The 57,671-nt window shown below is 71.9% G+C and carries 48 protein-coding genes (1 of these 48 running past the window's edge); 21 read left to right on the forward strand and 27 right to left on the reverse strand.

What is annotated here, in order from left to right:
- Positions 1-147 precede the first annotated feature (147 nt).
- The 3 genes from Mam01_RS32995 to Mam01_RS33005 all read left to right on the forward strand — a co-directional run bounded on the left by Mam01_RS32995 (position 148) and on the right by Mam01_RS33005 (position 1,630).
- Positions 148-639 (forward strand): GNAT family N-acetyltransferase, encoded by a 492-nt coding sequence (locus tag Mam01_RS32995; protein ID WP_204289092.1) that lies wholly within the window; start codon positions 148-150, stop codon positions 637-639.
- A gap of 26 nt (positions 640-665) precedes the next feature.
- Positions 666-1,139: a TIGR00725 family protein gene (locus tag Mam01_RS33000; protein WP_204289093.1), complete on the forward strand. Its 474-nt coding sequence runs from the start codon at positions 666-668 to the stop codon at positions 1,137-1,139.
- A gap of 65 nt (positions 1,140-1,204) precedes the next feature.
- Complete coding sequence (locus Mam01_RS33005; RefSeq protein ID WP_239101807.1) at positions 1,205-1,630, forward strand: NYN domain-containing protein; 426 nt, start codon at positions 1,205-1,207, stop codon at positions 1,628-1,630.
- Positions 1,631-1,763: 133 nt separating this feature from the next.
- Here Mam01_RS33005 and Mam01_RS33010 read toward each other — a convergent pair whose 3' ends face one another.
- Positions 1,764-2,624 (reverse strand): helix-turn-helix transcriptional regulator, encoded by an 861-nt coding sequence (locus Mam01_RS33010; protein WP_204289094.1) that lies wholly within the window; start codon positions 2,622-2,624, stop codon positions 1,764-1,766.
- 111 nt (positions 2,625-2,735) lie between these two features.
- Between Mam01_RS33010 and Mam01_RS33015 the strand changes: the two genes are divergently transcribed.
- The gene (locus tag Mam01_RS33015; protein ID WP_204289095.1) at positions 2,736-3,500 is read left to right on the forward strand and encodes an SDR family oxidoreductase; all 765 of its coding nucleotides are present in this window, start codon (positions 2,736-2,738) and stop codon (positions 3,498-3,500) included.
- 77 nt (positions 3,501-3,577) lie between these two features.
- On the opposite strand, the gene Mam01_RS33020 is transcribed toward Mam01_RS33015, so the two are convergent.
- Positions 3,578-3,787, reverse strand: a complete 210-nt coding sequence (locus Mam01_RS33020) for a hypothetical protein (RefSeq protein WP_204289096.1) — start codon at positions 3,785-3,787, stop codon at positions 3,578-3,580.
- Between the two features lie 360 nt (positions 3,788-4,147).
- Complete coding sequence (locus tag Mam01_RS33025) at positions 4,148-4,711, reverse strand: hemerythrin domain-containing protein (RefSeq protein ID WP_204289097.1); 564 nt, start codon at positions 4,709-4,711, stop codon at positions 4,148-4,150.
- 300 nt (positions 4,712-5,011) lie between these two features.
- Here Mam01_RS33025 and Mam01_RS33030 point away from each other — a divergent pair, with 300 nt between their 5' ends.
- Entirely contained in the window at positions 5,012-5,464 is a 453-nt protein-coding gene (locus Mam01_RS33030; protein ID WP_150939768.1) for a cysteine dioxygenase, read from the forward strand.
- Complete coding sequence (locus Mam01_RS33035; protein WP_373868738.1) at positions 5,461-5,937, forward strand: rhodanese-like domain-containing protein; 477 nt, start codon at positions 5,461-5,463, stop codon at positions 5,935-5,937. The genes Mam01_RS33030 and Mam01_RS33035 overlap by 4 nt, the downstream gene beginning before the upstream one ends.
- 188 nt (positions 5,938-6,125) lie before the next feature.
- On the opposite strand, the gene Mam01_RS33040 is transcribed toward Mam01_RS33035, so the two are convergent.
- Positions 6,126-8,954, reverse strand: coding sequence for a fumarate reductase/succinate dehydrogenase flavoprotein subunit (locus tag Mam01_RS33040; RefSeq protein WP_204289098.1), 2,829 nt, complete (start codon positions 8,952-8,954; stop codon positions 6,126-6,128).
- 158 nt (positions 8,955-9,112) lie between these two features.
- Between Mam01_RS33040 and tnpA the strand changes: the two genes are divergently transcribed.
- Positions 9,113-9,535, forward strand: a complete 423-nt coding sequence (gene tnpA / locus Mam01_RS33045) for an IS200/IS605 family transposase (RefSeq protein ID WP_239101808.1) — start codon at positions 9,113-9,115, stop codon at positions 9,533-9,535.
- Positions 9,528-10,712: an RNA-guided endonuclease InsQ/TnpB family protein gene (locus tag Mam01_RS33050; RefSeq protein ID WP_204289099.1), complete on the forward strand. Its 1,185-nt coding sequence runs from the start codon at positions 9,528-9,530 to the stop codon at positions 10,710-10,712. The genes tnpA and Mam01_RS33050 overlap by 8 nt, the downstream gene beginning before the upstream one ends.
- Before the next feature lie 36 nt (positions 10,713-10,748).
- Here Mam01_RS33050 and Mam01_RS33055 read toward each other — a convergent pair whose 3' ends face one another.
- From Mam01_RS33055 to Mam01_RS33075, 5 genes are read right to left on the reverse strand one after another with little or no spacing between them, the layout of a single operon-like run.
- Positions 10,749-11,492, reverse strand: coding sequence for an ABC transporter ATP-binding protein (locus tag Mam01_RS33055; protein ID WP_204289100.1), 744 nt, complete (start codon positions 11,490-11,492; stop codon positions 10,749-10,751).
- Positions 11,489-12,496 carry an ABC transporter permease gene (locus Mam01_RS33060; RefSeq protein WP_239101809.1) on the reverse strand — a complete coding sequence of 336 codons (1,008 nt, stop codon included), beginning with the start codon at positions 12,494-12,496 and terminating at the stop codon, positions 11,489-11,491. The genes Mam01_RS33055 and Mam01_RS33060 overlap by 4 nt, the downstream gene beginning before the upstream one ends.
- The gene (locus tag Mam01_RS33065; protein WP_204289101.1) at positions 12,493-13,920 is read right to left on the reverse strand and encodes an ABC transporter substrate-binding protein; all 1,428 of its coding nucleotides are present in this window, start codon (positions 13,918-13,920) and stop codon (positions 12,493-12,495) included. Before Mam01_RS33065 ends, Mam01_RS33060 begins: the two co-directional genes overlap by 4 nt.
- Before the next feature lie 14 nt (positions 13,921-13,934).
- The gene (locus Mam01_RS33070; RefSeq protein WP_079312946.1) at positions 13,935-14,162 is read right to left on the reverse strand and encodes a ferredoxin family protein; all 228 of its coding nucleotides are present in this window, start codon (positions 14,160-14,162) and stop codon (positions 13,935-13,937) included.
- The gene (locus Mam01_RS33075; protein ID WP_150939779.1) at positions 14,146-14,895 is read right to left on the reverse strand and encodes a GntR family transcriptional regulator; all 750 of its coding nucleotides are present in this window, start codon (positions 14,893-14,895) and stop codon (positions 14,146-14,148) included. The genes Mam01_RS33070 and Mam01_RS33075 overlap by 17 nt, the downstream gene beginning before the upstream one ends.
- 298 nt (positions 14,896-15,193) lie before the next feature.
- Between Mam01_RS33075 and Mam01_RS33080 the strand changes: the two genes are divergently transcribed.
- From Mam01_RS33080 to Mam01_RS33095, 4 genes are all read left to right on the forward strand, one after another.
- Positions 15,194-15,766 carry an OsmC family protein gene (locus Mam01_RS33080; RefSeq protein ID WP_204289102.1) on the forward strand — a complete coding sequence of 191 codons (573 nt, stop codon included), beginning with the start codon at positions 15,194-15,196 and terminating at the stop codon, positions 15,764-15,766.
- Between the two features lie 69 nt (positions 15,767-15,835).
- Entirely contained in the window at positions 15,836-17,002 is a 1,167-nt protein-coding gene (locus Mam01_RS33085; RefSeq protein WP_204289103.1) for an NAD(P)/FAD-dependent oxidoreductase, read from the forward strand.
- Positions 17,003-17,033: 31 nt separating this feature from the next.
- The gene (locus Mam01_RS33090) at positions 17,034-20,228 is read left to right on the forward strand and encodes an ATP-binding protein (protein ID WP_204289104.1); all 3,195 of its coding nucleotides are present in this window, start codon (positions 17,034-17,036) and stop codon (positions 20,226-20,228) included.
- A 78-nt stretch (positions 20,229-20,306) separates the two neighbouring features.
- Positions 20,307-20,825: a hypothetical protein gene (locus Mam01_RS33095; RefSeq protein WP_204289105.1), complete on the forward strand. Its 519-nt coding sequence runs from the start codon at positions 20,307-20,309 to the stop codon at positions 20,823-20,825.
- 65 nt (positions 20,826-20,890) lie between these two features.
- Here the strand turns inward: Mam01_RS33095 and Mam01_RS33100 are convergent, their stop codons facing one another.
- A complete protein-coding gene (locus Mam01_RS33100; protein WP_204289106.1) occupies positions 20,891-22,138 on the reverse strand; it encodes a saccharopine dehydrogenase family protein in 1,248 nt (415 codons plus the stop codon).
- A gap of 114 nt (positions 22,139-22,252) precedes the next feature.
- Here Mam01_RS33100 and Mam01_RS33105 point away from each other — a divergent pair, with 114 nt between their 5' ends.
- From Mam01_RS33105 to mftF, 7 genes are all read left to right on the forward strand, one after another.
- Positions 22,253-22,984, forward strand: coding sequence for a TetR/AcrR family transcriptional regulator (locus Mam01_RS33105; protein WP_204289107.1), 732 nt, complete (start codon positions 22,253-22,255; stop codon positions 22,982-22,984).
- 426 nt (positions 22,985-23,410) lie between these two features.
- A complete protein-coding gene (mftA, locus tag Mam01_RS33110; protein WP_117409937.1) occupies positions 23,411-23,509 on the forward strand; it encodes a mycofactocin precursor MftA in 99 nt (32 codons plus the stop codon).
- Positions 23,509-25,182 (forward strand): mycofactocin radical SAM maturase, encoded by a 1,674-nt coding sequence (gene mftC / locus Mam01_RS33120; RefSeq protein ID WP_239101810.1) that lies wholly within the window; start codon positions 23,509-23,511, stop codon positions 25,180-25,182. Before mftA ends, mftC begins: the two co-directional genes overlap by 1 nt.
- Before the next feature lie 17 nt (positions 25,183-25,199).
- Positions 25,200-26,405, forward strand: coding sequence for a pre-mycofactocin synthase MftD (gene mftD, locus Mam01_RS33125; protein WP_204289108.1), 1,206 nt, complete (start codon positions 25,200-25,202; stop codon positions 26,403-26,405).
- Positions 26,398-27,156, forward strand: a complete 759-nt coding sequence (mftE, locus tag Mam01_RS33130; protein WP_204289109.1) for a mycofactocin biosynthesis peptidyl-dipeptidase MftE — start codon at positions 26,398-26,400, stop codon at positions 27,154-27,156. Before mftD ends, mftE begins: the two co-directional genes overlap by 8 nt.
- A gap of 105 nt (positions 27,157-27,261) precedes the next feature.
- A complete protein-coding gene (locus Mam01_RS33135) occupies positions 27,262-28,101 on the forward strand; it encodes a mycofactocin-coupled SDR family oxidoreductase (protein ID WP_204289110.1) in 840 nt (279 codons plus the stop codon).
- A complete protein-coding gene (gene mftF / locus Mam01_RS33140; RefSeq protein ID WP_204289111.1) occupies positions 28,098-29,738 on the forward strand; it encodes a mycofactocin biosynthesis glycosyltransferase MftF in 1,641 nt (546 codons plus the stop codon). Before Mam01_RS33135 ends, mftF begins: the two co-directional genes overlap by 4 nt.
- 81 nt (positions 29,739-29,819) lie before the next feature.
- Here the strand turns inward: mftF and Mam01_RS33145 are convergent, their stop codons facing one another.
- From Mam01_RS33145 to Mam01_RS33225, 17 genes are all read right to left on the reverse strand, one after another.
- On the reverse strand, positions 29,820-30,047 hold the full coding sequence (locus Mam01_RS33145; protein WP_204289112.1) for an acyl-CoA carboxylase subunit epsilon: 228 nt from the start codon (positions 30,045-30,047) through the stop codon (positions 29,820-29,822).
- Positions 30,047-31,636 carry an acyl-CoA carboxylase subunit beta gene (locus Mam01_RS33150; protein WP_225312145.1) on the reverse strand — a complete coding sequence of 530 codons (1,590 nt, stop codon included), beginning with the start codon at positions 31,634-31,636 and terminating at the stop codon, positions 30,047-30,049. The genes Mam01_RS33145 and Mam01_RS33150 overlap by 1 nt, the downstream gene beginning before the upstream one ends.
- A gap of 211 nt (positions 31,637-31,847) precedes the next feature.
- Positions 31,848-34,634 carry a helix-turn-helix transcriptional regulator gene (locus Mam01_RS33155; protein WP_204289113.1) on the reverse strand — a complete coding sequence of 929 codons (2,787 nt, stop codon included), beginning with the start codon at positions 34,632-34,634 and terminating at the stop codon, positions 31,848-31,850.
- A gap of 400 nt (positions 34,635-35,034) precedes the next feature.
- Complete coding sequence (locus Mam01_RS33160; RefSeq protein ID WP_204289133.1) at positions 35,035-36,780, reverse strand: 2-isopropylmalate synthase; 1,746 nt, start codon at positions 36,778-36,780, stop codon at positions 35,035-35,037.
- 37 nt (positions 36,781-36,817) lie between these two features.
- Positions 36,818-37,156, reverse strand: a complete 339-nt coding sequence (locus Mam01_RS33165; protein ID WP_150939799.1) for a hydroxyisourate hydrolase — start codon at positions 37,154-37,156, stop codon at positions 36,818-36,820.
- Between the two features lie 414 nt (positions 37,157-37,570).
- Positions 37,571-40,069: an AfsR/SARP family transcriptional regulator gene (locus Mam01_RS33170; protein WP_204289114.1), complete on the reverse strand. Its 2,499-nt coding sequence runs from the start codon at positions 40,067-40,069 to the stop codon at positions 37,571-37,573.
- A gap of 160 nt (positions 40,070-40,229) precedes the next feature.
- Positions 40,230-43,295 carry an AfsR/SARP family transcriptional regulator gene (locus Mam01_RS33175; protein WP_204289115.1) on the reverse strand — a complete coding sequence of 1,022 codons (3,066 nt, stop codon included), beginning with the start codon at positions 43,293-43,295 and terminating at the stop codon, positions 40,230-40,232.
- Positions 43,296-43,846: 551 nt separating this feature from the next.
- Entirely contained in the window at positions 43,847-44,014 is a 168-nt protein-coding gene (locus Mam01_RS33180) for a hypothetical protein (RefSeq protein ID WP_204289116.1), read from the reverse strand.
- Between the two features lie 86 nt (positions 44,015-44,100).
- Positions 44,101-44,919: an ABC transporter ATP-binding protein gene (locus tag Mam01_RS33185; protein WP_239101811.1), complete on the reverse strand. Its 819-nt coding sequence runs from the start codon at positions 44,917-44,919 to the stop codon at positions 44,101-44,103.
- Positions 44,916-45,713, reverse strand: a complete 798-nt coding sequence (locus tag Mam01_RS33190) for an ABC transporter ATP-binding protein (RefSeq protein WP_239101812.1) — start codon at positions 45,711-45,713, stop codon at positions 44,916-44,918. Before Mam01_RS33190 ends, Mam01_RS33185 begins: the two co-directional genes overlap by 4 nt.
- Positions 45,710-46,519 (reverse strand): ABC transporter permease, encoded by an 810-nt coding sequence (locus tag Mam01_RS33195; protein WP_204289117.1) that lies wholly within the window; start codon positions 46,517-46,519, stop codon positions 45,710-45,712. The genes Mam01_RS33190 and Mam01_RS33195 overlap by 4 nt, the downstream gene beginning before the upstream one ends.
- The gene (locus tag Mam01_RS33200; protein ID WP_204289118.1) at positions 46,516-47,481 is read right to left on the reverse strand and encodes an ABC transporter permease; all 966 of its coding nucleotides are present in this window, start codon (positions 47,479-47,481) and stop codon (positions 46,516-46,518) included. The genes Mam01_RS33195 and Mam01_RS33200 overlap by 4 nt, the downstream gene beginning before the upstream one ends.
- A gap of 3 nt (positions 47,482-47,484) precedes the next feature.
- Positions 47,485-48,978, reverse strand: coding sequence for an ABC transporter substrate-binding protein (locus tag Mam01_RS33205; RefSeq protein ID WP_204289119.1), 1,494 nt, complete (start codon positions 48,976-48,978; stop codon positions 47,485-47,487).
- Between the two features lie 186 nt (positions 48,979-49,164).
- The gene (locus Mam01_RS33210) at positions 49,165-49,956 is read right to left on the reverse strand and encodes a thioesterase II family protein (RefSeq protein WP_204289120.1); all 792 of its coding nucleotides are present in this window, start codon (positions 49,954-49,956) and stop codon (positions 49,165-49,167) included.
- 265 nt (positions 49,957-50,221) lie between these two features.
- Complete coding sequence (locus Mam01_RS33215; protein ID WP_204289121.1) at positions 50,222-52,759, reverse strand: FtsX-like permease family protein; 2,538 nt, start codon at positions 52,757-52,759, stop codon at positions 50,222-50,224.
- Entirely contained in the window at positions 52,759-53,547 is a 789-nt protein-coding gene (locus Mam01_RS33220; RefSeq protein WP_138462961.1) for an ABC transporter ATP-binding protein, read from the reverse strand. The genes Mam01_RS33215 and Mam01_RS33220 overlap by 1 nt, the downstream gene beginning before the upstream one ends.
- Before the next feature lie 201 nt (positions 53,548-53,748).
- Complete coding sequence (locus Mam01_RS33225; protein WP_204289122.1) at positions 53,749-55,320, reverse strand: MFS transporter; 1,572 nt, start codon at positions 55,318-55,320, stop codon at positions 53,749-53,751.
- Positions 55,321-55,643: 323 nt separating this feature from the next.
- On the opposite strand from Mam01_RS33225, the gene Mam01_RS33230 reads away from it, so the two are divergent.
- Entirely contained in the window at positions 55,644-56,495 is an 852-nt protein-coding gene (locus tag Mam01_RS33230; protein ID WP_204289123.1) for a mycofactocin-coupled SDR family oxidoreductase, read from the forward strand.
- Between the two features lie 3 nt (positions 56,496-56,498).
- A protein-coding gene (locus Mam01_RS33235) for an LLM class flavin-dependent oxidoreductase (RefSeq protein WP_204289124.1) crosses the window boundary here: on the forward strand, positions 56,499-57,671 show its 5' portion. The gene runs 105 nt beyond the window's last position; 1,173 of the gene's 1,278 nt are visible here — the first part of the coding sequence; the start codon lies at positions 56,499-56,501; the stop codon falls past the right edge of the window.

Consider the following 57,671-nt stretch of genomic DNA (forward strand, 5'->3'; position numbering starts at 1 on the left):
ACCCCTGACGAAGCGACAGCGGCAGGGAATCATCGCCTTGCGCGGACGCGATGTCCTCAACATCCTTTCGAGGCAGCGGGACCGACCGGCTACGCGGCAGTTGCGTGAGCTTCTGTCGCCCAGCACCTATCGAGAGGAGGAGCAGCCATGACCGTGACCATCACGTCGGCGAGCGTCGAGCACACCGACGCGATCGTCATCCTCCTGGAGGAGATGCACCGCTATTACGGGGCAACGGAAGTCGAACCTTCCGACGTTCGGACGCGCCAAGTGCGACAGGCGCTCTTCACCGACCCACCGGCCGCATACGCGCTTCTCGCCTGGGACGGCGGACAGCTTGTGGGTATCGCCTCGTACTCCTTCCTCTGGCCCGCCGTCGGACTGACGCGGTCGCTGTACCTCAAGGAGCTTTTCGTCAGCGAGTCTCGACGCCGGGCCGGAGCAGGAACGTCACTGATGAACGCGCTTTTCGACATCACGGCGAAACTCGGGTGCAGTCGCATCGAGTGGACCACCGACCAGGACAACAAAGCTGCCCAGCAGTTCTACGAGGAGCTCAATCTCTCACGGCTCCCAACCAAGCTGTTCTATCGAGTTGACGGCGATCTCCTTCCACGTTCAGCCGGTTCCTGGTCCTGACTCGTACCGCATGGCACGCTCGCAGGATGGTGATTCAAGTGTCGGTGTGCGGGCCTCGCGACTGCACGGCCGAGGACGAGCGCAACGCGCTTGAGGTAGGCCGACTGCTGGCCGAGCGCGGCGCGGTGGTCATCTGCGGTGGATACACCGGAGTGATGGCCGCGGTGGCGGCGGGAGCGCGCTCCGCCGGCGGGACCGTCGTCGGCATTCTGTCCCGTCCGGACCGCGAGCACGCCAACCCCGACCTGAGCATCGTGATCCCCACCGGGGTCGGCGAGGCCCGCAACAACATCATCGTCAACTCGGGGGACGCCGTGATCGTCATCGGCGGTTCCTGGGGCACCCTCTCCGAACTCGCCCTCGCCATGCGGCACGGCCGGGCCCCCGTCGTTCAACTCGGAGGCTGGCGGCTCCTCGACCAGCAGGGCGATCCCGTCCCGGGCATACGGCACGCCACCTCGCCCGAGCATGCCCTGGAACTGACGGGCCTCTGGTCGTAATCTCCGTCTGAGAAGGTGTCCGCGACGACCGCTGAGCCCCGTGGGCCGTACGGCTCCTGCGCGCATTGACGACCATCCCGCACCTGACCATCCACTTCGGCCGATTCCAGACGAAGGTGGCGAGCATACGACTCGCCTTCCCATCCGTCGGCGGCCCACAGACCGTTGAGGTCGCCAAGACCGAAGAGAAAGGGTCGGACGTCAACCTGGCGACGGCCCTCCTTCTCGATGTCTTTCGCGGGAACTGCGACGGTGCGCTCGTCATCAGCAACGATGCCGATCTCGCGGAACCCATCCGGGCGGTGCGGCACGAACTCGGCGCTCCTGTCGGAGTGGCCAATCCTTATCCGTACGGGAGAAGGGCCATCGATCTCGTCGCCGCGCGCCCCACATTCCTCAGGCAGATCAACCCCAGCATGCTCAAGGCGTGCCAACTGCCCGACCTGCTGCAGGATGCGCAGGGGAAGATCAGACGCACCAGCCGATGGTGATCAGAAAAACATAGAGCCCCGTCCACAGGACGGGACTCCGGGACACCTGCCGAAACGGGCGGTGCAGTCGATTTCAGTGAACGGGTTCGCTTCCGTGTCTGTCGAGGCACTTAGCGTAACCGAGGGGCGCGACCTAAGGCAGTTCGTACGGCGACGGTTCAGTGAAGCGTTCCTGTCCCAGGACGGCGAGCAGCCGCAGCTTCTCGTAGCCCTCGGTGCGCGGAGGGGCGGTGAGCACGAGCAGCGCCTGGGACTGGTCCTCGGTGAACAGCACCTGGCAGTCCAGCTCGATCGGGCCGAGCTCGGGATGGACGAGCGTCTTGTGGTCTTCGAAGCGCTTGGCGACCTCATGCCGGTCCCACAGCTCGGCGAACTCGGCACTCGCCTTCCGCAACGCCCGGACCAGCTCACCCGCCCGGGACCGCTCCCCCATCGACCCGTACGCGACGCGCAGGTTCGCCACCTGGGCCCGGCTCTGCCGGTCGCGGTCGTCCTCGGGATAGCGCAGCCGTTCCGAGGGATCGGTGAACCATCGGTAGATCTCGCTGCGGGCGAGGCCCGTGTAGCCGGACTTGTCGCCGAAGAGCGCGTCCGCCATCCGGTTCTGCACCAGCGTCTCGCCCAGGTTGGACAGGATGAGCGCCGGAGTGTCGCTGAGCCGGTCGAGCACCCGCAGCAGCGCGGGGGCGACGTGCGTCGCGGCGGTGACGCGCTCCGGGGCGGTGTGCCCCGAGATCCGGAAGAGGTAGTCGCGCTCGTCGCCCGTCAGCCGCAGCGCACGGGCGAGCGAGGCCAGCATCTGCTCACTGGGCTGCGGTCCGCGCTGCTGCTCAAGCCGCGTGTAGTAGTCGGTGGACATCGCGGCGAGCACCGCGACCTCCTCGCGCCGCAGTCCGGGCGTACGGCGGCGGGCCCCGGCCGCGAGCCCGACGTCCTCCGGACGGAGGGTCTCACGGCGGCGGCGGAGGAAGTCGGCGAGTCCGGCGCGGTCCATGCGCCCAGTATCCGCCCGGCGCCCGCGAGGCGGTGACCGCCAACGGGGGACCGCCGATCCCCCGATAAGCGCTCCCTGCACCCGCGGCGGCCCCACGGCAAGAATGTGAGCATGGACATCTCGGGAAACACCATATTCATCCCCGGCTCCACCAGCGGGATCGGCCTCGCGCTCGCCGTCGCGCTGCACGACCGGGGGAACACGGTCATCGTCGGCGGACGGCGGGCCGACCTGCTGGAGCGCATCGCCGCCGAGCATCCCGGCATCGGCACCGTACAGATCGACACCGCCGACGCCGCGAGCATCGAGGCCGCCGCGAAGGACGTGCTGGCGAAATATCCGGACCTCAACGTGCTCGTCACGATGGCCGGCATCATGCGCGTCGAGGACTGGCACCGGCCCGAGTCGTTCCTCGCCTCCGCCGAGGCGGTCGTCACGACCAACCTGCTCGGCACGATCCGCCTGATCGCCGCGTTCGTCGAGCACCTGCAGGCGCAGCCGGACGCCACCATCGTGACCGTCTCCTCGGGCCTCGCGTTCGCGCCGCTCAAGGCCACCCCGAGCTACAACGCGTCGAAGGCCGCCGTCCACATGCTCAGCGAGTCGATCCGGCTGCAGCTCGCCGACACGAGCGTGAAGGTCGTCGAGCTCGAGCCGCCGTCCGTCCGCACCTCGCTGCTGCCGGGCCAGGAGGACAGCGAGGTGGCGATGCCGCTCGACGAGTTCGTGGCGGAGGTCGTCGAGCTGTTCGAGACGCAGCCCGACGCGAAGGAGATCCAGGTCGAGCGGGTGAAGTTCCTGCGGTACGGCGAGGCGCGCGGCGACTACGACCAGGTCGTCGCGAGGCTCAACGCGTCCGACCCGCACGGCAAGTAGCAGACGCGCTCGCCGCCGGCGCGGCCCTCCGCGCCGGCGGCGAGCGCGGACGAAGCAGAAGGGCGCCGACGAGCCAGTCAGCTCGTGGACGGACCTCCGTCGTCTGTACCCGGTACGGAGCCGGCGGGTAGCTGTTCGATCGGGAAGAAGATCGGGCTGAGCAGGTGCTGGGTGCGGTCCGGGGCCGGTTCGTTGGCCAGCAGGGGAAGGATCACGCGGCGCAGCTCGCCGATCATCCTCTCCAGTTCGCCACGCGTGAGCCATACGGTGTGCTGCCGGTAGCTCAACGACGACGGGCTTCACCTCGACCCCACCCGGTTTCCCACGACCTGGTACAAGGGCGGCAGCGAACCCGGCGTCGTCTCCCTGCACTACCTCGCCCGCACCAGCGCCGGCCGCGCGCTGGTCACCAGCCTCATGGTGTCCGACCCCACCGCCCCACCGGACGTCATCGACGTGGCGGCCAGGAGCCAATCCGTCATCCGGGGCGCGTTTCACCTCCTGGCCCTGCCGGAGGGATGAGGCGTCGCCGTCGCGCGAACCGGTGCCCGCACGACTCGTACGCTTCTCACGCGAGCGCGAGGATCGGCGGGTCCGGGGGCGCCGTGCGGCGCCGGGGCGGGCGACGGCCCGCCCCGGCGGACAGCTCAGTCCTTGTTCGACTGCCGCCAGTCGCGTACCGCGTCGCGGATCTTGTCGAACATCGCCACCGGCGGGCCGGCCAGCAGGTTCGCGGTCGCGGACTCCCCGGCGCCCGGGTGCGGCCGGGTCGGCGCCATCGCCTCGGCGGCCCGTACGGCGCCGGCCATCCGGCGCAGCCGCTCGGCGGAGAGCTCCTGGCGCAGGCGGGGGAACTCCTCCTGCTCCTCGTGGGTGGCGTGCTCGACGACCGCCTTCTCCAGCATGGCCAGCCTGGCGTCGAACTCGGGGTGCTCCACGCCGAGGTCGTACAGGTCGGAGAGGGCGTGCTTGGCCTCGCTCTCCTCGTGCAGGCGGGCCTCGACGACCTCGTCGCCCGCAGACGAGCGCGCGGCAGGGTGCACGACCTGCTCCTCCGCGCTCTCGTGCACGGCCAGCAGCCGTACGAGGTCGTTGAACAGGTCACCCTTGCGCTCGCCGTCCGCCACGACGATCCCGGCGAACAGGCCCTTGATCTGCTCGTGCTGCGCCAGCAGCAGGTCGATGACATCGCGGTCTTCGGTGGTGGTCAACGCCGTCACCTCTCACTTCAGGAACTGTCGGTCGCTTCGGGGCCTCATTCAGGCAACCGGGGCCCACCTGCCCCTTTCCCGCTCCCCTATGCCTGCGTCCACCGGAACCGCCACACCCCCTAAACCCCGCTTTCCAGGTTGACTTAGTGGGTATTTCTGCCTCATCCTTGGCGCATGCACCTGGAGCCTCTCCACTGGTCGAACCTGCCCGTCGATCTCCGCAGGCAGGCGAGTGCGCTGTGTACGGCGTTCGCACCCGCGTGAGCACAGGCCTCGGAACCGCACGACCAGGAGCATGGAATGACCGCGAACGCGTCCACCCTCACCCGCACCCGGCTGGCAGACATCGCCCACGCGCTGGCCACCTCCCCCGACGAATGGATCCAGCGCGTACGGCTCAGCACCGACGGACGCTGGTACGAGCGCCTGCACGGCGACGACGACCACGAGATCTGGCTGATCAGCTGGCTGCCCGGCCAGTCGACCGGGTTCCACGACCACGGCGGCTCGCGGGGGGCCTTCGCCGTCGCCCTCGGCAGCCTGCGTGAGCACGACCTGACCCTCGAACGGGATCTCGACGCCGGTGACGCGCGTGAGTTCGGGCCCGACTACGTGCACGAGGTGCGCAACGTCTCGTCCGCCCCGGCGGTCAGCGTGCACGTCTACTCGCCCCCGCTGTCGAGCATGAACCGCTACGACCTCACCGACGGCCGGCTGACCAGGATCGCCGAGGAAAGCGCGGAGCAGTGGTGACGGGCGGGGTGGTGAAGGGCGGGGTGGTGAAGGGCGAGGTGGTGACGGGCACGGCCACGCCGGGCCGCCCGCCGGGCGCCCGGAGCATCGACGAGATCCTCGCCGAGAGCCGGCGCCGCCTGCGCCGGCTCAGCCCGGAGGAGGCGTACGGCAGGGTCCAGGCGGGCGCGCTGCTCGTCGACATCCGCCCCGCGGCCCAGCGGGCGGCGGAGGGCGAGGTGCCCGGGGCGCTGGTCGTCGAACGCAACGTCCTGGAGTGGCGCTTCGACCCCGCCCAGGACGCCCGGCTGCCGGAGGCGACCGGATACGACGTGGAGGTCATCGTGATCTGTTCCGAGGGATACACGTCGAGCCTGGCCGCCGCGTCGCTCCACGACCTCGGGCTGACCCGCTCCTCCGACGTCGTGGGCGGGTTCGTGGCCTGGCGGGCCGCGGGACTGCCCGCCACCGGCGGGCGCCCCGCGCCCTCCTGAACAGGCCTCCTGAACAGGCCTTCTGAACAGCCCGCCTGAACAGCCCTTCTGGAACCAGACCGCCGCGCTCCTGATTGCCTTCCGAGCCGTGCTTCTGAAGACCGTGCTCGGGAAAACGCCGCGCTCCTGAATAGCCGCCGGGGAGACGAGACCTCCGGGCCGTACCGGCCTCGCTCCCCGGCGGCGGATCAGACCCCCGCCGGAACCCCGGCAGTGTCGGCTGGGGCGGCGGCCTCCAGCGCCCTGCGGGCATACGCGCGGACGTCGGCGTCGGAGTCGCCGAGCGCGCCGCGCAGGGCCGCGGCCACGTCCTGCCGCGCCGCCCAGGTGGACAGCGAGAGAACCGCGGCCTTGCGTACGTCGAGGTGCGGGTCGCCGAGCGCGGCCACCAGCGGCCCCGCCGCCGTCCCGGGATCTGCGGCCGCCAGCCCCCGGGCCGCGCCCACTCTCACCTCCCAGGCCGGATCCGCCAGGGCCCGTACGGCCGTCTCACCGAAGCCAGAGCCAGAGCCTGAGCCCGATCCAGAGCCGGAAACGGAGCCGGCGACGGGATCCAAGCCGGCCCCGGTGCCCGTGCCGAACTCGGTGCCGGAGCCGGGCCCGGGCTCGCGGTAGAGAGCCGGGCCGAGCCCGGCGGACGCCTCCAGCGCGGCCGCCCGGACGAGCGGATCGGGGTCGGCGGCGAGCCGCACGACGGCCGGGGCGCCGCCGGGCAGGCCGATGGTCCCGAGCCCTCTGGCCGCCCAGACGCGCACCTCGCGGTCCTCGTCCCCGGCGGCGAGCGCCACCCGCCCGGCGTCGTCGAGCGAGACCAGCCCCCGGACCGCCTCGATCCGCACCCGGGAGTCGGGGTCGGCGAGCGCCGTCCCGAACAGGCCGGCGTCACCGAGGCGCAGCGCCCGCAGGACGTCCAGGACGGCCGCGCGGACGATCGGGTCCCCGGCCGCCGCGGCCGCGCGGAGGGAGGCGCCGAAGGCGGGGGTCGCGGGCAGCACCTCGACGAGTTCCCGCAGGCCCGTGGCGGCGGCCCGCCGTACGGTGCCGTGCGGGTCGGCGAGGGCCTGGGCCAGCGCGGACTCCACGCCCGGGGGCGTGGTCTCGGTCAGCGTCGCGACGGCCGCCCTGCGGACCTTCGGGTCGGCCTCCGCCAGGTAGGGGGTGATCTGGTCGAGTGACGGCTCGCCGTCGGCGAGTCGCAGCAGTTCGAGGATGCGCGGCGAGCGGCCGATCGCCTCCACCGCGAGCCGCCCGCCCCCGCCGCGCCGGGCCCCGGTGCTCGGCGCGCCGTACGCGCCGACGACGACCGGCTCGGCCGGGCGGGGCGTGAAGCCCTCGACGGGCACGAGGTACGGCTCGACCGGGCGCTTGACGAACTCCATCGCCCCGGCGGCGTTCCTGCGCAGGTTGAGGTGATAGAGCCACTCGTCGTCGTTCCGCCCGGGCAGGTCGGCGCGGTCGTGGTAGAGGCCCCACCTGCTCTCGGTGCGGACCAGGGAGGACCGGGCGGCCATCTCGGCGCAGTCCCTGATGAACGTCACCTCCGCGCACCGCATCAGCTCGTGCGGGGTCCGCGCGCCCATGGCCGCGATCTCGTCGCGCATCCGCTCGAACGTCTCCAGCGCGAGGCCGAGCTTCCTGCCGGTCTTCGGCGGGGCGACGTAGTCGTTGACGAACCTCCGCAGCTTGTACTCGACCTGCGGCTGCGGCGGGCCGTCGGGGTTGCGCAGCGGGCGGTAGATGAGCTCGTGCGCGGCGGTGATCTGGTCCTCCGGCAGGCCACCGGCCACATGGTGGTGCTCGGCGGCGTGGGCCCCGGCGAGGTCGCCGAAGACGAACGCGCCGATCATGTAGTTGTGCGGCACGCAGGCCAGGTCGCCCGCGGCGTACAGGCCGGGGACGGTGGTCGCGCCGTTCTCGTCCACCCACACTCCCGAGGCCGAGTGCCCGCCGCACAGGCCGATCTCGGAGATGTGCATCTCCACGTCGTGGGTGCGGTAGTCGTGCCCGCGCCCGGCGTGGAAGGTGCCCCGGGTGGGCCGCTCGGTGGTGTGCAGGATGTTCTCGAGCGCGGTGAGCGTCTCGTCCGGCAGGTGGGTGGTCTTGAGGTAGATCGGGCCGCGCGCCGAGGCGATCTCTCCGGCGACCTCGGCCATCATCTGGCCCGACCAGTAGTCGCAGTCGACGAACCGCTCCCCCTCGGCGTTGACCTGGTAGCCCCCGAACGGGTTGGCCACGTAGGCGCAGGCCGGGCCGTTGTAGTCCTTGATGAGCGGGTTGATCTGGAAGCACTCGATGCCGCTGAGCTCGGCGCCCGCGTGGTAGGCCATCGCGTACCCGTCCCCGGCGTTGGTCGGGTTCTCGTACGTGCCGTACAGGTAGCCGCTGGCGGGCAGGCCCAGCCGCCCGCACGCGCCGGTCGCGAGGATCACGGCTCCGGCGGAGACCGTGACGAACCGGCCGGAGCGGGTGTCGAACCCGGCGACCCCGACGGCCCGGCCCTCGCTCGTGAGCACGCGGACCGGCATCACCCGGTTCTCGATGCGCACCTTCTCGCGGATGTCGCGGCGGCGCAGCACCCGATAGAGGACCTTCTTGACGTCCTTGCCCTCCGGCATCGGGAGCACGTAGCTGCCCGACCGGTGGACCCGGCGCACCGCGTAGTCGCCGTGCTCGTTCTTCTCGAACTTCACGCCGTAGCGCTCCAGCCGCCGCACCATGTCGTAGCCGCGGGTCGCCGTCTGGTGGACGGTGCGCTGGTTGACCACCCCGTCGTTGGCCCTGGTGATCTCGGCGACGTAGTCCTCGGGCGTGGCCTTGCCGGGGATGACCGCGTTGTTCACGCCGTCCATGCCCATCGCCAGCGCGCCGCTGTGCCGTACATGCGCCTTTTCCAGCAGGATCACGTCGGCGCCGCGCTCGGCGGCGGTGATCGCCGCCATGGTCCCGGCGGTGCCGCCGCCCACCACCAGAACCTGGCATTCCAGATGTAGGCGGTCTGCCGGGGAAGGGATGTCCATCAGATTCTCCTGAGGGGGACGTCGCCCTTAAGCGACGGGGGGATCGGGAGTGGGAGGGCCGCCAAAGCCCGAGCGTGCGGTGACCTGCCTGGTCTGCGCATCAGAGATCGTTCTCCGTTCGTCGGGTATCGGAGGTACGGCGCTGTCATGATGATCGTGTGACTCGGCACGTGCGCCCTTCCCCCGGTGCGGCGTATGACCTCGGGTACCACGTCGTGTGGTGCCCGGAGTACCCACGCCCGGTCCTCGGCGGACGGGCCAAGGACCGCTGTGAGGAACTGATTCGCGCGACAGCCGACGAGCGCAGCTGCCAGATCGCCGCACCTGAAGTGATGCCGGTCCAGGTGCATCTGTTCGTCACGCCCAACCCGAAGCACTCGCAGTCGTACGTGGCCGGCCAGTTCAAGGGCTTCACCTCCCACCACCCGCGCGCCGGGTTCCCGTACCTGCGTTCCCTGTTGCCCGCATTGTGGTCAAGGTCGGACTTTGTGGCGACGGTCGGCGCGGTGCCAGCTGAGACGGTGCGGCGCTGTATCGAGACGCGGTACAAGCGCGCTCCCAAGGGGAGCGGCCGTGCGTAGGTCGTTCACGTTCCTGCTGCGCCCGACCACCAAGCAGACCGCCGCACTCGCCGCGTGCCTGGAGGACCACCGCACGCTGTACAACGCCGCCCTGGAACACCGCCGCACGGCCTACGCCAAGGCGAGCGTGAGCATCCGGTACGGCGACCAGTCCGCCGAGCTGAAACACATCCGCAGCGATGATCCCGACGGGCAGGGCCGCTGGTCGTTCTCCTCCCAGCAGGCGACACTGCGCCGGTTGGACAGGGCGTTCGCCGCGTTCTTCGCCCGTGTGAAGGCCGGGCGCACCCCGGGCTTCCCCCGATTCAAGGGCCGGGGCCGGTTCGACACGGTGGAGTGGCCCAAGGACGGCGACGGCTGCCGCTGGGACTCCCAGCCCGAACACACATCGGCCACGTTCGTGCGGCTTCAGGGCGTCGGACATGTCCGGGTGCACCAGCACCGACCGGTCCGGGGCCGGGTCAAGACGATCAGCGTCAAGCGGGAGGGCGACCGCTGGTACGTGATCTTGGCATGCGACGACGTGCCCGCCGAGCCGCTGCCCGCCACGGGTGCGGTGGTCGGCCTCGACATGGGCGTGGCCGCCCTCGTCACCACGAGCAACGGTGTGCACCTCGCCAACCCGCGCCACCTCGCCGCGACCGCCGATCGCCTCGCGGACGCTCAGCGAGACCTCGCCGGCGGCAGACGCGGGTCCACACGCCGCCACAAGAAGGTGGCACGGGTCGCCGCCCTGCACGGCAAGGTCCGCCGTCAGCGGAGCGACTACGCGCACAAGGCCGCCCTGGCGCTGGTCCGGGCGTATGACGTGATCGTGCACGAGGACCTGCGGATCGCGAACATGACCCGTTCGGCGTCCGGCACGATCGATGCCCCCGGCCGGAACGTGGCCCAGAAGTCCGGCTTGAATCGCAGCATTCTGGACGCGGGTTGGGGGGTGTTCCTGCGTGTGCTCGCGTACAAGGCTGAAAGCGCCGGTCGAGAGCTGATCGCGGTGAACCCCGCCGGCACCTCCCGCACCTGCTCGCGGTGCGGGCACTGTGCGAAGGACAACCGCCTCACCCAGGCCGAGTTCGTCTGTACGGCCTGCGGGCATGCCGCGCACGCCGACGTGAACGCGGCGACCAACATCTTGAGGGCAGGGCTTGCCCTTCGCCAGGCTGCGGAAGCGGCTTAGCGAGAAGCCGCTTCCTACAGGAAGCGGAGGAGTCACCTAAAGCTCCTCGATGATCCGGGCGCGCAGCCCGGCACGGTCGGTCTCAGGGGTGCGCGGTCCGGGCACGGGCAGGACGCGTCCGATGCCGCCGCGCCCGAGCACGACGACCCGGTCGGCCAGCAGCAGGGCCTCGTCCACGTCGTGGGTGACGAAGACGACCGTGGCGGCCGTGTCGCGCAGCACGTCCAGCAGCAGGCGCTGCATCTCGCCCCGGGTCTGCGCGTCCAGCGCGCCGAAGGGCTCGTCCATGAGCACGGCGCGCGGCGCGGCGGCCAGGGACCTGGCGAGCTGCACGCGCTGCCGCATGCCGCCGGACAGCTCCCGGGGCAGCCGGTCCCCCCACCCGGCGAGGCCGACGCGCGCGATCCAGCTCTCGGCGGCCGGCCCGCGCTCCCGCCTCGGCACGCCGCGGATGCGCAGCGGCAGCTCGACATTGCGCCGGACCGTGCGCCAGGGCAGCAGCGCGTCGTCCTGGAAGACCATCGCGCGGTCCGGCGACGGCCCGGTGACCGGAACGCCCTGGGCCAGCACCCGGCCGGCGCGCGGGGTCAGCAGCCCGGCGACGGCCCGAAGGATCGTGGACTTGCCCGAACCGGACGGCCCGACGATCACCAGGACCTCGCCGGGGGCGACATCGAGGTGAAGATCCTCCAGTACGGCGTGCCGCCCGTAGCCGAGGGACACACCCTCCAGCCGGATGGCGAGCCCCGTCTCCCGTGCGGTCGCGACAGCGGCGGTCATCGGACGGCCTCCTCGGCGCCCTGGCCCGCTTCCCGTCCGCCGGGCCCCCGCTCAGGGGCTCCCCGGTCGCCGACCGGCACGACCGCTCTCTCCTCGGCCCTCTCCTCCGCTCTGGGCAGCCATCGGGTGAGGCGCCGGCCGAGCAGTTCGATCGAGGCGGAGGTGAGCCACCCGAGCACCCCGATCGACGCCATGCCGACGAGTACCGCCGGGTAGTCGACCACCGTGTACGCGTGCCAGGTCCGGTAGCCGACGCCGAACTCGCCGGAGATCATCTCGGCGGAGATCACGCAGATCCAGGCGACGCCCATGCCGACCGACAGCCCGCCGAAGACGCCCGGCAGCGTGCCGGGGAGCACGACGTGCCACAGCACGTGCCTGCGCCCGCCGCCCATGGTGCGGACCGCGTCCTCCCACAGCGTCGGCAGCGCCCGTACGGCGTGCCGTGTGCTCACCATGATCGGGAAGAACGCCGCGGCGAACGTGATGAACACGATGCCCTGCTCGTCGGTGGGGAACACCAGGATCGCGATCGGGACGAGGGCGATCGCCGGGATCGGCCGGACGACCTCGATAGGCGGCAGCAGCACGTCGGCCGCCCACCGGGACCGCGCGACCAGCACGCCAAGGGCGATGCCGGCCACCGACGCCAGCGCGAACCCGGTGAGGATGCGGATCATGCTCTGGGCCAGGTCGAGGTAGTAGAGCCCACCGGTGAGCTGCCGGGTCAACTCCGCCGCGACCTCGGCCGGCGAGGGCAGGCGGTCGAACCGCAGCCCGGCGCGGACGTCGGCGGTGGTCAGCCACTGCCACAGCGCGACGACGACCACCAGGGACCCCAGCCGCACCGCCCATCTGCGCAGCCCGGCCGTGGTCGCCCGGCCGCGTACGCGCCGTCCCGGCCGCACCGCCGGGACGGCGCCGGAGGCCAACGGCTCCGAGCCCGGTGCCTCTACGGCCGACGACGTGGCGGCGAGGGAGGCGGCCGGCGCCGGGGTGCTCACCGCGACGCACCTCCCGCCGCGGCCTTCAGCGCCTCGTCGTAGCCGACGAGCGCCGCCCGGGGGTGCTCCTTCACGAACGCCTCCGCGCCGTCGCGGGTGGTGAAGGGCTTGAACCTCTCGTTCCCCTCCGCGGCCGGGTCGCGTACCCAGACGGATTTGTCCGCGAACCAGTGCGTGCCCGTGGCCGCGTCGGGCACGTACGCCGCCCGTACGGACCCGCCGCCCGAGGTGGCGGCGGCGATCTGCCGCAGCAGGCAGGTCGGCGTGGCCGCGGGACGGAGCGTGTCCTCCCCCGTCAGCCACAGCTCGCCCGCCTTCGCGGGGTCGCCGGCCGTGGTGCCGCAGGCGGCGTCGGTCCCGCTGATGCGCGCCGCGTTGACGCTGCCCGCGGCGTCGGCGTCGTAGGAGGCGCCGTACGCCTTCCTGAGGTAGGAGTCGTCGGCGAACTTCGCCACGTCGACGCCCTTGAAGTCGGTGCCGATGGACTTCAGATACTTCTGGTCGTGGTCCAGCGCGGCCAGGAGCCGGGACTTCAGCGTGACGTCGAACGTGGCGATGCCGTCGCGCCCGTTGTAGAGGTAGACGACCTCGGGCGGGAGCCCGGTCGCCTTGGCGACCGCCTCGGCGGCCTCGACGGGGTGCTCGTGGAGATACCTCGTCGCGTCGATCTGCGCCTGCAGGAACGCCTGGAGCACGTCGGGCCGCTCCTTCGCGTACGCCTCCCGCACCACGACGCCGTGGAACGTCGGCACGTCGAGCGCCGACCCGTCGTAGACGAGACGGGCCTGGTTCTTGAAGACGAGCAGCCCCGGCCATGCCACGAACTGCGCGTATCCCTGCACGTTGCCCGACTGCAGCGCGGAGGCGCCCACCGGCGGCTGCTGGTTCACGACCTCCACGTCAGTGGAGGGATCGAGCCCGGCCCGCTCCAGCGCCTGGACGAGCGTGCCGTGGCCCGCCGATCCGGAGCTGGCCGACACCTTCGCGCCCTTCAGGTCGGCCAGCGTGCGCGCCTTCGACGACGGAGCGACGACCACCGAGTTGAGCCCTCCGCGCAGGTTGTAGCCGGTCACCGACACGAGCCGGGTCTGCGCGGCGGGCACGCCCTGGGTGCGGGAGGCGTTGATGAGGAGGGGGTAGTCGCCCATCGACCCGATGTCGATCTTCCCGGCCACCATCTTCGCGGTGATCGGGGCACCGGTGTCGTAGTCCTGCCACTCGACCTGGTATTTGCCGCCGAGGCGCTTCTCGAAGTAGCCGAGGCCGCGCAGCAGCGTCCCGGCCGTCACCGTGTTGATGGTCTTCGACTGGTATCCGACGACCACGGTCTCCTTGCCGTCGTCGGCGCCCGCGGATACGGAGCAGCCGGAGAGGGCGCCGCCGGCCGCGGCCAGCAGCGCCACGGTGGCGAAGATCTTGCGCATGGGGGGATGTCCTTCTATCGGAGCAGGTAGGGGATGTTCACCGTGACGGCGTCGGCGGGGCACCGGTCGGCGCAGGGGCCGCAGTACCAGCACTCGTCCACGTGCATGTAGGCCTTGCCGCTGACCTCGTGGATGGCCAGGGAGTCGAGCGGGCAGACGTCCACGCACAGCGTGCAGCCCTCGATGCACAGCGACTCGTCGATCGTCACGGGCACGTCGACGCGGCTATTGACCAGGGTCATCGGTGTTCCTCCAGAGATGGCCACGCATGGTGAGACGGTCGCCGCGGAACCGGACGAACTCCAGGTCAACCGGGCGGCCGTCGGAGAGGTGGGTGAGGCGCTCGACCATCAGCAGCGCCGCTCCGCGCGGCGCGTCCAGGACGGCGGCGGTGTGCGCGTCGGCGTTGACGGCCTCGATCGTGAGCTCCGCCGCGCCGAGCGGCCGGCCGGCGATCCGCTCCAGGAGCACGAACACGTCGTTGTGCACGAGGTCGGCGTCGAAGAGCGGCTCGCCGAGCTCGCGTACGAGATAGGTCAGGTCGAGCGAGAGCGGCAGCCCGTCGAGCCGGCGCAGCCTCTCGATGTAGACGACGGGCTCGCCCTCGGGCAGGTCGAGCCGTTGCCGGACCGCGGCGGGGGGCGGCACGAGGCCCATGGCGCGGACCTCGTTCGTCACCTCGCCGTGCTCCCGGAGCGTCTCGGCCAGGCCGAGCAGCCGGTAGAGGCCGTGCGGGTACTTCTCCGCCGCGACCGTGGTGCCCACTCCCGGGCACCGCGCGATGAGGCCCTCGTCCCTGAGCAGGTCGAGGGCGTCTCTGACGGTGTTGCGCGAGGTCCCGAACTCCCGGGCGAGAGCGGCCTCCAGGGGCAGGTGGCCACCGTCGAAACCACCGCGCACGATCTCGCACCGCAGCAGGTCGGCCACCTGGCGGGCCCGGTCCGCCCGCCGCCGTCTCACATCCGCCAGCTCCATGGGCAAGAAGCCTAGCTTCCCGGTAGGAATATATGGATAACGGGCGGATTACGCCACCCCGGGCGGCCACCCTGCACCGCCGACCTGGTCATATGCCCGAGGAGAGCCGAGAACCGCCACCCCTCCACCCCTCGACGGGCGACGACGCCATCCCGGCACGAGCCGGGGAAGGTCCGGGTCCGGCTCGCGGAAGGAAGCGGGAAGGCGGGCTTCCTACTGTCCTCTCGTCGCCGGTCACCGGTAGACGTCGCCCGGCGGCCCGCCAGGCGGCCGGGACCGCGCGACGAAGGAGGAAACCGTGAGCACCACGCAGACCCGCGCCCCGCGCAACGGCGTCGACACCCCCACGCTCTTCGCGACCCTGAACGCCGTGAAGGGCGATCCGGAACTGGCGAAGTTCCGGTTCCGCGCGACCAACACCTGGATCAGCGGCACGCACAACCGCAGTGCGATCCGCGGCTTCTACGGCGCCGGGCAGGAGGACACCACCCGGACCGACGACTTCACCTACGACGCCGACCACCCGGCGGTCCTGGTCGGCGGGGGCAACGCCCCGACCCCGGTGGAGTTCCTGCTGCACGCCATCGCCTCGTGCATCACCTCGGGCGTGGCGAACATCGCCGCCGCCCGCGGCGTGACGCTGCACGAGGTGAGCTCGACCGTCGAGGGCGACATCGACCTGCTGGGCGTCCTCGGCCTGTCAGAGGAGGTACGCAACGGCTACCAGGGCATCCGGGTCACCTTCCGGATCTCCGGCGACGCGCCCGCCGACGTGCTGCGCGGGCTGGTGGAGCAGTCCCGGGCCCGTTCGGCGGTCTACGACGTGCTGACGAACGGCACACGGGTGGACATCGACGTGGTCACGGCCTGAGACCGGGCCCGCGGTGAGAACGGCCGGGCCCGCGCCGACGCGCGCCCGTGCGGGGAGAGGGAGGACGACGTGGAGAGTTTCGACGTGGCCGTGGTCGGCGCCCGCGCGGGCGGGGCCGCGGTCGCGATGCTGCTGGCCCGGCAGGGGCTGCGCGTGCTGCTGGCCGACCGCGACCGGTACGGCGCGGACACGCTGTCCACCCACGCCCTGATGCGGGGTGGCGTGCTGCTGCTGTCCCGGTGGGGGCTGCTCGACCGGATCGTCGCCGCCGGCACTCCGCCGGTGCGGCAGACCCGTTTCCACTACGGCGACGAGACCGTCACCGTCAGCATCAGGCCCCGCCTGGGGGTGGAGGCGCTCTACGCGCCCCGGCGGAGCCTGCTCGACGCGCTGCTGGTGGACGCGGCGGCGGCCGCCGGGGCCGAGGTGCGGTTCGGGGTCACCGTCACCGGCCTGCTCCGGGAGGACTCGGGGCGGGTCGCCGGGGTGACCGGCCACGACCGCCGGGGCGCGCGCGTGTCCGTACGGGCCCGGCTCACGGTCGGCGCGGACGGCCGGCGGTCCACCGTCGCCCGTGCCGCCGGTGCCCGCACGCTGCGTACGGGCACCGGGGCCGGCGCGATCGTGTACGGCTACTGGACCGGCCTGGAGGCGAGCGGGTACGAGTGGTTCTACCGGCCCGGTCACACGGCAGGCATGATCCCGACCAACGACGGCCAGGTGTGCGTCTTCACCGGGATGCCCGCCGCCCTCTTCCGGGCCGCCGCCGGAGAACGAGACGACGGCGGCGGGGCCGGTGGCGGGCTGCGTGACCGGTACCACCGGATGCTCGCGGCCGCCACGAACGGCGCCGGCGGCAGGCTGGCCACCGCCGGGCCTCCCCTCAGGCTGCGCACCTGGATGGGACGGCCGAGCTTCGTCCGTGAGGCCCAGGGGCCCGGGTGGGCGCTGGTCGGCGACGCCGGTTCCTTCCTCGACCCGCTGAGCTCCCACGGCCTCACCGACGCGCTGCGCGACGCGGAAAGGCTGGCACGGGAGGTCGCGGCGGGCGGACCGGAGTCGCCGTCCGGCGCGTTCGCCGCCGAGCGGGACCGCGTCATCGGCCCGATGTACGACGCGGTGGACCGGATCGCGGCCTACGGCTGGGACCTCACCCAGGTCCGCCGCCACCTGCTGGAGCTCAACTCGGCGATGAGCGCGGAGGTGGAGATGATCAGTGCCGTCGGCGCCGGCTGACGAGTACCTTCGTGTCCGGAGGTTCCGTGACATGCAGGTGCACATCACCATGCTGGGGCGGTTCGCCGTCCAGGTGGACGGCGACGTGCTCCCGCCCGGAGCGTGGCATCGCCGCCAGGCGGCCGAGCTGGTCAAGCTGCTCGCCCTGGCGCCGCGCCGCCGCCTGCACCGCGAAGAGGTGATCGACGCGCTCTGGCCGGGCGTCTCCCCCGGCCAGGCCGCGCCCCGGCTGCACAAGGCCGCCCACTATGCCCGCCGGGCCCTCGGCGCGACCGACGCCGTCGTGCTGCGCGGTGAGAGCGTCGGGCTGTTTCCCGACGCACCCGTGGTCGTCGACGCGGTCCGCTTCGCCGAACTGGCCGCCGACGCCCTCGCCGACGGCGGAGTCGGCGCGGCCGCCGGGGCCCTGGAGGCCTACGCCGGTCCCCTGCTGCCCGACGATCCGTACGAGCGCTGGGCGCAGGCCCACCGCGACCGACTGCGCCTGCTGTACGCGCGCCTGCTCCGGCAGGCGGAGCGGTGGGACGAGCTCGTCGAGCTCGACCCGGCCGACGAGGAGGCGCATCTCGCATTGATCCGGCGGCACGCGGAGCGCGGCGACCGCCGGGCCGCCCTGCGGCAGTACGAGCGGCTCGACCGGGCGCTCGGCCGTGAGCTCGGCGTCGCGCCGGGCGCGGAGGCGGTCGCCCTGCGCGAGGCGCTGACCGCCGAGCCCGCCGGGCGGGCGGGGTCCGCCGCTCCGCCCGTCCTGGTGGGCCGCGACGCGCAGACCCGCCGGTTCGAGGAGACCATCGCCGAGGTCGGGCGGGGCCGGGGCCGCACCGTGTTCCTGGCCGGCGCGCCGGGCATCGGCAAGTCGTTCCTCGCCCGGTGGGCGCTCGACCGGGTCGCGGGCATGGGCTGGCGCACCGGCGCCGGCGCGGCGTCGCGGGTGGAGGGCGCCTGGCCGTACGCCCCGGTGCTCGAAGCGGTCGCGGACCTCTGCCGGCGGCACCCCAGCCTGCTGGACGGCCTGGACGACCGCTGCCGGGAGAGCATCGAGCTGGCGCTTTCCGGCCGCGACCTCGATTGGAGCGGCGACGGCGGCCACCAGCGTCTCTACGTCGCGGTCATGGAGCTGATGCGGCTCGCGTCCGCGGGCAGCGGCGCCCTGCTCGTCGTCGACGACGCCCACGAGGCGGACGAGGCGGGACTGCGCCTGCTGCACTATCTGGCCCGAAGCTGCGCGAGCGAACGTGTGCTCCTGCTGCTCTGCCACCGCAGGCAGCCGCTCACGGACACCTTCGAGCAGGTGCGGTCGAGCCTGCTGACGCGGGGCGCCGCAATCGAGCTTCCGCTGGCCCCGCTCGGCCGGGAGGAGACGGAGGCGCTGGCGCGGGCGTCCCGGCCGGGGCTGGGCCCGGAGACGGGCGAGCGGATCTGGCACCTCTCCGGAGGCCTGCCCTTCGCCGTCGTCGAGGCGGCGCGGGTGGCCGGCGACGGCGACGCGCCCGGCGCCGTCCCCGGCGAGGTCGTGCTGGGCCTGCTCGACCCGCGGGCGCGGGCCGTGCTCGAACGGGTGGCGATCGCGGGCTCCGCGTTCGACACCGACGAGTTCATCGCGTTGTCCGGCACGACCGAGGACGAGGCGTTCGACTGCCTGGACGCGGCGCTGGCGGCGCTGGTCGCCGAGCGCACCGCGAGCGGCTACCGGTTCCGGCATCCGCTGATCCGCGAGGCGCTGCTCGCCGGCATCCCGCCCCACCGGCAGCGCCGGCTCCACCGGGTCTGCGCCGAGCGGCTCGCCGCGCTGGACGCCTCGCCGGCTCGGGTCGGGCACCATCTGCTCGCCGCGGGGGACGCCGCGGCCGCCGTGCCGTACGTGCTCCGGGCCGCGCAGACCGAGGCGGCGGTGGGGGCGTTCCGCGAGGCGCTGGCCCTGGTCGACTCGGTCCGGTACGTGTGCGGCGACGCCGACCGGCCGCGTGCGCTCGCGCTGCGCGCCGACCTGCTCGCCGCCGTCGGCGACGCGGCGGCAGCGGCGGCCTACCGGGAGGCGATCGAGGCCGCCCCGCCGTCCCGGCGCAGGCCGCTCCGGGCGCGGCTGGCCCAGATGCTGGTCCTGGCCGGCGACCTGGAGACGGCGGGGACGATGCTCGACGAGCTGGACCTCGGCGGCGGGCCGCCCGACTCGACGATCCTGCTCGCCCGGGGTCAGCTCGCCTACTTCCGAGGCGACCTGGAGCTGGCGCGTACGGTGTCGGAGCAGGCGCGCGGCCTTGTGACGGTAGGTGAGATGGACCGGCAGGTCCTCGACCTGGTCACGCTGCGGGGGCTGGTCGCGCACAACCGGGGAGAGTGGTACCAGCAGCTCCGCGTGGAGCTGCGCCGGACCCGTGACGAGCCGTCCCTGGCCACCGCGATCTTCGACTCCCACCTCTGCGTGGCGGAGTACCTGCTCTACGGGCCGACGCCGTACGGGGAGGTGATCGAACTGGCGGCGGCGCTGCGGGAGACCGCGACCCGGGCGGGCGCGATGCGGGCCGTGGCGTTCGCGACCGCGTTGATCGGGGAGGCCGCCCTGCTGAGCGACGACCTCGACCTGGCCGAGCGGGAGCTGCGCGAATCGGTCGACCTGCACCGGGAGATCGGCGCGTTCGCCGGCGAGTCGCACTCCCTGCAGCGCCTGGCCGAGCTGTGCCTGGCCCGCGGCGACAAGGCGGCGGCGAGCCGCCTGCTCAACCGCGCCCTGCCGCTGGCGCGCTGGTCGAACCTCGCGATGCACCTCATGCAGCGCATCTTCGGCACCATGATCGTCGCTGCGGACGGCCCGCGGGAGGCGCGGGCCGTCGTCGACCGCGCCTGGGCCACCCTCGGCGCCGGTGATGTCTGCTTCTTCTGCCACGTGATGCTCGCCGTGCCGTCGGCGATCGCCTGCGCAGACGCCGGCGACCTCGGCGACGCGCGGCTCCACCTGGCCACCGCCGAACGCTCCGCCGAGCTGTGGCAGGGCACCTCCTGGCAGGCGGCGATCCTGGAGGCCCGGGCCCACATCGCCCGGGCCGAGGGCGACCACCCGGCGGAGGCCCGCCTGCTGGCGCAGGCGGCCGACCTGTTCACCGACGCCGGGCACCCGCGGGACGCGGCCCGCTGCCGCCGGAGCGCGGCGGCCTGGGAACAAGCGCGGAAGGAGGCGCGGAAGGAGTCGTCCGGCGGCGAGAAGGATCCGGGAAGGGCCTCCTCCTAGCGTGTGCGGCGTCGCCGGGCAGAGCGCCCGGCGGGCGCCATCCGGAGGAGACCCATGCACATCCCCACGAGAACTCCCATGAGAACGCGCCGACTCCGCCGCTCGGCGCTCGCCGCGCCGCTCGCTGCCCTGTTCGCCGGCACGCTGTTCACGGGCGGAGTGCTCGGCCCGGCCGCCGCACCGGCACAGGCCGCGACGCAGATCACGGCGTCGCTGAGCGTCACCAGAGCGGCGCCTCCCGGGCCCGGCCTGTTCAACGTGCGCGTCCTGGTCAAGGTCCCGATGAACCTGTACGACGCCAACGGATACCTCAACAACGGAGCGCGGATCGAGCTGCGCTTCTACGGCGAGGATCCGGTCTCCGACAACCTCATCCTCGGCCCGATCGTCTACGTGCGGTCGGCGACGGGGCTGTCGGCCACGGAGGAGGGCATCCGCCTGCTGACGCAGTGGCAGGAGGAGCCCGGGAGCTGGCTGAACGAGGACGACGGGCTTCTCGACGGCGTCACCGACGAGGTCTACGTGCGCGCCAGGTTCGTCGACGGCGACGGCGTCGCCATCCAGGCCAGGTCGAACGTCGTCACGGGCATCTTCTGACGGACGCGGGCGCCGGCCGGCGTCCGTCGCTCACCGGAACACCCCCCGCGCGGAAGCCCGCTCCTTCAGGCCCTTGAGGGCTGGGAAGCCGACTGCTCGCGCATGCCCCAGGGAGTGCCGTACGCCGTGAGCAGGTCGAGGAAGGGCCGCGGCGGGAAGGCCTCGGGCCCGAGGACTCCGGCGCCGGACCAGGCGCCGGAGGCCATCAGTTCGAGAGCAACGACCGGGTTGACGGCGGTCTGCCACACGACCGCCTGGGAGCCGTACTCGCGCATGGACCACTGGTTGTCGACCACGTGGTAGAGGTACACCTCACGCGGGCCGCCGTCCTTGGTGCCCCTGACCCAGGTGCCCGCGCAGGTCCTGCCGTGCATGCGCTCCCCGAGCGTCGCCGGGTCGGGCAGGCACGCCGCGACCACGTCCCGCGGAGAGACCTGGACGGGTACGCCGTCCGCGCCCGCGACCCGGACCGGCTCGGTGCGGTCCAGCCCCAGCAGGTGCAGGGTCCGCAACGTCTGGATGAACTCCTCGCCCAGCCCGTACTTGAAGGTCACCCGCTCGGTGTCGACCCAGCGGGGCATGAGCAGGACCTCCTCGTGCTCGACGTTGACGCACTCGACCGGGCCGATGCCCTCGGGAAAGTCGAACACCTCGGGCTCGCTGAAGGGCGGGGTGGTGAACCATCCCCGGCCGTTCTCGTAGACGACCGGGGGGTTCAGGCACTCCTCGATCGTGGTCCAGATGCTGAACGACGGCGCGAAGTCGTATCCGTCGACGGTGAGGTCGGCGCCGTCCCGCACGCCGATCTCCTCGATGTGGTCGAAGAGCTCGTCGGCGGCGTACCGGGCGAACACGTCCGACAGGCCGGGCTCAACGCCCATGCCGACCAGCGCGAGCCGGCCCGCCCGCTCCCACTCGGCGGCCGTCTCGAACTGGGCGTCGCCCAGCTTGACCCCGCACTCCTCGTGCGGGCGGTCCGGGTGGGGCCGCGACAGGGACATCGCCATGTCCAGGTAGTGCGCGCCGGCCGTCAGCGCGGCCCGGAACAACGGCATGACGAACCGCGGGTCCGTGGCGTTGAGCAGGACGTCGCAGCGGTGCTCCGCCAGCAGCGCCGCGACCGCGGCCTCGTCTCCCGCATCGGCCCGGCACGCGCTGAAGCGGGCGCCCGCCTCCCCGAGCGCGGCGACGGCGGCCTCGGCACGGGACAGGTCGTAGTCGGCGACGACCATGTGCTCGAAGAAGGATCTGCGGGCCGCGATCCGGGTGATCGCCGTCCCTACTCCACCGGATCCGACAAGCAGCACGCGCATGGTACAAACATCCCTTTCTTGGACAAAGGCCCCTGATGTGTCGATCCAACGCCACGCCCACCCGGAACGTCAATGGCGTTGGCATAAGGTGGGTGGCGAGGAGAGGGGGACGCCGTGCCGAAGCCGGTGGTGGGCGAGTCGGCGCGCCGGAGGCGCCGTCCGACGAAAAGCGGTGTGGTCCTCTCGGAGGGCCTGATCGTGCGGACCGCGCTGCGCATGCTGCGCGAGCACGGCCCCGCCGGGCTCACCGTACGGCGGCTCGGCCTCGCCCTGGGCGCCGACCCCAGCACGCTCTACCGCTACTTCAGGGGCGTCGACGACCTGACCCTCGCCATCGGCGACCTGCTCATCGGGCGGGCGATGGACGGCTGGCGCGGCGGCGGCGACTGGCGCGCCGGTCTTCGCGACCTGGGCCTGCGCATCCACGCCGCCTATCTCGAACACCCGCAGGCGGCGGTGCTGACCGCCAGCCGCATCAGCGGCAAGGCGCACGAGATCGCGGCCGACGAGGCGATCCTCGGGCTGCTGCGCGGCGCGGGATTCCCCGACCATGAGGCGGTCGGCGTCTACCACACCTTCATCGACATGACGCTGGCCTTCGCGGCGCTGGACGCCGCCTCCCTGGCGCTGCCCGCCGAGGCGCGCGAGGCCGACGAGGAGATCTGGCGGGCGACCTACGCCCGTCTGCCCCGGGCCACCCACCCCAACATCGCGGCGGTCGCCCCCCTGCTGGTCGCCCACATGAACGACAGCGCCTACCCCGCCGCCCTGGAGATGCTCCTCGACAGCGCCGCGTCGCGGCTCACACGCCCCATCTCCCGGCCGGCCAAGCCCGGCCAGGTCTGAGACACCGGCATCGCACGGCGTGGGCGCCGGGCCGGCAGGGAAAGCTGGGGCGGCTGGGGGTGGGTACCGGATGGGCGGGGACAGGGGCTGCCTGGACAAGGGTGCCTAGGGGTTTTCCGCGCCTATCGCTCCTTTTAGTGTGATTGGTGTTTCAGCAGAAAGGCGAGTTCGCCTCCTTCGAGTTCGCTTGAACCGAGCGGGCTCGGATCGAGGCCGCTCGAATCGCGACCGTCGCGGCGGTATTCCCTTCCCTCACATCACGAGAGCGCCGGCTATTCCGCGAGGACGCCCCGGTCCGCCTCTCGCGGCACGAATATCCCGAAAACCCGCTTGTCCCCGAACCCCGCTCAATCCAGAAAACCGCCCAACCCAGAAGACCCGCTTATCCCGGAAGACCACGTTCCGCGCCCCGAGGAAGGAGCAGCCATGGAGGAGACGACCGTTCCGGCCGAGGCGACGGAGGAGCTGACGGCGGAGACGCTGATCGAAGAGGTGTCGATCGACGGCATGTGCGGCGTCTACTGATGACCGATCCCCTGGACGAGGCCTGGGAGCTGTCTCCCCGGGTGGCGCTGCGGCCGGAGCCGTTCGGGGCGCTGGCCTACCACTTCGGCAACCGGCGGCTGACCTTCCTCAAGCGTCCCGAGCTGGTCTCAGTGCTCCGCGACCTCTCCGGCGAGCCCGACGCCCGTGCCGCGCTGACCCGCGCCGGCGTTCCCGCCGGCCGGTGGCCCGCGTACGCGGAGGCCCTGCGGGGCCTCGCCGGCGCGGACATGATCAGGCCGCGCGGACGGACGGAGGCGGACCGGACACGGCCGCCCCACATCACGGCTGCACCGGGCACGGCGGGCCAGAGCACCGCGGCCCAGAGCATCCCGGCCCAGAGCTTGCCGGCACAGCACACAGCGGCACAGCACATAGCGGCACAGAACGCGGCGGCACAGAACGGTGTGGCGCGCTCCGGGACGGCGAGCGGGTCGCTGGCCAAGCGGTTCGAGTACGGCCTGGCCGCGCCCATCTGCCTGACCTGGGAGCTCACCTACGCCTGCAACCTGTCGTGCGTGCACTGCCTGTCGTCGTCGGGGCGGCGTGACCCGCGTGAGCTCGCCACCGCCCAGTGCGAGGCGGTGATCGACGAGCTGCAGGCCATGCAGGTCTTCTACGTGAACATCGGCGGCGGCGAGCCGACCGTACGGCCCGACTTCTGGCACCTCGTGCAGTACGCCGTGAACCACCAGGTCGGGGTGAAGTTCTCCACCAACGGGACGCGCCTCACCCCCGAGCGGGCGCGCTTCCTGGCCGCCACGGACTACGTCGACGTCCAGGTGTCGCTCGACGGCGCCACCCCCGAGGTCAACGACCGGGTCCGCGGCCCGGGGTCGTACGAGACCGCGCTGCGGGCGCTCGACAACCTCGCCGCGGCCGGGTTCGCCGACGCGAAGCTCTCGGTGGTCGTGACCCGGGAGAACGCGGGCCAGCTCGACGAGTTCAAGGCCATCGCCGACGAGCGCGGGGCGACGCTCCGGCTCACCCGGCTGCGCCCGTCGGGGCGGGGCGCCGATGTGTGGGACGAGCTGCATCCGACGGCGGCCCAGCAGCGCGACCTGTACGAGTGGCTGCTGCGCGCGGGCGAGGACGTGCTCACCGGCGACTCGTTCTTCCACCTCGCGGGGTACGGCGAGTCTCTGCCGGGGCTGAACCTGTGCGGCGCGGGCCGGGTGGTCTGCCTGATCGACCCCTTGGGCGACGTGTACGCCTGCCCGTTCGCGATCCACGACCGCTTCCGCGCCGGCAACGTGCTCTCCGACGGCGGGTTCGCCGCCGTGTGGCGGGAGTCGGAGCTGTTCGGGGACCTGCGGTCGCCGCAGACCTCGGGCGCGTGCACCGGATGCGGGTTCTTCGACTCCTGCCGGGGCGGGTGCATGGCGGCCAAGTTCTTCACCGGCCTGCCGCTCGACGGTCCCGACCCCGAATGCGTGCAGGGGCACGCCGCCGCCGCGCTCGCGGCGGGCGGCCGCACGGTGCCCCGGCCCAGCCAGGACCACTCCCGCCGCCCCGGCGCCCGGCGGGCCGGAGCCGGGCCGGTTCCGGTGCGCATCGGACGCCGTCCCTCCCCCGCCGCGCCACCCGTACAGCCACCCGTGCACGCGTGCGCGGAGAGCCCGCTCGCCGGGTTCACCCCCTCATCCGACGTGTAGCAGAAGGACGATAGCTCGTGGCCGCGAACGCCTGGTTCGAGACGGTTGCGGAGGCGCAGCGCAGGGCGCGGCGCCACCTGCCGAAGTCGGTGTACTCCGCGCTGCTCGCCGGTTCGGAAAGGGGCCGGACATACCACGACAACACGGCCGCGTTCGCCGAACTCGGCTTCGCGCCACACGTGGCCGACCTGCCCGCCAAGCGCGACCTGGCCACCACCGTCATGGGACAGCAGATCTCCCTACCGGTGCTCATCTCCCCCACCGGGGTGCAGGCCGTGCATCCCGACGGGGAGGTCGCGATGGCTCGCGCCGCCGCCGCGCGCGGCACGATCATGGGGCTGAGCAACTTCGCCAGCAAGCCCGTCGAAGAGGTCGTGGCCGCCAACCCGCAGACCTTCTTCCAGATGTACTGGATGGGCACCCGGGAGAGCATGGCCGGGCACATGGAGCGGGCCCGCGACGCCGGGGTCAAGGGGCTGATCGTGACCCTGGACTGGACGTTCTCCCACGGCAGGGACTGGGGCAGCCCCTGGATCCCCGACCGCCTGGACCTGAGGGCGCTCGCCCGCTTCGCGCCGCAGGGCCTCACCCGGCCACGCTGGTTGCTCGGCTTCGCCAGGACCGGCCGCCTGCCCGACCTCACCGTCCCCAACGTCGCGGAGCCCGGCCGTCCCGCGCCGACGTTCTTCGGCGCGTACGGCGAGTGGATGCAGACCCCGCCGCCCAGTTGGGAGGACGTGCGGTGGATGCGCGAGCAGTGGGACGGCCCGTTCATGCTCAAGGGCGTCTCCCGGCTCGACGACGCCCGCCGCGCGGTGGACGCCGGGGCCACCGCGATTTCGGTGTCGAACCACGGCGGCAACAACCTGGACGGCACGCCCGCGACCATCCGGCTGCTCCCGGGCATCGCCCGGGTGGTCGGTGACCAGGCCGAGGTCCTGCTCGACGGCGGCGTACGGCGCGGGGGCGACGTGGTCAAGGCCCTGGCGCTCGGCGCGCGGGCCGTGATGATCGGACGCGCCTCGCTGTGGGGCCTCGCCGCGGGCGGCCAGGCGGGGGTGGAGAACGTGCTCGACATCCTGCGGAACGGCATCGACTCGGCGCTGCTCGGGCTGGGCCGCGCGTCGATCCACGACCTGGAGCCCGGCGACGTGCTGGTCCCGCCGGGGTTCACAAGGGAGATCGGGGTTACCGGGGAGATCGGGTCTCCGCGCGATGCGTGAAAGGGGCGACGGCGAAGGCGGCCTGGCGGACCTGTCGTGGCCCGCGCTGCCGCCCTCGCCGACCGTGCTGGTGCCGCTCGGCTCCACCGAGCAGCACGGCCCGCACCTGCCCCTGCACACGGACACGGCGGTCGCGGCGGCGGTGGCGAGGGCCGCCGCCGCCCGCCTTCTCACGGCGGCTCCGGACGACCCCGTCCTCGTGGCGCCGGCGGTCGCGTACGGCGCGAGCGGCGAGCACCAGGACTTCCCCGGCACGATGTCCATCGGGACCGCCGCCCTCCGCTTCCTGCTCGTCGAACTGGTCCGCTCCCTGTCCCGCTGGGCCGGGCGCGTCGTGATCGTGAACGGTCACGGCGGCAACCTCGACGCCCTCGCCGCAGCGATGTCACTGCTGCGTGAGGAGGGCCACGACGTGTGCTGGGCACCGTGCGCGGCCGGGCCGGCCGACGCCCACGCCGGACACACCGAGACGTCGCTCATGCTGCACCTGGCCCCGGACCTGGTGGACATGGCCCGGGCGGAGCCGGGCAACCTCGCTCCGCTCGCCGAGATCATGCCCGCGCTCGCGGCGAGGGGCGTCGCCGCCGTGTCGCCCTCCGGCGTGCTCGGCGATCCGACCAGGGCCACCGCCGGCGAGGGACGCCGCCTGCTCGACCGGATGGCCGGCGACGTCGCCGCCCGCATCCGGCACCGACGGGCCGACCACACCGGCCGCCTCCTCCCCGCACCCGCGACGGTCTCCCCGACATGAGCCAGGTGAGCAGCAGGTGAGCGGCCTCGTGAGCCAAGACGTGGGCGAGGGCTGCCACGGCGCGCCGGACCCGAGCCGCCCACCAGGCCTGAGCGGGTGCCGGTGGTGAGTAAGGGGAGCGAGAGCGGCGGGAGCGGGCCGGAGGAGGGTCGTCGGGTCGCCCTGGTGACGGGGGCGGCGCGCGGGATCGGCGCCGCCGTCGTGCGGGCGCTGTGCGCCAGGGGCTACCGGGTGGTCGCGGTCGACTCGTGCGCGGCGGACGGCCCGGCCCGGCCCGCCGGGGTGACCTACCCGCTCGCGGCCGACGCGGACCTGAAGTCGCTGGCCGACGACCTCCCCGGCGCGGTGGTGCCGTACATCGCGGACGTGCGCGACCGCGACGCGCTCGCCCGCGCCGCCGCCGTGGCGGCGGACCGCTTCGGCCGGCTGGACGCGGCCGTGGCCGCCGCGGCGGTCATGGCCGGCGGCCTGCCGCTGTGGGAGACGCCGGACACGCACGTGCGCGCGCTGTGGGAGACCGACGTGCTCGGGGTGTGGAACACCGCCGCGGCGTGCGTCCCGCACATGCTGGCGGGGCCCGAGCCGGGAGCGTGCCGCTTCGTCGCGGTCGCCTCGGCGGCCGGTTCGCACGGGCTGTTCCGCCTGTCGGCGTACACGATGGCCAAGCACGCGGTGGTCGGGCTGGTGCGCGGTCTCGCGGCCGACCTGGTGGGCACCGGGGTGACCGCGGCGGCCGTCTCCCCCGGTTCGACCCGCACGCCGATGCTCGCCGCCACCGCCGAGGTGTACGGCCTGGACGGCGTCGAGTGCTTCTCCTCGTCCCAGCTGCTGCGCCGCCTGATCGAGCCCGCCGAGATCGCCGAGACCATCGCGTTCTGCTGCTCTCGCGAGGGAGGCGTCGTCAACGGATCGGTGATATCGGCGGACGGAGGCTTCACCCCATGACCCTGACCAGCCGCACCCCACATAACCGGGCTCCCCGCAACCCGACACCGCACGATCAGACGCCGCGCGACCGGACCACCGGTGAGCAGAGCACCGGCAAGCAGGTCCACGGCGGCCCGGAACCGAGCGACCCGGCGCTGAACGACCCGGCGCTGAACGACCGGGCCGACGGCGGCCTCGGCGACGAGGACAAGAGCGGAGGCGCGGACCCCTGTACGTCCGGCGGGCTTCCGGACGGTTTCACGGTCAGGCTGAACCGGCGGGTCCGGGTCCGCGACGGCGGCCGCACCCTCGTGGGCGGCGCGCCGACGCGGGTCATGTACCTCACCAAAGCCGCCGCGGACCTGTTCGACGGCCGTGGGCTGCGGGTCCGCGACCGCGTCTCGGCCCTGCTCGCCGACCGGCTGCTGGAGGCGGGCCTGGCCGATCCCGTCGTCGGAGACCTGCCCGCACTCGACCCCGCCCAGGTGACGGTGGTCGTGCCGGTGCGCGACCGTCCCGCCGCGCTCGACCGGCTGTTGTCGGGCATCGGTGGCCGGCACCGCGTGATCGTGGTGGACGACGCGTCGGCCGCCCCGGAGGCCGTCGCGGAGGTCGCGGCGGCGCACGGCGCGGTGCTCGTCGCACTGGCGGAGAACGTCGGGCCCGCCGCGGCCCGCAACGCGGGCCTGCGCCGGGTGACCACGCCCTATGTCGCCTTCGCGGACTCCGACGTGGTCCTCGAACCCGGCACGGTATCGACCCTGCTCCGGCACTTCGCCGACCCCCGGGTCGCCGTGGCCGCGCCGCGCGTGCTGGGGCTCCGCCTGCCGGGCCGGGACCGCTGGATCCTCCGCTACGAGGACGCGCGGTCCTCCCTCGACCTGGGCCTCGACCCCGGCATCGTACGCCCGAGGGCGCCGGTCTCCTGGGTCCCGAGCGCGTTCCTGCTGGCGCGGGCCGACGCGCTCGGCCACGGCTTCAGCGCCGAGATGCGCGTCGGCGAGGACGTCGACCTGGTGTGGCGGCTGGCGCGGGCGGGCTGGCGGGTGCGCTACGAACCGGCCGCGACGGTGCGGCACGAGCACCGCACGGTGGTCCACGACTGGCTGCGGCGCAAGGCCTTCTACGGCACCGGCGCCGACCTGCTCGCCCGGCGGCACGGCCGCGACGTGGCCCCCGCCGTGCTGGCGCCGTGGAGCGCGGCCTTCGTGCTGGCGCTGCTGGCGCAGCGGCGGTGGTCCCTGCCGGTCGCGGCGCTGATCTTCGCCGGCACGGCCGCGACGATGTCGGCCAAGGTCAGACGGAGCGAGCACCCGGTGCGCCTCGCCCTGACGCTGACGTCCGACGGAGCCGTCGCCGCCGTCTGGCAGGCGACGGCGCTCCTGCTCCGCCACTGGTGGCCGCTCGCCGCCGTCGGCTGCCTGCTGTCCAAGCGGCTCCGCCGGGCCGTGGCCGCCGTGGCCGTCATGGACGCGCTGACCGATCTGCGGCGCACCGGCGCGCATCTCGACCCGGTCCGCTATGCCGTGGCCCGGCGCCTGGACGACGCGGCGTACGGGTCGGGCCTGTGGCTCGGCGCGATCCGCGGGCGCTCGGTGCGCGCCCTGCTGCCCGACATCCGGTGGAAGACGCGTTCGTCGAGGCCGTCCCGCTAGAAGCCGTCCGCCTGGAGCCCGTCCGGCTGGAGAGCCTGGAGAGCCGCCGCCCCGGGAGCGCCCGGGACGGCGGCCGCGTCCTCACCGGACACCGGTGAGCGCGTCGGTGCGGTGACACGCCACCCAGGACCGGGGCGAGCCGTAGTCCGGCAGGCGCAGCCGGGGCCGGTGCCTCTTCGGCCGCTCGACCGGCCCGGGTTCTCCGCCGTCCGCGCGGTCCGCCGCGACGGCGTACAGGGCGCACACCAGTGCGCAGATCTCCTCCTCGGTGGGATTTCCCGCGACCACCCGCAGTTCCTCGCCGCCCATCACATCGGGGGGTTTCCGTGCTTGCGCCGCGGCTCCGACGCCTGCTTGGCCCGCAGCAGGCCGAGCGCCCTGGTCAGGGTGGCCCTGGTCTCGCCCGGGTCGATGACGTCGTCCACCAGCCCGCGCTCGGCGGCGTAGTAGGGGTGCATGAGCTGCCTGCGGTACTCCTCCACCCGCCGGGCGTGCGCCTCGACGGGGTCGTCTGCCGCGGCGATCTCCCGGCGGAAGATGACGTTGGCCGCGCCCTCCGCGCCCATGACCGCGATCTCGTTGGTCGGCCAGGCGAAGGACAGGTCCGCGCCGATCGACCTGGAGTCCATCACGATGTACGCGCCGCCGTACGCCTTGCGCAGCACCATCGAGATGCGCGGCACGGTCGCGGCGCAGTACGCGTAGAGCAGTTTGGCGCCGTGCCTGATGATGCCGCCGTGCTCCTGGTCGGTCCCGGGCAGGAAGCCCGGCACGTCGACCAGGCTGACCAGGGGGATGTTGAAGGCGTCGCACATCTGGATGAAGCGCGCGCCCTTCTCCGAGGCCTTGATGTCGAGCACCCCGGCCAGGTGGGCGGGCTGGTTGGCGACGATGCCGGTGACGTGGCCGTCGAACCTCGCCAGCCCGCAGATGAGGTTCTGCGCCCAGCCCGCGTGGAACTCGAAGAACTCCCCGTCGTCGACGATCTCCTCGATCACCGCCGACATGTCGTAGGAGATCGCCGGATCAGCCGGCACCAGGTCGAGCAGGGCGTCGTTGCGCCGGTTCGCCGGGTCGGTGCAGGTGATCGACGGCGGCAGTTCCTGGTTGTTGGCGGGCAGCAAAGACAGCAGATAGCGGACTTCCTCAAGACACGACACCTCGTCGGGGCAGACGAACCCCGCCACGCCGGAGACTGATCCGTGCACCCGCGCACCACCGAGGTCGTCGGCGCTGATCTCCTCACCGGTCACCGCCTTCACGACGTCCGGGCCCGTGATGAACATCTGGGCCGTGTTCTGCACCATGAACACGAAATCGGAGAGAGCCGGCGAGTACGCCGCTCCCCCCGCGCACGGGCCGAGCATGACGTTGATCTGTGGAATCACCCCCGACATCCGCACATTCCGCCGGAAAATACCGCCATAGCCGGCAAGCGCGGTCACACCTTCCTGGATCCGCGCCCCGGCGCCGTCGTTCAAACCGATCAGCGGCACCCCGGCGGCCTCGGCCAGGTCCATCACCTTGTGGATCTTCTCGGCGTGTGCCTCGCCGAGCGCGCCGCCGAACATCCGGAAGTCGTGGGCGAAGACCATGACGTCACGGCCGTAGACCTTGCCCCACCCCGCCACCACGCCGTCGGTGTACGGCCGGCGGTGCTCCAGCCCGAAACCGGTGGCCCGGTGCTGCCGGAACGCCTCGACCTCCACGAAGGACCCGCTGTCGAGGAGCACGTCCAGGCGCTCCCGCACGGTGAGCTTGCCCTTGGCGTGCTGGCGCGCGGTCGCCTCCTCACTCGGGCCCGAATGGATGCTCTCCTTGAGCACCTGCAAATCCGCCAGCCGTTCCCGCATCGATTCTTTCGGCAGGTCGCTGACCCGCGTCACCACGGTCCCCATATGTATTCCTCCTGACGGCACAACCGGGTGCCCTCAGGGTAAGGCGGCCGATGAACGCGACAACACCCCTAAAAAGGACGGCGACCGCGCCAATAGGACACGACCCAAAAAGAACCGGAACCAGTCCGGATATCGGTGTTCCGGTCCACCGGTGGCCGGCCCCTTACGGGCCGGCCACCGGGGACCACGGTGAAACAGCGGTGGGATGAGCTCAGCCGACGGCGGCCCCGCCGAACTCGAGGACCGCGGGCAGATCGGCCCGGCTGGTGATGTCGAGCTTGCGGTAGATCCGGGTGAGGTGCTGCTCCACCGTGCTCACCGTCAGGTACAGCTCACCGGCGATCTCCCGGTTGGTGTGCCCGGCGGCGGCCAGCACCGCGACCCGGCGCTCGGCCTCGCTCAGCAGCGCGGCGCTGCCCCCGCTCAGAGCCGGGGCCGTCTGCTTGCCGGTCTCGGCCGCCGCCTGCGGGCCGCCGATCTCGGCGCCGCACTCCTTCATCAGGGCCCGCGCCCGGATCATGATCATGCCCACCCTCCGGTGCTCGCCCAGGCCGCGGTAGGCCTCCGCGAGGTCGAAGAGCGATCGGGCCTGCTCGTAGCGGTCGCCCCCGTTCTGCAGCATGTCGGCCGACTTGCGCAGGAGCATCGGCCGGTGCCGCAGCTCGCTGGTGGCCGCCAGCAGGCGGATCGTCATGCCGAGCTCCCGCGGTGTGCGGGAGTTGCAGCGGGACAACTGGTCCTCGATCAGCTTCGCGGCCTGCTCAGTGCGCCCCAACTGCAGACAGGCCTCGGCGGCGCCGGCCCGCCACGGCAGCAGGCCCGGCACGTCCAGGCCCCACCTGCCGGTCAGTTCGCCGCAGAGCTGGAAGTCCCGCAGGGCCAGCGCCGCCTGCCCGACCGCCAGGCTGTAGCGGCCCCTGGCGTACAGGTAGTGCAGGCCGTAGCGGCTCTCGAACATGGCGTCCAGCACGGGCCGGTCGAGGATGTCGTGCACGTCGTCGAACCTGCCCATCGCGGTCAGCGCGATCACCAGGCTGCCGAGCGGGCTGCCCACCGTGACGCCCCAGCTGGTGATGGGCATGATCTCCAACGCGGCCCGCGCGTACTGCTCGGCGCTGACCATGTCGCCCTGCCGTACGGCCATCTCGGCGCGGATGGCCGAGAGCCTCGCCTGGCGGCTCGGGGCGCGCCGGGAGGACGCCTCGACGCTGAACAGGTCGCACAGCGGCGCGGCCTTCTCCGCCTGGCCGCCGTAGGTGAGCGCGAGCAGCGCGCACTCCACGGTGTCCATCGACATCTCGTCGAGGCGCGCGAGCCGCAGGATGCGCTCGACGGCGATCAGGGCGCCCTCGTGCGGGCCGTTCACGAGCACCTGCGCGAGCGCGGTCGCCGTCTCCAGGCGCCGCCCCGCGGCCACCGACACCAGGGCCGTTCCGGTGTCCGCGCGCGGCTCGCCGAGCTTGGACGCGAAGGCGGGATGGGTGGCGCGCAGCCACGGGCGCGCGATGTTGAGCTCCATCACCGTCTCGGGGTCGCTCTCGTATCCCGCGGTGGTCAGGTGCTCGATCACGTCCTGCGCGTCGTCGTACCTGCCGTGCCAGAGCAGTGCGCGGGCCAGGACCACGCCGTCGCCGCCGCGTAGGTGACCGCGCTGCATCGCCTCGGTGAGATCGGCCAGATGCCGGTCGGGCGCCTCGGGGTTGATGCGCCACTCGGCACGCACCAGCATCGTGGCGATCTTGAGGCGGCGCCGCTCGTCGGTGCACGCCTGCCACGCGAGGCGCAGGTAGTCCACGCCACGCTCGGTGCGGCCCTCGCGCAGCGCGTCCCTGGCCGCGTCCTCCAGCACCGGCACCACCCAGGGAGCGTCGATCGGGCCCGCCTGGACGAGGTGATCGGCGATCACCGACGTGGCCGCGCCGTCCGCGTGCGCCAGTTCGGCCGCGCGGCGGTGCAGGTCCCGGCGCTCGTCGAGGCCCACCTCGGCCAGCACGGCCGTACGGGCCGACTCGTGCCGGAACCGGCCCACGCTGAGCACGCCGCCGGCCGTCAGCGCGTTCATCGCCCTGCTGATCTGGGTGTGGCCCAGGCCGAGCAGCCGGTCGAGCGAGTCGGTCTCGCCGAGCACCGCCAGGCACCGGGCGATCCGGAGCAGCTCGGGCTCGCCGCGGTGCAGGCAGGTCAGCACGGCCTGGCCGTACCGCTCGCCGACCACCGGCTCGTCCGCCGCCGGCTCGCCGTCCCGTTCCCGCGCGGACGGGCCGCCGAGGTAGTCCTCGATGAGGGCGGCGGCCAGCAGCGGGTTGCCCGCGCTGTAGGCGTACCAGTCCTCGGCGAAGCGGACCGCGACCTCCTCGCCCGCCCGCTCGCGCACCAGCGTGTGCACGCCCTGCCGGGACAGCGGGTTGAGCTGCACGACGCCGCAGTACGGCTGGCGCAGCAGGTCGGTCCAGAAGAAGGTGTCGGTGCTGCGCACGTAGTCGGAGTAGCTGAAGATCACCATGATCCGGGCGAAGCGTACGCGCCGGGCGAGGTAGGCCAGGCACAGCAACGACGGGCGGTCGGCGTAGTGCACGTCGTCGACCACGATCACCAGCGGATAGCGCTCCGACAGCTCCAGCAGCACGGTGCACAGAGCGTGCGCGATCTGGGCGTCCACCTGGTCGAGGGTCTCGGAGGCGAGCCCGGAGCTCATCGCGGTCCGCTTGCCCTCCTCGAGCAGCGCGAGCGCGCGCACGCGCTCCTCCTCCACCAGCGGCGCCTCTTCGATGAGCTGGCCCAGCACGCCGAGCGGCAGGTCCTGCTCCATGCGGGACGCGGTCGCGGCGACGGGCAGGGCGCCCAGCTCCACGGCCTGCTCGGCGAACGCGTCGAGCAGCGCGCTCTTCCCGGTGGCGACGGTGCCGCTGAGCATCGCGACCTTGCCCTTGCCGGTCAGCGCGGCCGCCAGCATCTCCTGTAACGAGGCCAGTGCCTCGTCTCTCTCAATCAAGTTCATCAAGCGGGCCCCCTCCAGCTGAGCTTCCGTCCTTACGAATGGACGCTTGCCTGCTTGTTGGAGACGATGTTCTCCCCGGCCGCTTTTGGATCGCTATCGCGCCCTTATCCCTCGCCACGACGTCCCCTCCGGGCATCTCTCGCAGCGGGACGGGACGCGCCGGGCCGGAGCGTGCCGGAGCGCGCGACAGCCGCCCGTCCCGCCCGTGACAGGGGCGGAGGCGGGCGGAAGGCGCGTCAGAACTTCAGCGGGCGGCCGGAGGGAGTGCGCAGGTCGGGCGCTTCGTCCCTGGCGGCGGGACGCCCCGAGGGCCGGCTCTTCTTCAGCTGCTTTCGCGTCATCGCGTCGTGCCCTTCCGTGCGGGGCCCGGGGACGAGGGCCGGAGGATGGTCGTGCGCGGTCACGCGGTGGTGGCCAGCCGCCGCCTGCGCGGGCGCGCGTGCTCGTGCGCGTCGCCCAGTTCGCGGTGGTGCCTGCCGGTGGGCTCGGCCCGCCGGGCGGCCCGGTGGACGACGGCCTGCACCGCCCGGAGCGCGGCGGCCTCGGCGTCCCGCTCGATCCCCACACCCCAGTGCGTACGGCCCCCGAGGCGGCACTCGGCGTAGACCGCGACGCCCGCCTCGACGTCCCGCTCCCCCTGGCCGACGCCGGTCCGGTGGACGGCGCGGACCTCGATCCCCCAGTCGGCGAGGCTCACGCGGAGCGCCTGCAGCGCGTCCGCGCGCTCGGCGCCCACCTCGAAGCCTCCGCCGTCAACGTGCAGTTCGACGGCGAGCGGCTCCGGCCCGAAGACGGGCGGCCCGGGCGGGCACGTGTACTCGCTCTCGAACAGCTCCCGCACCCCGCTGGGGGTGATCTCCATGCCCTCGCTGTCGGCCCGCCGCTGCACCACCCGGGCGAAGTCGATCTGCAGGTCGCGCGGCAGGTGCCTGCCGTACCAGGTGCTCATGATGTAGGCGACGCCGCCCTTGCCGGACTGGCTGTTGATGCGCACCACGGCCTCGTAGGTCCGGCCCACGTCCGCAGGGTCGACGGGCAGGTACGGCATGGCCCAGGGCATCTCGTCGATCGGGGCGCCGTGCGCGGCGGCCTCCCGCTCCAGCGCGTCGAAGCCCTTCTTGATGGCGTCCTGGTGGGAGCCGGAGAAGGAGGTGTAGACGAGGTCGCCCCCGTACGGGTGGCGCGGGTGGACCGGGATGCCGTTGCACTCCTCCACGACCCGGCGGATCGCGTTGAGGTCGGAGAAGTCGACACCCGGGTCGACGCCGTGGCTGAACAGGTTCATGCCGAGCGTGACCAGATCCACGTTGCCCGCGCGTTCGCCGTTGCCGAACAGGCAGCCCTCGATCCGCTGCGCGCCGGCCATCATGGCCAGCTCCGCCGAGGCGACACCGGTCCCCCGGTCGTTGTGCGGGTGGATGGACAGGCAGACGTGCTCCCGCCGGGACAGGTTGCGGTCGAGCCACTCGATCTGGTCGGCGAAGACGTTGGGCGTGCTCCGCTCGACGGTCGTCGGGAAGTTCAGGATGATCTCCCGCCCGGGGCCGGGCTGCCAGACGTCCATGACCGCCTCGCAGACCTCCAGGGAGAAGTCCAGCTCGGTGTCGTTGAACAGCTCGGGAGAGTACTGGAAGCCCAGGTCGCAGTCGCTCAGCGTCTTGTCCGCGTATTTCATCATCAGGCGCGTGCCCTGGACGGCCAGGTCCTTGCACTCGTCCCTGGTCATCCCGAACACCAGCCGCCGGAACAACGGCGACGTCGCGTTGTAGAGGTGGATGGTGGCGCGGGGAGCGCCTTCGAGGCTCTCCACGGTCCGCCGGATCAGCTCGTCACGCGCCTGCACCAGAACGGAGACGCGCACGTCGTCGGGAATGAGGTCGCGCTCGATGAGCTCACGCAGGAAGGCGTGGTCGTCCTCGCTCGCCACGGGAAAACCGACTTCGATCTCCTTGTATCCCATCCGGACCAGCAGATCGAACATGGCCATCTTTCGCGCCGGGCTCATCGGACTGGCCAGCGACTGGTTGCCGTCGCGAAGGTCGGTGGAAAGCCAGCGAGGCGCCCGCGTGATGACGTTGTCGGGCCAGCGGCGGCCGGACAGCCGGACGGGTTCGGGGGCGCTGTAGCGCCGCAGCGCCTTGGTCATCCTCGTCAACGGAAGATCCCTTCTCTCTGGCTCAGGGTTAACCGTTCGAACCGAAATACGTCGAATAGGAATAAGGCGACAGCGTCACCTGGATCTGGAAGGAGGACACGTCACCGATGATGCGGAACATCACGGCGATCTCCGGATAGGCGGCGGTCATTCCGAGATTGACGAAATAGTGGTCGCTGTCGAATATCATGCGGTAGAGCCCGCGCTCCAACTGGGCGGTGTCCCATCCCTTCACGACGCCCGCGCCATCGGTCTCGGCGGTGGTCACGTGCCACCAGACACCGTCGACCTCGCGTTCCAGGCGCAAACGAACGCCGGCCGCGCCGCGGCCGAAAACGCTGTCCAATGCCTGCGCCGTTATGTTCATCGCTCAGCTCACACCTGTCTATCGGACCCTCGGGGACCGATCTCGAAGTCTCCAGTGACGTCTTCCGGGTCGCTTCCGCACAGCCTCGCAGCGCCGGCTATCGGTTCACCTTCGCCGCTCTATCGGGGGTCCGGGGCCGCGAACGAGTGACCGGGCCACCGGGCCGCGGCCATCCGGACAAGGGTGTCTAGGGGTGCCGGCGCGCCTGCCGAGACTATTACAGTGATATCAGCGAAAGCGCAAGTTTGAACGATTTGTGAGCCTCCTGCGAGGTGACGCCCCTGAGTGCGCGATAACGGCAGAAACCGTGAATCCAGCGATGAGAGACGAACGAGTCGCACGAACGAAAATGGAGCCGTCGGGAATCGACCCGACGGCTCCATTCGTCTGCCCGGCTCACGCACGGGCGGTGAATCACTTGCGCGCGGGGGTCTCCACGTTCCGCGGCGAGGGCCCTGAGGCCGGGCGGCCGCGGGCCGGACGGGGGGAACGCCGGCCGGGTGCCTGCAGCTTCTCGTCGTCGAGCCGGCTCGCCACCACGCGGCGCGCCCCGGCCTCGTCGAAGCGGCCCGACTCGCACTCCAGCAGGCCGATGCGGCGGACGGCGAGGGCCACACCATGGTCGTTGCCGGTCTGCCGGAACAACTCCAGCGCGGTGTCGAGGCTGCCGCGGGCGTCGGCGTAGCGCTGCTCGGCGGCCGACAGCAGGCCCGTCGAGTAGTGCATGACCGCCTGGCCCCTGCGGTCCCCGGCCTGGCGGGCGGCCGCCAGGGCCAGGGTGTTCATGTCGCGCCACTCGTCGAAGTAGACCCCGGACTCGAAGAAGGGCGCGGCGCAGATGGCCAGGTTCCAGGACAGCTCGGCGAGACCGGCCTGGGCGGCCTGGCGGATCCCGGACACCAGCGTCAGCCGCTCGCGTTCGTACCACGGAAGCGGCTGCTGGACGAGGCGGCGGACCAGCGTGTCGGGCAGCGGCCAGCGGGAGTCGCCGCTGTGGAGGCCCGCGTAGTCGTCGCCGTACTGCTCGCGGTGCGCGTCCCGCGCGAGGTGAAGCAGGCAGCTCAGCACCCTGGCCAGCGCGGCGCCGCGCTCGGCGGCCGGTTCCTCGGCGGCCAGGCGCTCCCTGGCGAACACCCGGATGAGGTCGTGGAAGCGATACCGGCTCTGCGCTCCCCTCCCCGTCCCGGTGATCTCGACGAGCTGGGCGTCGGCCAGGTCGTCCATCAGGTCCTGGGTCTCGTGCAGCGGCCGGTCCAGCAACGCGGCGCTGACCCACGAGGGGAACGGCTGGAAGTCGAGGATGGCGAGCCGGCGGAACAGCGTGCGGGCCAGGTCGCCGGTGCTCTCGTAGGCGACGGCGATGCTGGCCCGCATGCCCATCTCGCCGTGCCTGAGCTCGTCCAGGCGGCGGGTCTCGTCCTGCAGCCGCCCCGCCAGGTGCTCGATGCTCCAGTGCGGATGGGCGGAGAGGCGTGATCCGGCGATGCGCAGCGCGAGCGGCAGCCGGCCGCAGAGCTCGGCGAGGGCCCGCGCCGACGCCGGCTCCGACCGCACCCGGTCCTCTCCCGCGATGTGGGCCAGCAGCCGCATCGACTGGTCCGTGTCGAAGGTGTCCACCTCGACGTTCCGCGCGCCGGGCAGGCCGGTCAGCCTGCTGCGGCTGGTGACGATGACCGAGCAGCCCGGGCTGCCCGGCAGCAACGGCACCACCTGGCTCTCGCCGGCCGCGTCGTCGAGCACCACCAGCACCGTACGGCCGGCCAGCAGGCCGCGGTACATCTCGGCCCGCTCGTCCAGCGTCTCCGGTACGGCGCCGCCCGGGACGCCGAGCGCCCGCAGGAACCGGCCCAGCACGTCGAAGGGATGCACGGGGCGGGCCGCCCCGCCGTGGAGGGCGGCGAACAGCTGCCCGTCGGGGAACCGTTCGGCGACGGTGTGGGCGGTGTGGACGGCGACGGTGCTCTTTCCGACGCCCGGCTTGCCGGTGATGACCGCGATCGGCACGGCGGACGACGCCCGTTCCCCCGGGGACGGCGTGATGATGCGGCGTACGGCGTCGACCTGCGGGGCGCGGCCGGTGAAGTCGGCGATGCCCGCAGGCAGCATCCGCGGGGCGCCGGCCCGGGGCGTCGCCACGGCGGCGCTCACCGGTGGCGCCGGCGCCGGCCGCCCCGTGTCGACGGAGAGCCGGATCGCGTGTTCGAGCCGCCGCAGCCGCTCGTTCGGCTCGATCCCCAGCTCCTCGACGAGGATCCGCCTGCCCTCACGGTAGACGTGCAGGGCCTCGGGCTGCCGTCCCGACTGGTGGAGGGCGGTCATCAGCTGGCCGCGCAGCTGCTCGCGGAGCGGATACCGCTCCACCAGTTCCGTCAGCTCGGCTATCACCTCCCGGTGCCGTCCCAGGGAGAGCTCCAGCTCGATGCAGTTCTCGTGGGCGGCGATCCGGTCCTCGGTGAGGCGGCGGGCGGCCGCCCGGATCAGCCTGCCGTCTATCCCCTCCAGTGCGTGACCCCGCCAGAGGGCGAGCGCCTCGCGGTAGTGACCGACGGCGACCTCGGCCGCGCCGGCCGAGGCCGCCCGCCGGGCCGTCCGGACCAGGTTTCCGAAGCGGTCGGAGTCGAGTTCGTCGTCCCCGATCTCGATCGCGTACCCCTGGGAGTGTGTGGAGATCAGGTTGGGCCGGCCGTACTGGGCGAAGACCCGGCGCAGGGCCGAGATGCAGATCTGCACCTGAGAACGGCAGGTCGTGGGCGGGTTGTCGTCGTAGACCGCCTCGATGAGCCTGCCGATGGACGTGCCCCGGCTGTGGTCCAGCAGGAGCACGGCCAGGGCCGTCTGCTGTCTCGTGCTGCCCAGGTCCACGCGATGCGTGCCGTCCACGACTTCCAGAGGCCCGAGAATGCGAAACTTCACCGCGTGACTCCTTGCACTTATCGGACCCGTCTCCCGGGCCCACAAGGATGATCGGTTTCACATGTTGATGGGGATGGACGAAAAGATTACCGTTGCGGGCTGATCCTATGACCCAACCGGTAGGGATTCCAACAGGTTGGCAGTCCCGGCAGCGGCCAGGTTAGGACATCCCGGCCCGATGTGTGGGCGTCGCCAGCACGACCCGCAGCCGCTCGGCCACCTCCGGGCCCAGCTTCGCCGCGATGGCCAGGATGCGGGCGACGGCCTCCACGGCCGACGCGTCGTCGCCCCGCACCCGGTGCGCGTCCCGGAGCAGCTTGAGCGCGTTGACCTCGTCCAGCGGCACGCCCAGCGTGGCGAACAGGTCGAGCGCCTGCTCGGCGGCGGTCACCGCGCCGGCGGAGTCTCCCTCGGCGAGGGCGAGCTCGGCCAGCGCCGCCAGCACCCGGCCCCTGCTGAGCCGGTCGTCGGTGGTGGTGGCCAGCAGCAGGGCGTGCCGCAGCGTGCCGCTCGCCTCGGCCCTGGCGCCGAGCCGCAGCTTGGCCAGGCCCGTGCAGATCAGGGCGTACGACTCGCCCATGGGGTCGCCGATCTTCTGGTAGACGGCGAGCGCCGCCTCCACGATCCTGAGCGCCTCCGCGGACCGGCCCAGCTCCAGATAGGTGTAGCCCAGCCTGACCTGGATGTAGGCCTTCTGGCGTCCGCTGACGCCGCCCGCCAGTTCCATCGCGTCCGACAGCAGGGCCTCGGCGCCCTCGGGGTCGGAGAACAACAGCCGGATCTGCGCGAGGTGGCAGAGCACGTTGCTCGTGTTGCTCGGCGTGCCGTGGCGCCGCGAGAGGTCGAGCGCCTGCCGGCACCGCTCGGCCGCGGCGTCGAGCTGTCCGGTGACCAGGTGAAGATAGCCGAGGTTGGCCAGCGCCGTGGCGAGGGAGCGCTGGTCGTCCAGCTCGGTGAACAGCTGGATCGCCGCCAGGTAGTCACGGCGTGCGTCGTCGAACCTGCGCTCGTTGGAGGCCAGTGCCCCGTTGACGTACAACATGGTGGCCTGCCCGGCCGTGTCCCCCGCCTGCTGCACGGCGGCCATCGCGAGCTGCTGCGCCTCGCGCCAGTCGTCGAGGTAGAACCGCGACAGGAAGAAGGTGGCGGCGCCGAGCGCCAGCCCCCAGCAGACCTCCGTCAGACCGGCCTGCGCCGCCTGCCTGATGCCCGAGACCAGAATGGACCGTTCTCGTTCGAACCAGGCCAGCGGGTGCTCCACCAGCCGGTCGACCAGGGCCTCGGGCAGCGACCACGCCGGGGGCGGGATCAGGAGGCGGTCCTCCAGTTCCTTCCGCCTGGCCGCGTCGACCAGGGTCAGCAGGCCGCCGAGCATCCGGCCCAGGGCCGCGCTGCGCTCGGCGATGGGCTCCTCGGCGGCCAGGCGCTCGCGGGCGAAGACCCTTATGAGGTCGTGGAAGCGGTAGTGGACGTTGACGCCCCGGCCGGTGCCGGTCGTCTCCAGCAGCTGGGCGTCGGCGAGGTCGTCCAGCAGGTCCTGCGCCTCCGCGACGGGCCGGTCGAGCAGGGCCGAGCCGAGCCAGGCGGTGATGATGTCGCAGTCCAGGATGGCCAGCCGCCGGAACAGCCGCCTCGCGTCGCCGCTCACGCTCTCGTACGTCAGGGAGATGCTCGCCCTGATCGCCATCTCGCCGTGCTTGAGCTCGTCCAGCCGACGGGTCTCGTCCGCCAGCCGCTCGACGAGCTGCTCGATGCTCCAGTGGGGGCGGGCGGCCAGCCGGGCTCCCGCGATGCGCAGGGCCAGCGGCAGGTGGCCGCAGAGCTCGGCCAGGGCCACCGAGAAGGCGGGCTCGGACTGCACACGCTCCGCCCCGGCGATGCGGGAGAGCAGGTCGAGCGACTGGGCCGAGTCGAAGACGTCGACCTCGACGTGGACGGCGCCCGACAGTCCGGCCAGGCGGCTCCTGCTGCTGAGGACGACCGCCGCGTTGGGGCTTCCGGGCAGCAGCGGCAGGACCTGGCCCTCGGTGCCGACGTCGTCCAGGACGATCAGCACCTTCTTGTCGGCGAGCAGCATGCGGTAGAGCTCGGCCCGCTCCTCCAGGCCCTCCGGGACGGAGGAGCCGGTCACGCCGAGCGCCCGCAGGAAGCGTTCCAGCACCCTGATGGCGGCGACCGACCGGGAGGAGCCGCCGTGGAGGTTGGCGTAGAGCTGGCCGTCCGGATAGTGCTCGACGACCCGGTGTGCCACGTGCACCGCCATGGTGCTCTTGCCGATGCCGGGCTTGCCGGACAGCGCGACGATGGGAACGGCGTATCTGCCGGGACCGCCGCCGGAGCCCACCAGCCGTTCCAGGATCTCGTCCACCAGCTTGGACCGGCCGCTGAAGTCGGCGATGTCGGTCGGCAGCAGCCGGGGCACGGCGACCGGCGGAGAGGGCGGCGGAGGTGTGCTCACCCGTACGGCGGTCGCGGGCAGGTTCAGCGCGGGGTCCGAGGTGAGGATCGCGTGCTGGAGCCGCTGGAGCCGCTCGTGCGGCTCGATCCCCAACTCCTCGATCATCACGCGCCTGGCCTGGTTGTAGGCCTGCAGGGCCTCGGCCTGCCGGCCGGAGCGGTAGAGGGCCAGCATGAGCTGCCCCCGCAGCCGTTCGCGGAGCGGATACTGCGCCACCAGCGCGGTCAGCTCGCCGACCAGCTCGTGGTGGTGGCCGAGGTCGAACTCCAGGTCGACGCATTCCTCGTTGGCCGCGACGCGGTCCTCGTCCAGGCGCATCGCCGCCGCCTGGACGACCCGGCTCTCGATGCCCTCCAGGGCGGGGCCCCGCCACAGGCCGAGCGCGTCGCGATAATGGGCCACGGCCTCCTCGGCCCGGTTCTCCGCCCGGGCCTGCTTGGCCTGGCGCAGGAGGTGTTCGAACCGGCCGAGGTCGAACCCCTCGTCGGCGATGCGCACCGCGTAGCCGTTGGACTGCGTCACGATGATGTCGGGCCTGCCGCAGTTGCCGAACAGGCGCCGCAGGGCCGAGACGCAGATCTGGATCTGGGCTTTGGCGGTCGGCGGAGGGGCGTCGTCGTAGATGGTTTCCGTGAGGCGGGAGACCGTGACCGTCCGGCCCGCCTCTAGGAGCAGCGCGGCGAGGACCGTCTGCTGTCTGGCTCCCCCCAGCTCCAGCCTTCGGTCAGTGAGAACGACCTCAAGTGGGCCCAGGATCCGGAAGTCCACCCACATCTCCTGTTGAGCTGGCGTAGCTCCCCCATGCCAGAGGACCTGACCGAGAGATTAATCCATCCCAATCGTGTGTGCTACGTCCGAACCTCGACGGCTGAGCCGTTCTCAACGACTTTCAGTCACTGTGATGCTGGGTGTCCCGTAAAGTCTCTTTCCGAATGAAAACCTGTAGACAAATGTATAAGACATATGACGGCCCGAGGGCCGCCGCACCCTCGGCGTGCGGCACGAGACCATGCCGTTCTTGTCCCCCCTTGCCACACGCCGAGCGCCGTCGTCGTGGTACCCGGCGAGGCCGCCCCCCTCGGCTGCTTCGACCGGGCACCACCCGTCATGGGCTGATTTCTCAGAGTGCGCGTGCTTTTTGGCTGACGATCCGTCCAGAGCGGCACACCGCGTCAGCTTCGGCCTTCCCCGGATCGGGAAAGCCCCCCTACCCCCACCGATCCCGCTCCACTGCGAGCGCGACCGGACACAGCGAGAATCACACGATTCGATTTCCAGCCGGCAACAAGAATTCACTCCCTTTTAACGGGGCGCCCGGATCACGGAAACCCGCAGCAGAGCTTGGTGGCGGGCACCTCGTAGACCGGCTTGGCGTCAACGACGGCACCGGCGGCGGCGCCTCCGCTGAGCGGGAAGGCGACGAACGCGAAGGTGACGACCATGGCTCCGACGATCCGGCCGAGACGCGACAGCAGGGTGTTCTTCATCTCTTACCTCTCACAAAGGCTGGGAACTCTGTCCGACGCCTTTAAGGTAGGAAAGGCCGCCATCCTTCCGTTATTGGATCGGCTTTTTACAGGTCAGAGCGGGTTTGCGGCCGGTTCGCGGCTCCGGGGAGCCGTGGCACCGCGGCCACGAGGCGCCGTGTGCAGGGATGACGCGGCGATCCGAGCACCTCGGCGGTGCTCCCGCGCTCGACCACCCGCCCCCGGTCGAGGACCACGGTCTCCTCGCACAGCGCGGCCACGACGGCCAGGTCGTGGGAGACCAGCACCACGGTCAGCCGCCTGCTTTCCCGCAGGTCGGCGAGCAGATCGAGGAGCCTGAGCCGGGTGGCGGTGTCCAGGGCGCTGACCGGCTCGTCGGCCAGCAGCACCCGGGGGGAGGCCGCTATCGCCCGCGCTATCGCTATCCGCTGCCGCTGCCCCCCGGAGAACTCGTGGGGATAGCGGCGGGCGGCGTCCGGGGGCAGTCCCACCGTGCGCAGCGCCTCCTCGACCATGGCCGTCGCCGTCGCGCCGCGGGCGATGCCGAGCGAGCGCAGCGGCTCGCCGACGATCCGGTCCACCCGCCGTCGTGGGTCCAGCGAGGAGTACGGGTCCTGGAAGACGGGCTGCACCGCGTGCCGCAGCGCCCGCATCCGTCCGCGCAACGGCAGGCCGTCGAGGAGCACCTGCCCGGTGCGAGGTCGCAGCAGCCCCAGCATGAGGCGGACCAGCGTGGTCTTGCCCGCTCCCGACTCCCCCACCAGAGCCAGCCCGCGGCCCGCGGTGACCTCGAAGGAGACCTCGCTGAGCACGGCGGGACCACGCCGGTAGGCGAAGCCCAGGTCGCGTACGCCGAGGATCGACGGCGACGGCGACGGTGGTGGCGGTGGCGGTGGCGACGTCACGGCAGCATCCGTTCCAGCGCTCCGTGCAGCCGCCGCGCAGCCGACACGAGGTCCCGGGTGTGCGGGTGCGACGGCGCCCGCAGCACGTCCCCGACCTCGCCCTCCTCCACCGCCCTGCCCCCCTCCAGCACCAGGATCCGGTGGCTGATCCGCGCCACCACGGCCAGATCGTGGCCGACGAACAGCAGCCCCATGCCGCGAGCCGTCACCAGCCGGTCCAGCAGCGCGAGCATCTCCGCCTGGACCGTGCCGTCCAGCGCGGCCGTGGGCTCGTCGGCGATCAGGAACGCTGGTTCGCAGGCCAGCGCCATGGCCATCGCCACCCGCTGGCGCTGGCCGCCGGAGATCTCGTGGGGATAGGACCGGGCGATGCGGTCCGGGTCGCTCAGCCGCACCTCCGCCAGCGCCTCCAGGACCGCGCGCCGCGCGGCGGCCCCGCGCAGGCCCCGATGGCGTCGCAGCGGCTCGGCGACCTGCGCGCCGACCCGCATCAGGGGGTCCAGGGCGGCGAGCGGGTCCTGGAAGACGACGGCGATCCCCCTGCCCCTGACCGTGTTCAGCACCCGCTCGGGCGCGCCGAGGATCGGCTCGCCGTCCAGGAGGACCCGGCCCGAGGCGGCCATGCCGGCCGGCAGCAGGCCGACGACCGCCAGCACGGTCAGGGACTTGCCCGCGCCGGACTCCCCGATCAGCCCGAGCCGGTCCCCCCGGGCCAGGCGGAAGGACACGTCCTGCAGCAGTTCGCGGCCGTCCGCCGTGCGCACCGTGAGGTTCTCGGCTTCGAGCAGTCTCACCAGCGCCCCCGCAGCAGCGGGTCGGCGACCTCGCGGACGCCGTCGGCCACCAGGTTGGCGCCGATCACCAGGAGGACGAGCAGCAGTCCCGGGGCGACGACGTCGCCGGGGGCGACCAGCACCGTGGTCTGGGCCTCCCTCAGCATGTGTCCCCAGGAGGCGTTCGGCGGCGGCGGGCCGAGCCCCAGGTAGGACAGGCCGGCCTCCGCCAGGACGGCCCGGCCCAGCTGGAGGGCGAGGTTCACGGCGAGCGCGGGCCAGATGTTGGGCAGCACGTGCCCGGCGACGATCCCCGGCCAGGACGTGCCGGAGGTGCGGGCCGCCGTCACGTAGTCCTGCGCCAGCACCCGCTTCACCTGCTGCCTGGCCGGTCTCGCCACCACGGCGGTCATGGCCAGCCCGATGGCGGTCACGGCGGACAGCAGCGATCCCCGCCTGGCCGCGATCACGAGCATCGCCAGCAGCAGCGTCGGGAAGGCGATCAGGACGTCCAGCGCCACCGCCATGACGTCGTCGAGCCACCGTACGGCGAAACCGGCCGCGAGCCCGGCCAGCAGGCCGAGCGCTCCGCCGAGGGCCACAGCACCCGCCCCGATCGACAGCGCCACCCGGGCGCCGATCATGAGCTGGGTGAGCAGGTCCCGTCCCAGCCGGTCGGTGCCCAGCCAGTGCTCCGGGCCTGGCGGCTCCAGCCTGCCGCCGGACGTGTCGCCCGGGTCGTACGGCGTCCACAGCGCCGAGACCAGCGCGATCGCGACCACCCCGCCCAGCAGGACGCAGCCCGCGACCAGGGCCCGCGACCTCACGCGGACGTTCCCGCCGCGGTACGGCGCAGCCGCGGGTCGATGAGGCGCTGAGCCGTGTCGGCCACGAAGCCGATCGTGAGCACGGTGGCCGTGCTCAGCGTCAGCACGCCCTGGATGACGGGGTAGTCGTGCTGGGCGAACGCCCGCACCAGCATGCTGCCGAGCCCCGGCAGCGCGAAGACGTTCTCCACGACGACCGCCCCCAGGAACGTGGAGGCCAGTTCGATGGCGAGGATCGGCACCACGGGCGCGGCGACGCCCCGCAACCCGTGCCGCCAGAGCGCGGCGCGGAGCGGGGCGCCGAGCGCCCTGGCGGTCCGCAGGTAGTCGCTGTCGAGCACGTCCAGCGCGGCGGAGTGGACGTAGCGGGTCAGCGAGGCCGCCATCACCAGCGCGATGGTGACCACGGGCAGCAGGAGCGAGGTGAGCGCGGCGGCCGGGGCGGCCCAGTCCTCGGCCGGGAAGCCGCCCGCCGGGAGCCACCGCAGCCGCAGCGCGAACACGGTGACGAGCAGCATGCCCACCCAGAAGACCGGCACGGCGAGGCCCAGCTGACTCACCCCCGCCAGCAGTGTGCCGTACCAGGTGCCCCTGCGCAGCGCGATGAGGAATCCCGTGGGCACCGCGATCAGCGCGGCCAGCAGGAACGCCAGCACCGTGAGGGGCACGGTGACGCCCAGCCGCCCGGCGATCTCGGACGTCACGGGCAGGGAGCTGACCAGCGACCGGCCGAGGTCCAGCCGCGCCAGGTCGCGCAGCCACCCGCCGAACTGCTGGGACAGCGGCAGGTCGGTGCCGAGCTCGTGCCGGGCGGCGGCGGCCTGCCGCGCGGTGGCGCCCACGTCGAGCAGCGCGTTGGCCGGGTCGCCGGGAAGCACCCGGAGCAGCACGAACAGCGCCACGCTGGAGACGGCGAGGGACAGTGCCAGCAGGAGCGCCCTGCGGACGAGATAGGCGGCCATCGGTCAGCGCTTGTCGATCCCGTAGACGGGGAACTGCGCCTGGACCGCGTTGGCCGCGTAACCGGTCACGTGGGCGGAGGCGACGACGATCTGCGGGTTGAGGTAGAGCCAGTCGCTGGCGGCGTCCTCGACGATCTCGTGGTTGGCCCGCCGGAGCAGCTCGGTCTGCTCCCGCGTGGTCTTCGCGGACTCCGACCTCCGGATCAGGTCGGAGACCTCGGGGTTGTCGTACCCCCAGTAGAAGCCGGGGTCGCCGTAGTAGCGGATGTCGCGGTCGTTGACGTGTTCCTGGAGGGTCGCGGCGAAGTCGTGGTGCTGGAAGACCCGGGAGTACCACTCGTCGGCGCTGATGATGTCGATCGTCACCGTGATGCCGACCTTGGCCAGTTCCGACTTCACGAACTCGGCGATGGTCGGATGAGGGTCGTACTGCGGGGTCTCGAGCGTCATCGGGAAGCCGCCGGGGTAGCCCGCCTCGGCGAGCATCCTCTTCGCCGCCTCGACGTCGTAGGCGTTCTTCCCGCTCAGGTCCTCGTACCAGGGGTCGGAGGGCGGCACCATCGAGCCGATCACCATGCCGCGCTCGCCCCAGACGGACCGCAGCAGTTTCGCGTCGTCGATCGCGGCGCTGACGGCCCTGCGGACCAGCGGCTTGTCGAAGGGCGCGCGCCGGCAGTTGAAGGCGAGCAGCAGCTTGGTGGTGGACGTGCCCTCGGTGATCCGGAACGCCGAGGTGTCGGAGAACGGCGCCAGCGCGTCCGGGCTCTGCACGCTGGTGACGACGTCGACCGCGCCGGACAGCAGCGCGTTGTTGAGCGCCGCCGCCTCGGTGTAGTAGCGGAAGGTCACCTGCCCGCACTTGGGCGCCGCCCCCCAGTAGCCGCCGAACCGCTCCATGGTCAGCGTGGCGCCGCGCTTCCAGGACGCGAGGCGGTAGGGACCGGTGCCGTCCTCCGCGGTCTTCGGATCGGCCAGCGTGTGGTTGACGATCCACACCTGGCTGAGGTTGTAGACGAGCGAGATCGACCTGCTGGAGAGCCGGACCACGACGGTGTGGTCGTCCGGCGCGTCGACACTCTTGATCATGTCGAGGACGTTCCTGCGCGAGGACGTGGACGTCCCCGCGAGGATGCGCCGCAGGCTGTGCCGTACGTCGTCGGAGGTCATCGGCGTGCCGGAGTGGAAGCGGACGCCCCGGCGCAGCACGAAGGTGTAGGTGAGTCCGTCGGGGCTGACCGTGTAATCGGAGACCAGCGACTTCTCGACGGCGCCCGTCTCGGTGAGGCGGAAGAGGGCCTCGTAGACGTTGCCGCCCAGCGCCTCCGCCGCGCCCTGCCCCCCGCCCCCGGCGTTGTCCAGGTTCTGCGGTTCGTACAGGGACCCGACGGACAGGGCACAGGAAGCGGACGCGCTACTACTGGGAGATGAAACGCAGGCCGTGGCCGACAGGATGACGACGGACAGCGCGGCGGTAAGGCGCCTTATCTGAAATTTCAACTTTCCCCCCATTGCATAGCCCGGGTCATTCTTGCGCCTTGTCGCCCCGTCTGACCATAGACCGGCCTGCGAAAATCCCCGTGGAGTAGAGACGCGCGAGTGGAGGAAAGTGTCAGGTGTACAAGCCCGCCGCACTACCCGGCGGGCTCCCCGTTTGCGTTTTTCCGCAATTAGGCAGGCGCCCGGTCACCCCCGCAGCGCGATGGCCTGGCCGGGCAGGACAGGCGTACGGCCGGCGACGACCTCACGGATCACCCGCATGACGTCGGCGGCGTGGTCGTTGATGAAGAAGTGCCCGCCCCGGTAGACCCCGAGGTCGAACCGGCCGGTGGTGTGCTCGGCCCAGACGCGCGCCTCCTCGACCGTGACCTGGGCGTCCTCGTCCCCGATCAGCGCCGTCACCGGGCAGTCGAGCCGTGGGCCCGGCCGGTAGCGATAGGTCTCGGCGGCCCGGTAGTCGTTGCGCAGCGCCGGGAGGATCATCTCCACCACCTGCGGGTCCTCGAAGAGCCGCGGGTCGGTGCCCGAGAGCTTGTCGAGGTCGGCGATGAAGTCGTCGTCGCTCAGCAGGTGCACCCGCTCGTCGCGGAAGGTCGAAGGCGCCCGGCGCCCCGACACCACGAGGCCGCGGGGGGCCGCTCCCGCCTGCGTCAGCCGTACGCCGACCTCGAAGGCCAGCGTCGCGCCCATGCTGTGGCCGTACAGGTAGACGGGCGGGCCGTCGCACCAGGGCCGCACCAGGGGGGCCAGCACGTCGGCCAGCACGTGCAGGTCGTCGATCAGCGGCTCGGTGCGCCGGTCCTGCCGGCCGGGATACTGGATGGCCAGCACCTCGATGCCCGGCGAGAGCGTCCTGGACACCGGGAAGAAGTACGTCGAGGCCCCGCCCGCGTGCGGGAAGCAGATCAACCGGGCGGCGGCGCGCGGCGCCGGGTGGAACCTCCGGACCCAGCCGTCGCTTCCGTTCAGTTCGGACATCTCACTCAGCTCCCCTTCGTCGTCGCACGCCGTTGCGGCGTCTCCCCCGCCGCGCCGGGAGGACGGGCGGAGGGTATGCCGCGTCATTCATTGAAACCGCGTGGGAGCGGCGGCGCCACCGGAGATTCGCCCCTAAACACCGGCGTGCGTCCCCTTATCCGGAAAACAGCATGGGTACGGCGTCGCGGGGCGCCCGCGATGCCGTACCCATTGAATTCGGCCTGTCTGAATTCAGGATTATGCGCGAATGACTTTCGTCCGGCGGTCAGGTGGGCAGGGCGGCCTCGAGCGGCCGGTTGCGCAGCGTCCGCAGCACCGCGACCAGGGTGCCTCCCAGGGTCAGGACCGCCGCGGCCCCGGCGATCAGCAGGAAGATCAGCGGCGACCCGGCCGGTACGAGTTTGCCCGTCCGCCCGAGGGCGAACGTCACGAACGCGAGCGGCGCGATGAGGGCGCCGAGGCCGATGCCGATCAGTGCCGTGAGAGCGCCCTCCACCGCCGTCATCCGCAGCACCTGCCTGCGGGTGGCGCCGATGAGCCGCTGCAGGCCGAACTCGCGTCTGCGGTGACCGGTGGCCAGGAACAGCGTGTTGATCACGGAGATCGCGATGAAGCCCATCAGCAGCGCGAGGAAGAGGTAGTTCACCAGCTCCTCCGCCCCGAGATGGTGCTCGAACGACCCGCGCAGGGTGTACCTGTCGACGATCTGCGCCCCGGGGAAGGCGGCGACGACACCGCTCAGCGCGGCGGACAGCTGCGCGACCGACGTCCCGGGCTGGGGCGCGGCGAGGATGTAGAGCGGCAGACCGGCGGTGGTGTGCTTGGACAGCAGGTCGATCGGCAGGATGATCGACTCGAAGCTCACCTTCTCCGACATCAGCCCAACGATCTTGACGTTCACCCTGGAGTTGTCGCCGAGGCGCAGCGTGATCGTGTCACCGACGCCCCTCTTCAGCTCCTTCGAGTAGACGTCGTTGATGACGACGGTGTCGCCCTTCAGCTGCGTGAGCGAGCCCGAGGTCATCGTGGCCGCGCCCACCTTCTCGGCGGCGTCGGCGGTGAAGCCCTTGAACTGCCACCCGCCGAGGTCCGCGCCGGCCCGCGGGTCCGGCGGGTCGTCGACGAACCCGGCGCTCGCGGTGAACTCCGACGCCGCCGCGACCCCGGCCACCTCGCGGATCTTGGGCAGGGCCTCCGGGCCGAACCCGCCCGGCGGCGCCTTGATGATGACGTTGCCGGCCAGGCTCTCGGTGTAGATGTTGATCGACGCCGCCTCCGTCGTGATGACGTACGTGGTGGCGGTGGCGACCGAGGTCATGAGCATGATCGGGGTGATGACCGCGGCCAGTTGCGGCACCCTCGCCTTGGCGTTCAGCGCGGCGAGGTAGCCGGAGACCGACGACAGCCGCCGCAGCGGCGGGGTGAGCACGGCGACCAGGACCCGGGTGATGTCCCGGCCGAGGAGCATCACGCCGAGCGCGAACAGGATGGCCGCCCAGTTGGCCGGGCCCGCGATGAAGGGCCCGGTGACCAGGTTCAGCGCGACGAAGATCAGCCCGCCGCTGTAGGCGAAGAGCACCAGGCCGATGATCCGCCGGACCCAGCCGGTCCGCTTGACCACCGCGTCGGTGCCGGCCATGGCGGCGGTGGGCCGGGCGCGCAGGGCCCGCTTCCCGGCGATCAGACCGGCGCCGAGCGAGGTCGCCACGGCCAGCACGTAGGCGATGACCGGCAGAACCCATCCGCGCTCGTAGGACAGCTCTTCGGGGGCCACGCCGATCCTGACCACCATCCGGTACAGGAACTCGCCGACGAACCATCCCGGCAGTACGGAGAGCGTGGTCGCCAGCAGCGACACCACCAGCGCCTCGGCGAGGATCATCCTGCGGGTCTGCCAGGGCGTGGCACCGATCGCGCGCAGCACCGCGATCTCCCGCTCCCGGTTGCTGGCGACCAGCGAGAGCGTGGAGGCGACCGCGAGCAGCCCGGCGACCAGCGAAAGCGCGACGAAGATGCCGGCGATCAGGATCAGGTCGTGGACTTCGAGGGAGGAGGGGAACTCGGCGTTGCCGCGGTCGTCCCCGGTGAGGACCGAGATGCCAGGGCCGCCCACGGCCGCCGTGGCCTTCGCGCTGAGCGCGGCGGCGTCGGTGCCGGGCTGGGCGACGAGGGAGATCGTGTCGACCCGGGCGGGGTCCCGCGCGAGCCGCTGGACGTCCGGGGCGGTGAAGAAGATGGAGCGCTCGGTCGTCGGGTGCGCCGGGGCGACGATGCCCGTGACGGTGAACTCGCCGACGGCGCCGTGCGCACCGATCTTGATCGTGTCTCCGGCGGACGCCCCGATCCGGCGCGCGGTGTCGGTGTCGAGCGCGACCTCCCCCGCACGCTGCGGAGCGGCGCCCGAGCCGATCGAGTAGGGGCTGAGCACCGCCGATCCCCAGTCGCGCCCGTGGGCCTCCGTGTCGACGGGCCTGCCGTCGCGGAGCACGAAGGTGTCGAAGGCGACGTCGGGGATGGCCGCTTTGACGCCGGGAACCGCGGCGAGCTTGGTGACCAGGTCACGGTCGACCTGCACGCGTTCATTGAGCGCGCCGACGGGGTTGTCGGCGAGTATGTAGCGCGGGTCTCCCGCGACCACCACGTCGGCCCCCGCGAGGCGCTGGGGCAGGACGGTCTGCCGCAGGCCGGTCTCCATCATCCCGCCCGCGGCGACCAGCATCATGCTGCAGAAGAACATACCGATGAAGGTCGCGACATATCCCCCCCACCGGTAGCGGAGGGTTCTCCGGGCAAGCTGGAACATCAGCGACCGCCCTCCGCGCGCGCGACCGAGCGCTGCTTCGCCCACTCGCCCAGCCGGGTGAGCTGCTCGGCGACCGACTCGGCCGTGGGGTTGGCCATCTCGGTGACCACCGACCCGTCGACGAGGAACACCACACGGTCGGCGTAGGACGCGGCGACGGGGTCGTGGGTGACCATCACCACGGTCTGGTCGTACAGGCGCACCGACTCACGCAGCAGTTCGAGGATCTCGCGGGCGGTCTTGGAATCCAGCGAGCCTGTGGGCTCGTCGGCGAAGATCACGGCGGGGCTGGCCACGAGCGCCCTGGCGATGGCCACCCGCTGCTGCTGCCCGCCGGACAGCTCGCTCGGCCGGTGGCCGGCCCGGTCGCCCAGGCCCACCTGGGTCAGGACGTCCCTCGCCTTCGCCTTGTCGATCTTGCGTCCGGCCAGCCGCAGCGGCAGGACCACGTTCTGCTCCGCGGTCAGCGCGGGCATCAGGTTGAACGCCTGGAAGATGAATCCGACCTTGTCCCGCCGCAGCAGGGTCAGCGCGGTCTCGCTGAGGCCGGTGATCTCCTGGCCGTCGAGCTTCACCGATCCCTCGGTCGGCTCGTCGAGCCCCGCCGCGCAGTGCAGCAGGGTCGTCTTGCCGGAACCCGACGGGCCCATCACCGCGGTGAGCGTGCGCCGTTCGAAGTTCACCGTGACGGATTCGAGCGCGACCACGCTGTTGTCGCCCGTGCCGTAGACCTTGCGAATTCCGGACAGCGACACCGCATGCGGCGTCGGGGATTGCCGACTGCTCATGTGAACTCCTCACATGCTCGTGTGTCGTGTGGGGATGCACTGGACGTCACCGCGGGCCGAGATGGAACGCCGGGATCGAAGACGCCGAGAGGGGAAGAGGGGTCCGGCTCTCCGGCGGTGCCGGTGAGAGCCGGACCCCTGTGCGCGGGCGGCGGCGAGGGTGGGTTCGGGTGGGGCTCGCCGGCCGCCGCGTCGTGCCGGTCAAATCGCGGTGGGGACCTCGGGAGTGACCGGCCCGGGGAGCACCTCCTCTCCTTCCTTCGTGTACGTGACGTGGCTCAGCCGGGTCACGAGCAGCACGGCCGACACGAGCGCGATCACGATGCCGAGGATCGCGGTGAGGCTGGTCGCCTTGGCGAACGCCTCACGGGCGACCGCGAGCAGCGCTCGCGCGGCGTCGGGCGCCAGCGACTGGGTCACGGCGACCGCGCCACCCATGGTCTGCCGGGCGGCACGCACGGCCTCGGCCGGCACACCGTCGATCCGGGTGCCCAGGTAGTTCCGGTAGATCGCGGCGCCGATGGTGCCGAAGATCGCCAGGCCGAGCGCGCCGCCGAACTCCTGCAGCGTCTTGGTGAGCGCGGAGACCGCGCCGACCTGCCGCGGCGGAGAGATCGCGACCGCCATGTCGGTCAGCAGGGCGAACAGCAGCGCGGTGCCGACGCCGATGCCCACGATGCCGCTCACGACCAGGAAGATGCCGCTGTCGGCGGTCACCTGGGTCATGATGCCGAAGCCGATCGCGGCGAGCAGGAACCCGGACGCCATCAGGTAGGCGGGCTTGACCTTGTCGACCATGCCCATGGCGACCGGCACGAGGCTGCCCGAGATCACCGGGGACGCCATCGACCACAGCGCGGCCGGCAGCGGCCGGAGGCCGATGACCTCCATCAGGAACTGCGTGGTGAACACCGAGAACCCGATGACCAGGAAGAACCCGGTGGCGCTGACCGTCAGCACCGGCAGGAAGCCGCGGGTCCTGAACAGCTTCGGGTCGATCATGGGGTGGGTCAGGTGACGCTGCCGCACCACGAAGATCACCGCGAGCACGAGGCCGCCGACGACCGCGCCGAGCGGGACCGCCTCCACGCCGTTGATCGCGAGCTCCTTGACGCCCCAGATCACGCTGAGCACCGCCACCAGCGACAGCAGCGCGCTGAGCCAGTCGAACTGGCCGACCTGGTCGCGCGGCAGCCGGAAGGCGGGGACGAGGAACGGCATCGCGATCAGCAGGATCGCGATGATCGGAGCGTTGATCAGGAAGATCGAGCCCCACCAGAAGTTGTTCAGCAGCACGCCGCTCAGCACCGGGCCGAAGCCCGCGCCGGCCGAGATGGCCAGCGAGAACACCGTGATGGCGGTGCGGCGCTGCTTGTCGTCGGTGAAGATGACCGGCAGCAACGCGAGCGAGGACGGCATCAGCGCCGCTCCGCCCAGGCCCTGCACCGCGCGGCACACGATCAGCATCTCGGGGCTCGTGGCGAACGCCGAGCCGAGGGACGCGAGCCCGAAGATGGCGCAACCGATCATCAGGGTGCGCCGGCGGCCGAACAGGTCGCCGAGGTTACCCATGGTCAGGAGCATGCCGGCCAGCACGAACCCGTAGATGTCAATGATCCACAGCTGCTGCGTGCTGGTGGGCTTGAGGTCTGCCGCGATCGACGGGACGGCGAAGTAGAGCACCGTGATGTCGATGGCGACCAGCAGGGGGGGCACCGCCAGTGCGACGAGCGCCAGCCATTCCTTACGTCCGGCGAGTTGATTCGTAGTCATGATTTAATCATACGTCCGTATTAGACCCTTGTATAGACCGAGTTGCCGCTGGGGATCCTGATCATGTGGTCGCTCCGTCTCGTCATCGGGGTGACATGGGAGGTGAACACGGATTCCGCACCGCAAGACAACCACGCCGTCACGACGATCTGAAGGCAGAAGGCACAGGTCAGGGGTGTAGTAGGGGTCCGGTGACCGGCGCACCCCTACGGCGCGCGGAGGCCTCGCGACGATGACAGGGGTGCTTGCGGGAGGCGACGGAGATCCCCGGCAGGACATCCTGTTCGGGAGATTCCTTGACGCACATACCACAGGAGGGCCGTATGGGCCGCGTGGAAGGCAAGGTCGTTGCGATCACCGGTGCGGCGCGTGGGCAGGGACGCAGCCACGCCGTCCGGCTGGCGGAGGAAGGCGCCGACATCATCGCGCTGGACGCCTGCACGGACATCGAGGTCGCCCAATATCCGATGGCCACCGTCGAAGACCTGAAGGAGACCGTCCGCCTGGTCGAGCAGACCGGCCGCCGGATCTTCAGCCGGCAGGTGGACGTCCGCGACCGCGCCGAACTGCAGAACGCGATCGACGACGGTGTGGCGGAGCTGGGCAGGCTGGACGTGGTGATCCCCAACGCCGGGATCAGCGTGCTCGGGCCGGACCGGCCGATCACCGCTTTCACCGACACCGTCGACATCAACCTGGTCGGCGTGATCAACACGATTCACGCCACGTTGCCGCACCTGAGCGAGACCGCCTCGGTCATCGTGGTCGGCTCGATGGTCGGCCTGATCCCCGACCGCGGGGACCCGGGCCCGATGGGCCCCGGCGGCCTCGGATACAGCCTGGCCAAGTCCACGCTGATCCAGTACGTGAACACGCTGGCGCTCCAGCTCGCGCCCTCGGGCCGGCGGGTCAACGCCATCCACCCGACCAACGTCGACACCGACATGATCCAGAACGAGTCCGTGTGGCGGCTGTTCCGGCCGGACCTGGAGCACCCGACCCGGGAGGAGGGCAACGCCTCCTTCGCCATGATCCACGGCATGCCCATCCCGTGCCTGGACCCGTCCGACGTCTCGCACGCGGTCGTCTACCTGGCCTCGGACGAGTCCCGCTACGTCACCGGCAACCAGTTCAAGATCGACGCCGGTGCCCTGCTCAAGAGGGGCGTGTGGTAAGTCATGCGCTTTGGGTTGTTCTACCACCACCAGGTGCCGAAGCCGTGGACCGAGGACAGCGAGGAGCGGGTGCTCAAGGAGTCCCTTGAGCAGATCGAGCTCGCGGACCGCCTCGGCTACGACTACGTGTGGGAGACCGAGCACCACTTCATGGAGGAGTACTCCCACTCGGCCGCCCCCGAGGTCTTCCTGGCCGCCGCCGCGGCCCGGACGAAGAACATCCGGCTCGCGCACGGGATCGTCTCGATCCCGCCGAACGTGAACCACCCCGTACGCGTGGCCGAGCGCCTGGCCACTCTCGACCTCATCTCCGGCGGCCGGGTCGACTTCGGCAGCGGCCAGGGCAGCACCCAGCTGGAGGTCGGCGCCTTCGACGTCGAGCGCGACAAGAAGCGCGAGCAGTGGCGCGAGGCGATCGACGTCATCACCCGCATGCTCACCGAGGTGCCGTTCACCGGCCACAAGGGTCAGTGGATCAACGTCCCGCCGCGCAACGTGGTGCCCAAGCCCAAGCAGAAGCCCCACCCGCCGCTGTGGGTCGCGTGCAGCTCGCCCGAGACGGTGGAGTACGCCGCGCGCAACGGCATGGGCGCGCTGTCGTTCGCGTTCGTCTCCCCCGAGGAGGCCAAGGAGCGCGTCGAGACCTACTACGACCTGATCGCCTCCGAGGAGTGCGTGCCGGCCGGCTACGCGGTCAACCCCAACTTCGCGCTGGTCATGCCGTTCATGTGCCACGAGGACGAGGAGACGGCGCTGGACCGCGGCGTGCACGGCGCCCACTTCTTCGCCTACTCGTTCCTGCACTACTGGATGCACGGCGCGCACCGGCCGGGCGCCACCGACATCGCCAAGGACTTCGCGGAGAACCGCGACGCCTTCGGCTTCAGCCGGCACCTGCCCCCGGAGACCCGGGCCGAGATGGACCCCGACCTGCTCGCCCGGATCGACAACCTCCGCAAGGCCATCGGCACGCCCGACCAGCTGCGCGAGCTGGTCCGGTCGTACGAGGAGGTCGGCGTCGACCAGATCATCTTCCAGGTGCAGATCGGCGCCAACAAGCACGAGCACATCTGCGAGTCGCTCGAGCTGTTCGCCCGGGAGGTCATGCCGGAGTTCGCCGAGCGCCGCGAGGAGCTCGACGCGGCCAAGGCCGCCCGGCTCGAGGTGCCGATCAAG

The sequence above is a fragment of the Microbispora amethystogenes genome (genome assembly GCF_016863015.1).
Taxonomy (GTDB): domain Bacteria; phylum Actinomycetota; class Actinomycetes; order Streptosporangiales; family Streptosporangiaceae; genus Microbispora; species Microbispora amethystogenes.

What these genes read in the sequence shown, in the direction of transcription:
- Mam01_RS33165 (WP_150939799.1), bottom strand. Translation starts at nt 37,156, where the DNA reads ATGAACATAACGGCGCAGGCATTGGACAGCGTTTTCGGCCGCGGCGCG.
- Mam01_RS33070 (WP_079312946.1), bottom strand. Translation starts at nt 14,162, where the DNA reads ATGACCCTGGTCAATAGCCGCGTCGACGTGCCCGTGACGATCGACGAG.
- Mam01_RS33230 (WP_204289123.1), top strand. Translation starts at nt 55,644, where the DNA reads ATGGGCCGCGTGGAAGGCAAGGTCGTTGCGATCACCGGTGCGGCGCGT.
- Mam01_RS33145 (WP_204289112.1), bottom strand. Translation starts at nt 30,047, where the DNA reads ATGGGCGGCGAGGAACTGCGGGTGGTCGCGGGAAATCCCACCGAGGAG.
- Mam01_RS33095 (WP_204289105.1), top strand. Translation starts at nt 20,307, where the DNA reads ATGAGAACGCGCCGACTCCGCCGCTCGGCGCTCGCCGCGCCGCTCGCT.
- Mam01_RS33210 (WP_204289120.1), bottom strand. Translation starts at nt 49,956, where the DNA reads ATGTCCGAACTGAACGGAAGCGACGGCTGGGTCCGGAGGTTCCACCCG.
- Mam01_RS33225 (WP_204289122.1), bottom strand. Translation starts at nt 55,320, where the DNA reads ATGACTACGAATCAACTCGCCGGACGTAAGGAATGGCTGGCGCTCGTC.
- Mam01_RS33160 (WP_204289133.1), bottom strand. Translation starts at nt 36,780, where the DNA reads ATGACCAAGGCGCTGCGGCGCTACAGCGCCCCCGAACCCGTCCGGCTG.
- mftA (WP_117409937.1), top strand. Translation starts at nt 23,411, where the DNA reads ATGGAGGAGACGACCGTTCCGGCCGAGGCGACGGAGGAGCTGACGGCG.
- Mam01_RS33220 (WP_138462961.1), bottom strand. Translation starts at nt 53,547, where the DNA reads ATGAGCAGTCGGCAATCCCCGACGCCGCATGCGGTGTCGCTGTCCGGA.
- Mam01_RS33040 (WP_204289098.1), bottom strand. Translation starts at nt 8,954, where the DNA reads ATGGACATCCCTTCCCCGGCAGACCGCCTACATCTGGAATGCCAGGTT.
- Mam01_RS33055 (WP_204289100.1), bottom strand. Translation starts at nt 11,492, where the DNA reads ATGACCGCCGCTGTCGCGACCGCACGGGAGACGGGGCTCGCCATCCGG.
- Mam01_RS32995 (WP_204289092.1), top strand. Translation starts at nt 148, where the DNA reads ATGACCGTGACCATCACGTCGGCGAGCGTCGAGCACACCGACGCGATC.
- Mam01_RS33000 (WP_204289093.1), top strand. Translation starts at nt 666, where the DNA reads ATGGTGATTCAAGTGTCGGTGTGCGGGCCTCGCGACTGCACGGCCGAG.
- Mam01_RS33015 (WP_204289095.1), top strand. Translation starts at nt 2,736, where the DNA reads ATGGACATCTCGGGAAACACCATATTCATCCCCGGCTCCACCAGCGGG.
- Mam01_RS33215 (WP_204289121.1), bottom strand. Translation starts at nt 52,759, where the DNA reads ATGTTCCAGCTTGCCCGGAGAACCCTCCGCTACCGGTGGGGGGGATAT.
- mftC (WP_239101810.1), top strand. Translation starts at nt 23,509, where the DNA reads ATGACCGATCCCCTGGACGAGGCCTGGGAGCTGTCTCCCCGGGTGGCG.
- Mam01_RS33090 (WP_204289104.1), top strand. Translation starts at nt 17,034, where the DNA reads ATGCAGGTGCACATCACCATGCTGGGGCGGTTCGCCGTCCAGGTGGAC.
- mftF (WP_204289111.1), top strand. Translation starts at nt 28,098, where the DNA reads ATGACCCTGACCAGCCGCACCCCACATAACCGGGCTCCCCGCAACCCG.
- Mam01_RS33155 (WP_204289113.1), bottom strand. Translation starts at nt 34,634, where the DNA reads ATGAACTTGATTGAGAGAGACGAGGCACTGGCCTCGTTACAGGAGATG.
- Mam01_RS33010 (WP_204289094.1), bottom strand. Translation starts at nt 2,624, where the DNA reads ATGGACCGCGCCGGACTCGCCGACTTCCTCCGCCGCCGCCGTGAGACC.
- mftE (WP_204289109.1), top strand. Translation starts at nt 26,398, where the DNA reads ATGCGTGAAAGGGGCGACGGCGAAGGCGGCCTGGCGGACCTGTCGTGG.
- Mam01_RS33075 (WP_150939779.1), bottom strand. Translation starts at nt 14,895, where the DNA reads ATGGAGCTGGCGGATGTGAGACGGCGGCGGGCGGACCGGGCCCGCCAG.
- Mam01_RS33065 (WP_204289101.1), bottom strand. Translation starts at nt 13,920, where the DNA reads ATGCGCAAGATCTTCGCCACCGTGGCGCTGCTGGCCGCGGCCGGCGGC.
- Mam01_RS33200 (WP_204289118.1), bottom strand. Translation starts at nt 47,481, where the DNA reads ATGGCCGCCTATCTCGTCCGCAGGGCGCTCCTGCTGGCACTGTCCCTC.
- Mam01_RS33180 (WP_204289116.1), bottom strand. Translation starts at nt 44,014, where the DNA reads ATGAAGAACACCCTGCTGTCGCGTCTCGGCCGGATCGTCGGAGCCATG.
- Mam01_RS33100 (WP_204289106.1), bottom strand. Translation starts at nt 22,138, where the DNA reads ATGCGCGTGCTGCTTGTCGGATCCGGTGGAGTAGGGACGGCGATCACC.
- Mam01_RS33150 (WP_225312145.1), bottom strand. Translation starts at nt 31,636, where the DNA reads ATGGGGACCGTGGTGACGCGGGTCAGCGACCTGCCGAAAGAATCGATG.
- Mam01_RS33030 (WP_150939768.1), top strand. Translation starts at nt 5,012, where the DNA reads ATGACCGCGAACGCGTCCACCCTCACCCGCACCCGGCTGGCAGACATC.